Consider the following 57,671-nt stretch of genomic DNA (forward strand, 5'->3'; position numbering starts at 1 on the left):
CGGATTCCGTTCACCATTTTATATCCTTTTTCTCTCGGCGTCATTGATTAATATTTAAGATCTTTATCAAAATCATATTTCATTCCTTCGTATCCGAGGATCCTGCGCATCAATCCCATTTGCCCGGCCAAATAATCTTCACGTCCAATGCACATTCCGATAAAGCTTAAGACTGTTTCGGGGAAAAAATCAATATTCATTCCTATCGGAAAGGCTTTTTCCAGCTCTTCATCGGAAGCTTCCAATAATTTTTGGTATACTAAAGGTGATATTTTATGAAATTCCTCTTTAAGCTGCTGCAAAGATGGATACTTTAAGTTTTCATCCAATGCTTTCCCCTGAGAGAAAAGGTCTTTATACTGAAATTCTTCATTAAGCCCAAGAATTCCTCCCATAGCATAACGCATATCCAGAAAGTTGCCTATCATCCAAATAATGTGATTGGTTCTTCCTTCTATTCTTTTTAATGCATCTTCTTCTGATATTCCGTCGAGAACCAACAAGAAGCTTTGGCTGTGTCCACGAAAAGCAGGAATAATGATTTCTAATTTTTTTGATTTTGGTGTGTCCATTTGAATTGATTGTTTTAATTGTTTAAAAGTCATTTCGTTCAGCATAAGGAACATGAAGCCCTTCTTCCACAAATCTTTTCAGAATTCTTAAATACATGGCCCAACAGAAAGACGTTTGCCGGAAATGATCATTGGTTGATTGCCATCCCGAATGATAAAAGCTTATGCGGATGCCGTTTTTTGTTTCTTTAAGAATACATCCAACCTGCGTTCCCAACCAGTCTTTATCTGCCTCTGTCATTACATACTCAATTTCAAAAGGTGGATTAAATTTTGAAACTATACCTTTCCAGACATACTCTTCGGAAAACTCAAAGGTATATACTGCATCTGATTCCGGGGTTCCCTGACAATGATGAGTCCACCATTCATTTAAAAATTCGGGAACGGAAAACATCTGAAAAACATTCTCCAAAGTGGTGTTAACCTCCAGATTATGAAGTATTGAAAATGAGTTTTCCATGGTTATTAATTTTGTAGTTTTAACGTTAATTGAGCAGATGACACAGATTTTAAATCTATTTTATGACTCCGGGCTTTCCGAGAATTCTTCTAAGGTACCCTAATTGTCCGCTGTGATACGCTTCATGAAAAGATAGAATGGCAAGATCATTGACGTTTTCATGATCAATTTTTTCAAGTTTATTGAATGCTGATTCCAGTTTATCCTGAGAATTTTTTAAATAGGATTTTAAGTCTTCAAAATTTACGAATTCGTCTTTTCTGTTCAATGGAATTTCTCCTCTGTTATAGGCTGAGAATTTTTCGTTATCCCAAACCGATTCTTCACCCAGAATATTCAGGAAAGCATTTCTTATGTAGATCAGGTGCCCTAAAATCCAGTTCATGCAGTTAGCATCTCCATTAGGAAAAATCATGGATTCTTCATGAGTAATGCCCTCAAGATTCATAGAAATCACTTTATAGTTACTGAATGCCTGTATTTTTATGATTTCTATATCGTTTGCTATGGTTTCCATATTTCTATATTTTGTGGTTAAATTTTATTTTTCTCACTGATTGAGCAGATTACGCAGATTTTCTATTTGCAATCCGGATTAGTATATTTCTGAGAATTTTGCAAATTTATCTTGAAATTATTCTGTCGGAAACTGAGACATATCGGCAAACATCACTTCCCATTGATGCCCATTTAAATCGGAAAAAGCATTCTGATACATCCAGCCGTGATCTTGCGGTTCGCTGTATTTTGAACCACCGTTTTCAACAGCTGTTTTTACCATATTATCAACTTCTTCACGGCTATTCACACCAATGGCAAGCAATGTCTGAGTTGTATCTCCCTTTGCAATGGGTCTGTTTGTAAAAGTCTGGAAAAATTCTTCATTCAAAAACATTGCATAAATATGATCCTCTTTCATTATTACACATATTGCTTTCTCATCAGAAAATTGTTCGTTAACAGAGAACCCTAATTTTGTCCAGAATTCTCTTGTTTTCTGGACATCTTTTACCGGAAGGTTCACATAAATTTGGTTGATTTTCATTTTGTAATTTTTAGTGTTAAACTTATACCCAAAATTACCAAGTCGGTATGAAAATCAACTTGCCATAAGACAAGATTTAAATTTTCTTCGGATGGGAAACCAATTCTTTCCGGATTCTGCTTAAAGAAGTGTCTGTAACTCCAAGATAAGAAGCGATTTGCTTCAGCGGTGCATATTGTACCACCTGGGATTTTTGTTCCAGGAGATTAAGATAGCGTTTGGTAGCAGAAAGGGTAAACATTTCCACGGAACGCTGTTTATAGGCAAAAAGCTGCTGAGACATCCATGATCTTCCCCACTCCCTAAGGTTCGGGATTTTATGGAAAAGATCCTGAAATACTTCAAAATCCAGCTTCCAGCATTCGCAATCTGTAATACAAACTATATTTTCCTGAGTGGGAATTCTTTGAAAAAGTGAAGATACTTCAATCACAACTTCGTTGTCGATAAAGAAATGGGTAGTCACTTCATTACCGTTGAAGTCATTAACAAATGAGCGGGCCAATCCGTTTTCTATGATATAGTATTCATTCGCAGTTTTTCCTTCTTCGAGGATAAAATCTCCTTTCTGGAACTGAACTTTTTCATGAGCTTTAAATATCTCATCAAGCTCCTCGGGCAGGAAAAACGGAAAGTCATAAGAAATTTCCAGGGCTTTATAACTCATTTGGCTAGCTGTTTTAGGATCTTAAAAATAGAATTTTTCTTGCATTCAACGCAAAAAATTTATTTTTTTAACTATTCAATAAGATATCTTAAAATAAAGACAATTGTATTGGTTTAGAGCTTCCCGGTTTCTGAGCATCTCCGAAAACAGTTTTTCCACCGAAACGCCAGGAATTTTGCCTTTCTTCTTCTATCACCTGCTGAATATCGAAATCAGGAGTGAAGTTTTTTTCAGCAGTTGTGATCACTTCATGCAGCTTATTCAACGTTTTCAGTTTATCTGCATTTCCTAGTTTGGATTTTTCAATTCCTTTTCTGAGGATATTGATGCTTTCATCATAAACCTTGGTAGGAACGGGAAAGGGATGACCGTCTTTACCTCCGTGAGCGAACGAAAATCTTGCAGGATCGGTAAACCTTGACGGTGCACCGTGAATCACTTCGCTTACCAAAGCCAGAGACTGCATGGTTCTTGGCCCTACTCCTTCCAACATCAATAAATCTTCAAAATTTTGCGGTTGCTGTTCCCGGGTTACATATAAAAGTGCACCCAACCGTTTCAGATCAACATCTGAAGCCCGTACATCGTGATGATTAGGGAGAATCAATCTTGAAAAATCACTCATGATCTGTGCGGAATCCGTATGGGAAATTTCAATAATTCCCTTCCTGTTATCAGAAGCTTCTGCAGCCGTGAGGTTGAGAATTTGTCCTCTGAAAACCCCGTTAATTCCTGTATGTGGTTCTTCAACGAAAGATTTTATATTTTCGGAATGCCAATGATAACGTCTTGCCGTTCCGTCAGATTCATGCATGCCCTGCTGAACTACGCTCCAGTTTCCATTGTCTGCTAAAATAAAGTTATGCAGATACAATTGATAACCATCATGAATAGCGGTATTATCTACTTTTGCGGAAAGTTTGCTTGCTTTCACTAATTCTGTTCCGTTCAAACCGGTTTTATCCGCAATCTGAATCAGTTCTGAAGGAGTATCTCTGGAGAATTTCCCTTTTCCGCCACAGATGTAGAGTCCCAGAGATTGTGAATTAGGATTAATGGAACGTTTTAAAGCACCCATTACTGAGGTGGTAATCCCTGAAGAATGCCAATCCATCCCCATGACTGCCCCAAAGCTCTGAAACCAAAACGGATCAGCCAGCCTGCCGAGTACTTCATCTTTTCCGTAATCCATTAAGATGACCTCAACAATAGAAAGTCCCAAAACAGACATGCGTTCATACAGCCATGGCGGAACTTTGCCATAGTGAAGCGGTAAATCTGCTGTTCCTGAACGTTTCATTGTATTTTGGTTTTTTCGCCAACAGGCGAAGTTAATTTTTATATTGTTTTAAACTTATGATCTGGCTCAATTAACCACAAAAGTCACAAAAGTTCCCCAACGTTTTGAAGATTAAGCTTTGTATTCCTGTATGATCACAAGCATGAACGTACACTGAGATTCTTCACTACGCTATCGCTTCGTTCAGAATGACAGAATTTATACTTACGAATCAATGGATTGAATAAAATTCCAAATCTTTGTGTTTCTCTTCATCAAATTTCTCATTGAAAATGATTTTATTTCCAAATGGATCATCTACGGTAAAGGAAACGGTATCGTAAAAGGTTTTTTCAAGGCCCGGCCTGTTATATTTGTACTTCTTATCCATGAGTTCTTTATGATACTCAGGGACACCTTCTCCCAAGATAAAAACCCGGCTTCCGGGAGTTCCGTCTCCATGATGCTCACTTAAATGAAGAACAATATTGTTCATTTTTACTTCCATATAAACCGGAGTATTTTCTTCGAAACGGTGTTCCCACACCACTTCAAAACCCAACCAGTCTACATAGAATTCAATGGTTTTCTGATAATCAAAAATTCTTAAAATAGGAATTACCTGTTCAGCTGTCATTGCCAAAAATTATGTATGTGAAAGAATATTGATTACATTGCCAAACGGGTCTTTTACAATAAACCTGCGCACGCCCCATTCTTCATCTGTCATATCATATGTGATTTCAAATCCGGACTTCTTCATCATTTTGTATACTTCATCTACATTATCAACTTCTATGGACAGATAAGGAACTTCCGTATCATTCCCTCCGTGTACCGCAAAACTGACCTGAACTTTTGATTTCTCTTCATTCCCGAAAGTTTTGATCCAGCCATGATCCATCAACACATCCAATCCTAAAATATCATGATAAAAATGATCTGCGTTCGTCAGATCGTCTGTTTTCACATTCGCTACAATTCTTTTTACCATCATTGTTAAGTTTAGAATATTATTGCCGAAAAAGCCCTGCGAAAACAAGATTCTCACAAGGCTTTATATCTATGTATGCTATACTTATTTTAAAGCGGCAATGGCTGCGTCATAATTAGGCTCATGAGTAATTTCAGGAACCTGTTCCGTATACACTACTTTATTATTTTCGTCAGTAACGATTACTGCTCTGCTCAAAAGACCTTTCATTGGTGAATCTGTGATCGTTACTTCGTAATCATCTCCAAAACTGCTTCTGAAATCTGAAAGTGTTTCTACATTATTCAGTCCTTCCGCAGCACAAAATCTTGCTAATGCAAAAGGTAAGTCTTTGGAAACGTTAATTACAACGGTATTGTGCAAGTTAGAAGCTTCTTCATTGAATTTTCTGGCAGAAGCCGCACAAATTCCCGTATCTATACTAGGAAATATATTGAAGACTTTTTTCTTCCCGTCAAAATCCTGTAATGTTTTAACATTCAAACCTGAATCTACCAGTGCAAAATCCCTTACAGTAGTTCCTACAGACGGAAGACTTCCTATAGTATGTACTTCATTTCCTTTTAAAGTAATCGTAGTTGACATAAACTTTGTTTTTTTAGTTGTATCAAATTTACTCAAATTACATCGCATTTGCGCTCTCATTAAGGTTAAATAATTCTTAAAGTGTAAAATCTTCCTGAGTATTAATTTAAAAAATTTAAATTTTAACTAAATTTGTGGGACTTAAAATTTCAAATAATAAATAACAGTATAATGTCAGAAAAATCAAAAATCTACTACACTTTAACGGATGAGGCTCCAATGCTGGCTACACACTCGTTTTTACCTATCGTAAAGGCTTTTACAAAATCAGCAGATATTGAAATTGCTGTTCCGGATATTTCTTTGGCAGGAAGGATTTTAGCCAACTTTCCTGAGTTCTTAAAAGATGATCAGAAAATTGGAGATGCTTTGGCTGAATTAGGTCAATTGGCTACTCAGCCTGATGCGAACATCATTAAATTACCTAATATTTCTGCTTCTGTTCCTCAGCTAGATGAAGCGATCTCCGAGTTACAGGCCAAAGGTTTCGCAGTTCCGAATTATCCTGCAGAGCCTAAGAATGAAGAAGAGAAAGCAATTAAAGCTAAATATGCCAAAGTATTGGGTAGTGCTGTAAATCCTGTGTTGAGAGAAGGAAATTCTGACAGACGAGCTCCAAAAGCTGTGAAAAACTATGCTAAAGCCAACCCGCACAGAATGGGTGACTGGGCTTCTGACAGCAAAACAGATGTTGCTCACATGAATGGTGGAGATTTCTACGGTACTGAAACTTCAACCACAGTAGAAAACGCAACGAAATTCAGAATCGTATTCAAAGGAAACGATGGTACCGAAACCGTACTAAAGGATTTTGCAGGTCTTCAGGCAGGAGAAGTGATTGATTCTTCCGTAATGAATCTAAGTGCATTGAAAGCTTTCGTTCAGCAGGCTATTGATGAAGCTAAAAGCAGAAACGTACTTCTTTCTGCTCACTTAAAAGCCACGATGATGAAAATTTCCGATCCTATTATTTTCGGAGCAATTGTAGAAACTTATTTTAAAGAAGTATTTACCAAATATGCAGAGACTTTCAAGTCTTTAGATATTAACCCCAACAACGGTCTTGCTGATCTTTTCGAAAAAATCAAAGGCAATGCTCAGGAAGTTGAAATCAATGCTGATATTGAAGCGGCTTTAGCAAACGGACCAAGAGTAGCTATGGTGAATTCTGATAAAGGAATTACGAATTTCCACGTCCCTTCTGATATCATTGTTGATGCATCTATGGCTGCTTTGGTAAGAGGCGGAGGAAAAATGTGGAACAAAGACGGAAATGAAGAGGATACTGTTTGTATCATTCCGGACCGTTCTTACGCAGGTTTCTATCAGGCTGTCATTGATGATATGAAAGCTCACGGGAAACTGGACCCTACAACAATGGGCTCTGTTCCTAACGTTGGTTTGATGGCTCAGAAAGCTGAGGAATATGGTTCTCACGACAAAACGTTCCAGGCAACCGCTGAAGGAACTATTGAAGTTCAGGATGAAACAGGAAACGTTCTTCTTTCTCAAAAAGTGGAAAAAGATGACATCTTCAGAATGTGCCAAACTAAAGACGCTCCGATCCAGGATTGGGTAAAACTAGCGGTAAACAGAGCAAGACTTTCTGATACGCCGGCTATTTTCTGGCTAGATAAAGGAAGAGCACACGACAGGGAGATCATCAAAAAAGTAGAAAAATATCTTAAAGATCACGATACTACAGGCCTTGATATCAGAATTCTTGATGTAAAAGACGCAATGACTGAAACGCTTAAGAGAGCAAGAGAAGGTAAAGATACGATCTCTGTTTCCGGAAACGTATTGAGAGACTATTTAACAGACCTTTTCCCAATTCTTGAGCTGGGAACTTCTGCGAAAATGCTTTCCATCGTTCCATTAATGAACGGAGGTGGCTTATTTGAAACCGGAGCGGGAGGTTCTGCGCCAAAACACGTTGAACAATTTGTTGAAGAAGGCTATTTAAGATGGGATTCTTTAGGAGAGTTTTTAGCACTTCAGGCATCTTTAGAGCATTTAGCACAAACTCAGGGGAACACTAAATCTCAGGTGTTAGCAGATGCATTGGATGAAGCGAATGCCAAATTCTTAGCTACGGATAAGTCTCCTGCAAGAAAGGTTGGACAAATTGATAACAGAGGCTCTCACTTCTACCTGGCTATGTATTGGGCTGAAGCATTAGCTAACCAGACTGCTGATGCTGAATTGGCGGCTCAATTTGCTTCTGTTGCAAAGGCAATGCAGGAAAATGAGGCTGTAATCAATCAGGAATTGATAGGTGCTCAAGGTAAACCGCAAGATATTGACGGCTACTATAAACCTGACACGTATAAAACGTATTCAGCAATGAGACCAAGTACTGTTTTAAACGAAATCATTGACGGAATTTAATTTCCGGTTTAATAGAAATAAAAGCTCCTTTTTAAGGAGCTTTTTTGTTTTTAACCACAAAAGTTTTATAACACGCTAACATAAGTTTAACAATCTTAGTTTTCTCATCAAAAAAATAAACCTTCCCAAATGAGAAGGCTTAATGAAGAAAATTATGAGTAGAAAAATATAAGTATCAATTAAGGGTTCATAGAGCTTTCCGGAAACCATTCAAATCCTTTGGTTTTCTTTTTGGTAAAGCCTAATCCCGGCCACGGCAAATGATAAGCAAAAGCCCTGGTTTTTGTTTCTGCCAATTGCTGAAGAAGTTTAATTCGGGAATTGGTGGCAATATCCAGATCCGTATCTCCAAAATACCCCCAATCCGGGTGTGGGAACAGAACGATATCAGAATGAATAAGATCGGCTATATAAACCAGTTTTTCTTTACCGGAGGAAATCGTCATCACTGTTAATCCAGGAGTATGTCCCGGAGCCAACTGAAAGTTGAAATGATCATACAAACTTTTGCTTACATCAAAAAACTTCAGTTTAGGCTGTATGGTTTTCAGGATATTCTGAATGGGAGGAATGATCTGGTTAAGAAATTCCGGTTGCTCCTTCAATGCGCTGTTACTGAAATCTTTAATGGTCGCTTTCATCCAGAAATCATGTTCGATTTTAGATATAAATAAATCGGCGTTGGGAAACACCAGTCTATTCTGTTTATCCACTACTCCGCCGATATGATCGGGATGAGCATGAGAGATAAAGATATCTGTAATATCGCCCGGAGCAAATCCTGCTTTCTGAAGGCTTTTTAATAAAAACCCGGTCCTTTCGTCGGCAAAGATGCCCATTCCGGTATCCAATAAGATCAGCTTATCTTTTGTTTTCACCAAAAGAATATTCATAGCCATATCAATGGAATCTTCGGAACGGAAATTCTCTTTAAGGATAGCTTTCAATTCGGCCAGATTTCCTCTCGGAGCAAAGGATTTTAAATTTTGCTCATGGATGTATCCGTCTGTCAGGATAAATAATTCCAATTCACCAAGACGTATTTTTTTGAATCCTGAAAGATCATTTTCAGGTTCTGAATATTTTCTTTCATTGGCTGAAGCAAAAACTCCTGAAAAAGGAGTAATGCTTAGTGCACCTGCCAACAATCCGTTTTTTAAAAGTTCTCTTCTGTTCATTTTTAAATATGTGCTTTTCTGATTTTGATCATGCTTAGAATAAAGAGCCCTAAAATTCCCAATATGAAATATCCTTCCGCCACCTGCAGCTGAATTTCAGGCTTAATCAAGGCTACAATTCCATAACTGATTCCTGAAGTGATAATAAAAGCGACTCCTCCTGTCAAACCTCCTGCAAGACCTGCGGAATCTGGAAATCTTCCCAAACAGTAGGCAAAATAATTATTAAAGATAAACCCTGCCGTAATGTGAATGGCAAATGCAAATGCCACCAAACTATAAAGATTGCTTGTAAAATAGGATGCCACAAACATCAGAACGATCAATGCCAGCTGAATGAAATTAGCATATCGTATCTTAGGCAGGAATGCTTTATTGATCAATGCTTTTCCTAAAAAACCTCCTACCATCCAGGCAAATCCTAAAATCAGGGAAGCATAGCCTGCAATGACTTCGGAATAACCCATTTTATGTTCAATGATGAAAGCTCCGCACAGATTGAAGAAAATGACCATTGCATAGCTTAATCCGCACATTAGCATTCCGTAGAAGAAATCTTTGGCTTTAAACATCCTGTCATATTCCTTCAATAGAAAACTAATATGAAATGGATTTTTTGTTTTTAAAGTTTCTCCTGAGAATATCAATTCTAGAATCAATATCAATAAGCTGTATCCGGCTAAAACATAAAAATTGGACTGCCATCCGAAATGCTTCTGGAGATATCCACCAATAAATGGGGCAATGATAGGTCCAACCGACCAGACAATTGTCATGATACTTAAATAATGTTTACGTTGTTCACCTTCATAAACATCAACAAAAAAAGCCCGTTTGGAAACGACCGCAAGCCCCGATAAAGCTCCCTGACAAACCCGCATCGCATAAATCACCATAATATTGTCAGTAGACACTGTAATTAAAAAACTCACGACAAATAATGCCATAGAGATCAGGGAAATCCTGTATCTCCCAAAGGAATCTGCGATACTTCCTGCAAAAAACTGGGTGAGCCCGTAACTGATCAGAAATATGGATAAGGTAAGCTGGATGCTGCTTTCCGGAAGATTGAATTCCGTTGCCATGCTAGGCATCGAAGGCAGGTAAATATCCGTTGCCAAACCGGATATAGGAATAACAGCAAAAGCCAGTATAGTGGCAATAAATTTGTTTTTTTCTTTAAGAGTCCTCATTTATCTTTTCATCTTTTAAAAAATCTGAGCCTTGAAATTCAAAAGCTCAGATCATATATATCAGTTTTAATTATTAACCAGCTTCATAGAACCTTCCGTATATCTTTCTCCTACATTAGGATATTTTTTTAGAAGAGCATCTATGGCATCCAGATCTGATTGAGATAGCTCAATATTGATAGCTTGAACATTTTCTTCCAGGTATTTGATACGTTTTGTACCCGGAATCGGAATGATATCATCTCCCTGATTCAATACCCACGCTAAAGCTAGTTGAGTTCCTTTTACGCCTTTGGAAGCTGCAAAATCATTGAATTCTTTGGCCAGATTTATGTTGTTCTCAAGGTATTCCTGCTGATAACGAGGTAGAGATTTTCTGAAATCATCGTCCCCGAAATTCTGAGCTTCATTGATGTTCGCAAAAAGCCCTCTTGCTAAAGGAGAATAGGGAACCAATGTAATTCCAAGCTCTCTTATGGTTGGCAAAATTTCTTTTTCTACATCTTTGGTCAGGATAGAATATTCTGACTGTAGAGCTGTAATCGGATGGATCTTATTGGCTTTCCTGATGGACTCTGCCGAAGCTTCCGACAATCCTAAATATCTTACTTTACCTGCTTTCACTAAATCTGCCATCGCTCCGACCGTTTCTTCAACAGGAATATTTGGGTCTACCCTGTGAGCATAATACAAATCAATGGTATCTATTTTTAGTCTTTGAAGGCTTAAATCAACAGCCTGTTTAATCCATTCCGGGGAACCGTCAAAATAAGTTCCGGGAGCTCCGCTATGGCTTGCTTTACCATCTTTAAACCTGAATCCGAATTTGGTGGCAATAAAGATCTTATCACGATTCGGCACCAATACTTTGGAAATCAATTTTTCGTTCTCTCCATTGGCATACATATCTGCCGTATCCCAAAAGTTAACACCCAAATCTAATGCTTTATGCAATGTATTGATGCTTTCCTGCTCATCTGCAGGGCCATACGCAAAGCTCATTCCCATGCATCCTAATCCAATGGCAGATAATTGTTCTCCTGTGTTTCCTAATTTTCTAAATTTCATAATTATGGTGATTGTAATTAATGGAACAAAATTAGAACAAGAACCATGAGTTCCTGATATAGAATTCAAACTAAGAATTATAAAAATCAAACAAGATTATTTCTCAGGGCATTCGGAGTATATCCTGTCTGCTTTTTAAAGTAATTCGTGAAATAGGCGGGCTCTTCAAAGCCTAATCCGTAAGCAATTTCAGAGACATTCCAATCTGTATGCTTTAAAAGGGCATTCGCTTCCCGGATGATCCTTGCTGTGATCTGTTGTGTAGTTGTTTTTCCTGTAATCTCTTTTACAGATCGGTTTAAGGAATTGACATGGATAGAAAGGCTTTCTGCGTAGTCTGTAGGCGTCTTCAGCTTCAGATATGCTTCCGGGCTGTCGATCGGGAATTGTCTCTCCAGCAACTCCATGAACAGAGAAGCCACTCTTTGGGAAGCATTCTGATAAGGCTCGAAGCTTTCCGCCGGTTGCATTTTCATAGTTTCGTGAACAAGCAGATGAAGATAAGCACGCAACATGTCATATTTATGCAGGTAATCGGACTGAATTTCATTCATCATTTTTAGGAATATTTCAGAAACGGATTGCTGTTGCTGCTCATTCACAAAGAAAACCGGGGTTCCTCCAATCTTAAAAAGCGGTGAATCCTGAATATTTCCCAGGCGGCTTCCGTTTTGTAAAAACTGATCTGTAAACAGGCAAAACCAGCCCTTCTGATCTTCCTCTTCCGCTTCCCATGAATAGGGAATTACCGGATTTGAAAACAATAATGCGGGCTTGTCTACATGGATCCATTTATCCGCATAATGAAGCTTTCCTTTTCCTATAATTAAAGAGATTTTATAGTAGTCTCTTCTGCTATAAGGCGTCACGAATGAACAATTCTCTCTGGAAAAGACATTGAAGTGTCCTATTCCCGGCGTTTTGACGCATGAAAAGCCTTCTTTGGCGTTACGCTCGTAAAATCCTCTTACTGTTTCTACTGATTCCATAAACCAAAATTATAAAATTCAAACAATATTACAGTGTAAAAATAATAACAATTGATAAAATAAAAAATGACTGACCCGCAGGTCAGTCATTAAAAAATTGAATGTATAGTTGAATAATTGATTAATGCTTATGGCTATTTCCTTTATCAGCTTTATGTACTTTTGCCTTCGGAGCCATTTGCTTATATTTCTTGTTGTTATTTTTGTTTCTGTTATAAACAGCCACAGGATTTTGTCCTTTATAATATTTGTTTTTAAACTTCAGATATTTTTGTGGCCCTAAAATTCTTTCTATTTCATAATATCTGTCGGTTCTCCATCTGTCGGGATTATCACCATATACTCTAAGCCATGTATTGTAATCCGGATATCTGTTATTGAGGGTATTTAACTGTTTTACCTGAATAGCGGTCAGTACCAGATCTGTAGCTATATTAGTCCAGTTCACATCTGTGATACTTCTTCTGTAGTCATTGTAATAATCTGATTGGGCAAAGCTTAATGTAAATGTTCCCAATAGCATCATTGTTAATAAAATCTTTTTCATTTCTGTTATTTTTTTTGTTCAATGATATGATACTCGCAATTTAAATGCCAAATTATTTTCACCTGTCACAATTTTTGTTAAAACCCTTGTAAAAGACTCAATACGATTGAAATATTTTCTATTTTTATATGACACCCAAGATTTTCAAAGTTTTATGGAAATTATTATTATCATTCTTCTTATTCTGCTGAACGGCATTTTTTCAATGTCTGAAATGGCATTGGTCTCTTCCCGCAGTTTCAAGCTGAGAAATGAAAAAAGAAAAGGCAATTCTAATGCTAAAACTGCTATCGAGCTATCAGAGAATCCTAATAAATTTCTTTCAACGGTACAGATCGGCATCACATTGATCGGTATTTTACTGGGAATCTATTCCGGGGATCAACTGACAACGGATCTGGCCCACTATATTTCAACATTTGAAGGGCTGGCTGAATATTCCAAAGGTATTGCCTCTGTACTTATTGTAGTGATCATTACCTTTTTATCCATCGTTTTCGGAGAGTTGCTGCCAAAGAGACTAGGCTTAAAATTTCCTGAAAAAATTGCTATGCTCATTGCTAAACCCATGTACTGGATCTCGGCTCTGGCGTCTCCTTTTGTCTGGCTTCTTACAATAACCAATGAAGGGCTTCTGAAGCTTATGGGAATCAGCAACGATGAAAAAGAACTGGTGACGGAAGAAGAAATAAAATCCATTATCAAGGAAGGCAAAGAAGGCGGAATTATAGAGGAAAAAGAACATGATGTATTAAAAAATGCTTTTGAATTGGGAGACCGAAAGGTAAATTCATTGGCTACCTACCGTTCAGATATTATTGCCCTGGACGCAGGCGACAATTATGAAACCGTGAAGGAAAAAATAAAGAACAGTTCTTATTCCACTTATCCCGTGACAGACGGTAATAACCTTGATCATATCATAGGAATCGTAAAAATGAGAGACTTGTTTGATCTTGACCATCAAAATTTTGACTTGCGGAGCCATCTCAGAAAAGCGGTGTTTGTAAGTGAAAACTCCTTTATTTATCCTTTGATGGAAAGTTTTCAGAACAATAAATCCCATATCGCTGTTGTAATTGATGAATACGGTACTACGAAAGGAATTATAACCTTAAACGATATTCTTGATGATCTGGTAGGTAATATTCCGGATGGCCTGGATGAAGAACCTGAAATTATCAAACGCAACGAAAATTCGTGGCTGGTAGATGGTAAATGCCCCATCCACACTTTTAAAAAGTATTTTAAACTTGAAATAGATACGGAAACAGAGAAGAATTTCATCAGTGTGTCCGGGTTGTTCATTCATGAGTTCGGGAATATTCCCCAAACGGGAGATCGGATCAGGTTTGGAAATCTGCTGATGGAAATTGTGGATAAAGATGGCAACAGGATTGATAAAATTCTTGTTACGAAAGTGATTTAACTATTTATTATCATTACAGATTATTCAATATTTAATGGCGGATTGTATATTTATAATTTTTAATTTGTAATTTTAAAGTAAAGAATCTGATCAAATAGTTCATAAGTGTAATCAACCAAATCTCAATAATTATGGAAAATATAAAATTTGAAATATCTCCATATCAGGATGAATTGCAGATATTAATTGATGAAAAAAAAGCAGGCTATATGTCCATAGAGATTGACGGAAGGCTTTTAATTGTGTATTATACCAAGCTTAATCCGGAACATGAAGGAAAAGGATATGCGAAAATGCTTTTGGATGAGCTTGTACGCTATGCCGAAGAAAAAGATCTATTGGTAGACCCTGAATGTGATTTTGTAAGACAGCAGTTTGAAAATCATCCGGCAAGATACAAAGACATTTGGCATGCCTAATCTTCCCACCAGGCTGTAAAGTGGTTATCGGAATTATTCAGATCTACGATTTCACCGATCATTGGGGTCAATATATTGAGATTTTTTCCCTTTCCAAGTTCTGTTACCTTTTTCAGGGGCTCATTCCAGGGATGAAGCGCTAAGGCGAATTTTGATGAGTGAACCGGAATGATGTTTTTAGCATTGACATCGATACTTGCCTGAATGACATCTTCCGGCAATGCGTGAATATATTTCCAGGCTTCGTTATATTGTCCGTTTTCAATAATGGCATAATCAAACGGTCCATAAGTCTCCCCGATCATTTTAAAATGAGTGTCATATCCACTGTCTCCGCCCAGAAATATTTTTTTGGTTGGAGTTTCTAATACATAAGAAGTCCAAAGAGTCCCGTTCCTTTTGATCTTTCTTCCCGAAAAATGCCTTGCAGGGGTATAAATAATTTTACTATTATTTTTTAACCCGACTGATGTTCCCCACTCTTCTTCGATAAGCTGTTCCGGAGCATATCCCCATCTTTCCAGATGAGCTCCCACTCCTAAAGGAAGAATTACTTTGCCAACCCTGTCTCTGATTGCCTTCACTGTGGGATAATCTAAATGATCAAAATGGTCATGGGTAATCACCAGATAGTCCAGATTTGGAATATCTTCAGGTTTAAAAATATCTGATCCTGAAAAGGCCTTATTGAAAAATTTGAACGGTGAGCCGTAAGAGCTCAACACCGGATCAATTAAAAAGGAAATACCATCTGTCTGAATATAATACGATGAATGCCCCAACCAAATGAAGACATCCTGTTCTCTTGAAAGTTTTTTTAAGTCGGAATGAACAGACGGAATACTTTTTAAAGGCTTCAGAAGCGGATCTTTCTCTGCAAAAAAGAAATCATATATTACTTTCGACATACTGTACCCTTCTGCAATGGACGGTGTAGGACTCAAATTCTGGAATTGTTTGTCTCTATAAAGCCCTGACTGCTTCATTCGCAATAGCCTTTCTCCTTTAGGTTCTGCTCCAAAAGCCTGTTGCCCGGTTATGATAAAATAAAGTGCTATGAAAACAGCTATGATGATAATCAAATAAATCATTTGTCTTAAAAAAAATTAGCATCAAATGTATTGACTTTTTGAATGAAATGAAAGTCCTGATTGTCTGGGGTATTTATTTTAACTAAAATTAAAAGGATTTCAGAATAATTTATTGTTGATTTAATGACTCCATACTATAAAACTCTTTAATTTAGCAGATTGATTAAAAAAAACTCAAATTAAGTTGAAAAGCTATTCGATCGTATTATTGTTATTATTTTTAATTCTTACTTCATGTTCTGTCCGAAAACACAACGAGCAGAGGACTGCCCTAATTCCCCCGGAAAAGCTGAAAGAAGATGTGGACTATGCTTATAGGAAACTTCAGAAGATGCATCCGCAACTCTATTGGTATATTTCAAAAGAGGATTTGGATCATCAATTCGACAGTGTAAAAAATACACTGAACAAGCCACTCACTCCGCTCCAGTTTTATTTTACGTTACAACCAGTAATCGCCGGTATACGTGAAGGGCATTTATCATTGAGAATACCAAGAAAAAGATTCGGAAAGAAAGATTTCAAATCATTCCGGAATAAAAAGGGACTGTTCAGCCGTTTCGGATATTATGTTAAGGATGATCATTTGTATATTGTTGAAAACAATGATTCTGTTGAGGGCATACCTCCCGGAACTGAAATATTGGCCATCAATGATGTGCCCGTTTCAGAATATCTGAAAAAATACAAGAATTTAATCAGCAGCGATGGTTTCAACACCACTTTCCAACCTTATTTTCTGAAAGATACATTCTTTAATTTTTATACCGCCGAAAAAGGTCTTTCCGACAGTGTCAGAATTGAAACTCTTTATAACAACGTCAGGAAGGTTTATACGCTGAAAAGGGAAACAAAATCTAAAAACGATCTTGAAAACGATAAAAAACAGAAAAAAAGAACTCCTGAAAAAAAAGTGAATGATTATATCGCTTTTAATAATTCCTATAACAGAAATTTCAAATTCCTGGATCAAGACAGCAGCATTGCCTATATAAGGGTAAGAAGCTTTTCAAGAAGTTATTCAGATCAGTTTTACCAAGACGCTTTTACTAGAATTAAAAATGCCGGAACTTCTTATCTCATTTTAGACATCCGCAATAATTACGGTGGCTCTTTATATGAAATCAACAACCTGTATTCTTATCTGGCGCCTGAGCCTTTTGTATTAATAAAGCCGTCTCAGGTCACTTCTAAAATGGCTCCTTTGAGAACGAATTATTTCAGAAAAAGCAGTGTCCTGCAGTATGCTTATAAAAGCCTTACCTATCCTACCTATGTTTTCACCCAAACTTTCAGTACCTATAAAAAAGACGGGAAAGTTTTTTACAGGATGAAAGAAAATAAATCCACCAAACCTGATAAAAATGCCTTCAATGGAAAAGTCTTTGTTCTGGTAAATGGAGGAAGCTTCTCTGCCTCATCCATTATTTCTGCCAAGCTTAAAAATGATAAACGGGCCCTTATTGTGGGAGAAGAAACAGGAGGAGCCAATGATGGCACTGTTGCGGGGTTCTATTCTTATCAGAAGCTCCCCAACTCTAAGATCGACTTACCTATCGGATTGCTTCTGGTACAGCCTAACATCAACTTTACCAATACGAAGAGAGGGGTAATTCCGGATATAACTATTTCTGAAAGCATTCAGGACGTTATTGATAAAAAAGATCCTCAGATGGATTGGGTTGTGAAGGAAATTGAAAGAGAAAAAGGACTTTGAGAGGATTAGATAAGATTTCGGCGGGCTGAAAGCCCGCCGAAATCTTTATTTCTTTAATTGTTCTATAAGGTTTTCTACCTGTTTAATATACCTTCCGTAGAACTTTTCAAACCACCACCTGCCCAGGATAAACAGTCCGAATAGAGCCACCAGAAGAGTTATGATGATCGTCAGTGCAATCTGTAGATCTGTGAAAGGTGTCGCGTACGGAATAAATTCCAAGACAATGATCAGTTCACAAACCAGAAACGGGGCAAAAGCCACGTAAAAAGAAAAGTAATACTGTTTATTTAAATTGAATTGATGTAATAATTCCACTAACCCTTCATAGGTGTTCAGAACCGGGTTACTCATATCTTTATACAGTTTAAAAAACTTACTGAAAAAGAAGACGGTAACGAACACCATGGAGGCAACCAAAATGGCAATATAAAATTTAAATTTAAATGGAGCTTCACATAAGGCGATCAGCCCGAAAGCGAAAACAAAAATTCCAATGGTTGACCAAGCTTCCATTCGCATATTTTTACGCATTTTTTCAAGAGGAAGATTGATCTTATTTCTTTGCTCAATACTGATTTCCGGTGTTTCTTCCCAGACATCATCTTCATTCCATGTATTTTTTAGTTCATCTATATTCATTGTTGCTGTTTTAAAAATTAATATGTATTTGAGTGTAAGATATCTTTTAGTTTATTTTTGGCGCGGTTCATTTTCACCCTTACGTTGCCTTCGGAAATCCCCATCTGCTCCGCAATCTCTTTTCCTGAAAAATCTTCCAGATAATAGAAAATGAAAGCTTTATCAATGGGGTTAAGCTGATAAATTGCATTATACATGGCGGCCAGCTTTTCTTCTTTTTCCTCATTATATTCGTCCTGTATTATTTTGTATTGGGAAAAGTCTCCATTCCCAATGAAGCTTCTCTTTTTCTCGGATTTCAGGAAGATAATAGCGGTATTTAGAGCAATCCTGTACATCCAGGTGGAAAATTCACTTTCACCCTTGAAAGATGGATATGCTTTCCAGACCTGATAGGTAATTTCCTGAAAGAGGTCATCCCTGTCTTCTTTTTCATGCATATACATCTTGGAAATCTTGAAAATGATTCCTTTATGCTTTTCTATTTTTTCTAAAAATTCCTGTTCTGATGAGGTCATGGCTCTTTACTCTATAGAGTTGGTTAAGTTTCAAAAAAAATGTTACAAATTTTGTCAAAAAAAATAATAAAAAAACCGACAGAAAGATTCTGTCGGCTCATAATGATATTGGTACTTTCAATATTACTCAACTACTATTTTTTTGGATATAGCAGCTCCATCAGAACTAATCTTTAATAAGTAAATTCCTTTTTGAACACCATCAATAGTAATTTTATTTTTCCCTTTATTCAGCTTTTCCTCTTTTCTGATCAGCCTTCCTGAAACATCATATATTTCAAATACAGCATCATTTTTAGTATTTTCTATGGTAAATACTCCGCCTTTAGCCGGGTTTGGATATATACTGAACTGGCTCTCCAGTTTATTTCCCGCTTCGTTGGTTGCCAGCAATCCGTTACCAAATCCTACGGCATACCATGCTTTCACATTCTGGATTTGTTCATTGCTTGAAGCTCCATATAAATCCGTTACCGCTTGCTTTGATAAATTATAGGCATCCACAAACTGACTGTTTGCTGTAAGATAATTAGCCAGCGTTCTGTATGCAATTTTTTCCGCTTTTTGAATGGTGATACCGGTTACACTATAGGCATTCCCGATATCATTGGTTCCTGATCCTCCCGCAGAAAGCAGATAAAACCAATAATTTCCTACACCACTGTTGGTATGCACTCCTCCAAAATCATTGGCCTGACTGTATGGACCTGCTGTATTAGCCCAATACGTTCCCTGATAAGTATCCGGTTGTTGAGAATTCAACACCGCAGGCCCGGAATTGGGATTCGACATGCTTCTTAAATAGGTAAATCCTAAAGCCGGATTAGGAATACCTTCTCCTATCGTCCAATTCGGGGTAAGGTTGGCATAAAACTCAATAGAAGCTCCGAATATATCGGCAAAAGATTCATTAAGTGCTCCGGATTCTCCCTGGTAAGCCAAATTAGCTGTTCTGCTTACCATCAGGTGAGAATATTCATGTCCTGCAACATCCAAGGCTACAAACGGGTTAAAATATCCTGCTTGTCCCTGATATTTTCCATTTCCATAAACCATTGCTACAATACCCTGTGTGTCGATTGCTGCGGCATTGACTCCATTTTCAGGCTGCCCTGAACCCGCAAAATTAATATTATAATAATTCCTGATAATAGATCCGTTGTTATCATAAGAATTTCTATTATGCCTGTTTATATAATAATCATAAGCCGTCTTCATCGCCCAGTGAACTTCAACAGGTGGTTTGGTTTCTGTTGCTGTAAAATTTGCCGTGGCATTTGTATATTCCGTAATATTTCCTGTTAATCCCCCTGCAACTGTTCCGTTACCATCCCAATCAGTTCCGTTTAAGGTATGTATATTTCTGGTATTATCTTTTAAACGGTAGGTGCCATTATAAGAATCAACGGTAACAGACTGATTCCCCCTGTAAAAAGTCGCACTCGTAGATGGAGCATCCACAAGAGGAGCAACCGTAGTACTTACAGGAATATTATGGTGGTGAATCTCCTCTAATTTCTTTACAATTTGTTTTGTCGTATTATCCACATAATACATATAGCTATGTAGGGATTTCAATGAAAGAGCATTGATTTGATTGGTCAGGTGCAGGCTCATCTTTCTTCCGGCAATAACTTTGGTAATTACCTGATCAAAATCGTCGAAAGTAATATTTTGTGCTTTCATATCGGCACTAACAATATTTTCCACTTCTGTTCTGGTAAGAGGTTGTTTGATAGAAAGATTAATGTCAGGCGTTAATTCCCCATTCACAAAAGTCAGTTTCCCCTCTTTTTCATGAAGCAAAATCACCTCATCCGCAACTTTTATTCCTTTGTAATAGTGCTGGTAAGTAGAATGTTTTATCCCCAGTTCATCGGTAGAAGCCTTTACGAAGGTGAAAGTATGGTCACTGTCTGTTCCCAGCCATTCTCCCAGATGGGAAGCTAAGAAATCAGCAGATACATTATTTCCGCTAAAATTAGCATGGAAGCTGCCTACAAAAGAATTAACAGAAATTTTAGGCAGATCTTTAACAGATACTTCTGTTCTGCTCCTATCCTGTGCATGTGACACAGATAGTGAGGAAGCACCAACAACAAAAACAAATGATAACGCTTTAACAATAGTAATGGTTTTTTTCATATTATCTTGATTATTTCACTCCAGTTAGTAGGATAAAAACCAAAATGTTACACGAATTTTAAATTTTTATGAATTCTATTGCAATAAAAATAAAAACCGGTGGATAATTTATCTACCGGCCATCATTTTAAGGTGTTTTTTTTATTTTTTAATTTATTCAGCTATTATCTCAGAATAGTGTATTGTTCACAGTTAGTAGAAAAAAACTGAAAATGTTACATATGAACAGCAAAAATTTTAAAATTTTAGTTAAGCTTGTTAAGGGCATTCAGAAGTGATTGAGTATCGATAAAATCCAGCTTAGCTCCTACCAAGATAATAATGGTAAACATGGCTGATAAAAAAAGTATAATGAGTACATACACCGATATAAACCACACAATGGTATTCAGCACGTTTCCTTTAATACCGTATTTGTTCATAAAAAATTTCTGAGACCGTTCAAACCATGTCTTTTTAATATTTTTTTTGTGTTTCACCTCTATTCCGTTCAGCTCATCTACCAGCAGCACAACTTCCTTAATATACTTCCCATACATATAATAGATCCAGTATTTAACAATGATATAAATAAGAAAGAGTGTGATCAGGAAGCTGAAACCGAAAATGGCCAGATTATACTCCATATCAAAATGAAAATTGATCTGTATCAGAGACAGAAGTAAAGCCAACGGAATATAAGAAATATAGTAAGAAATATAAATTTCTTTGGATATCAACAGTTGGGTTCTGAGGTTAAACAAATCGTAATTGGTATTGATACTCCCCTTTTTAAGCATCTTATACAGTTTAAGAAACCTCGAATAAAAATAAATAATAAAAGCAAGCGTGAGAATGGTCACGATAATGGATATTGTCCTGATGTTCACGTCATCCACTGTAAACGGAGAGCCAATAAGAATTGTTGGCAAGGTAACAACCATGAGCCAGAATTCGGTTTCCATGTTGATTTTAAGCATCTGTAGCGGCGAATGAATTTCATTCTGCTTTTCCAGCGATACTTCAGGAGGGGACTGCCTGTTGTCCTTATTCCAAAGTTCTTTAAAATTTTCTAGTTCCATTCCTTAATGTTTTGGTTAATGTGCTCTTTGCTTTTCAATAATTTCTTTCAGTTTAGCCTTTGCACGGTTGAGCTTTACCCTTGCATTCACCTCTGTTATACCCAGCTGAAGAGCCATCTCCTTTCCTGGAAAATCTTCAAGGAAGAAAAAAATGAGCGCTTTATCTATGGGGCTGAGCTGGTGAATGGCTTCATACATCATCTTCATGTTTTTATCATCTGTGTCGTTATAAGATTCCTGATGAATGCTAAGGTTTTCTATGCTTTGATTTTGTATAAAACTACGTTTTTTTTCACTCCGGAGAAACACTATGGCAGTATTGAGCGCCGTTCTGTATAGCCAAGTAGAGAAATCACTTTTCCTTTGGAAATCTGCGTATGATTTCCAGGCCTGGTAAATAATCTCCTGGTAAAGATCATTCTGATCGTCCTGATTGTCCATATACATCTTAGAAATCTTGAAAATCACACCCTTATGCTTTTCAATTTTCTCCAAGAACTCTTTTTCCTGTGAAGACATGGCTTGTAGTCTGTACAGTTAGTAGCATTTTTGTGAAAATGTTACATTTTTTAACAGGAATAACAATAATTAATCTGCTAAAAACAAAAAATCCTCAATAAAATATACACTTTATTGAAGATTAAATATTATGTTAAATTTAAACACTTAGAATATATAATCCGTACTCAGGAAATTGGAGTCGTGTTCCCGTACGATGGTATTCAGGAGTTTTTTATTAGGTTCTGTTAATTTGGCAGCCACCAAAGACCTGATCGAGAATGAACGAAGTGCATCAAACACGGAAAGTGTACCTTCCGCACTGTCTTTTCTACCCGTAAACGGGAAAACATCCGGACCTCTTTGCGCCTGGCAATTGATGTTGACACGGCTTACCAGATTGACAAACGGGTCGATCAGCTCTGCCACTTCCTGCGGATCTTCACTGAAAATACTCACCTGCATTCCATGAGATGCGTTCACCTGATAATCAATAGGTTCATCTATATCATCAAAAGGAACCACTGGAATTACAGGACCAAACTGCTCTTCATGATAAAGCTTCATTTCGCTGTTAACCGGATATACCACTGCCGGAAAAACAAAAGACTCTTCGGTATATCCTCCGTTTTCATTCAGAACCTTCGCCCCTTTTGCCGTAGCATCATCAATACATTCTTTAAGGTAACCGGGCTTATTGACTTCCGGAAGCGGGGTGATTTTCACCTCTTTTTCCCATGGCAACCCAGGCTTTAAAGAAGATACTGCCGCCGTTAATTTTTCGGTAAATTCTGTTGCAACTTCTTTTTGTACAAATATCAGCTTAAGGGCTGTACAGCGCTGGCCGTTAAAAGATAACGCACCCAAAATACATTCACTGACCGCCACATCCAGATTGGCATTTTTAGTGACAATTGCTGCGTTTTTGGCATCTAAACTTAAAATAGCTCTTAACCGGTTTACTTTCGGGTGCAGCTTTTTCAATCCGTTGGCCACTTTACTTGACCCGATAAATGCTAATACATTCACTTTTCCGCTTTCCATGATCGGGGTAATGATTTCCGAACCTTTACCATATAAGGTGTTCACCGTGCCTTTCGGAAACGCTTCCTTAAATGCATTCAATAAGGGATAGTGAGCCAGAACACCATGTTTCGGAAGTTTAAATAAAATGGTGTTTCCCATGATCAGTGCAGGAATAAGCGTGGTGAAAATTTCATTCAGCGGGTAATTGAACGGTCCCATGCTTAAAACCACTCCCAGCGGTGCTCTCCGGATTTGAGCAATAGTTCCTTCCGCTTCCTGGAAACGTGAAGATTGCCGGTCCAGGTCTTTTAAGGCATCAATGGTCTGGTTGATATAATCTACGGTACGATCAAATTCTTTGGTGGAATCCGCCAGCGTTTTGCCTATTTCCCACATCAGGAGTTTAATGATCAGATCACGTTGTTGAATCATTAAATACACAAACTTCTGCATACACTTGATGCGTCCTTCCACCGACATAGTTGGCCATTCTCCTAATCCGTTATCATAGGCTTTAACACAGGCATCAAGAACTTTCATCGCTTCTTCAGGGCCGATGTTCGGAATACTTCCCAGCAATTTTCTTTCCAGGCCATTCTCTTTAAGAATGCAAACCGGCGAATAGATATTCTGCACTTCTCCATTCCATTCTACCAATTCTCCATCGAGAAGATAAGTTCTCTGATGAATTTCGGGGATCTTATATTCTTCCGGAATTTCAGTTTCACTTTTAAAAATTTCAGGGAATGATGTATTAGCTGAGTTCATATTTTTTATATTAGTATATTGATGAATAAAGGTAGAGGTTAAAATTCATTTTAAGAATATGAGGTTAATAGATTTGCTCTATTTGAAACAAAACATCAAAATTGTATTTTAATCACAAGTATATTTTATAACCACAAAAGATGTAAAAGCTCAAGTAAAATGATGCTGAAAAAAAATCCACTTTAAGTTTTCAAAAATCTTTGATTTTTATTTCATGGGATGAAAATACCTCGGATCCGGATACTGAAACTCAAAATCCAGCTCGGAAATCAATTTAGCAGATGAAATCAGTCTTCCTTTATCCGTTCGCATTCCCGAATAAGATAGGTCATTTTGTGCGCAAATTACCTCTTCTTTATTGGGGTGAATGGGTGCCACCACATTATACACCTTGGACTGTGATGTATTCTCCAGCATTTTTTCAACCACCGAACAGATATCCGCATAATGAATATGGTTCACCAGCTGATCCAGATTGGAAATATTGTAATTCTTTAACAACCTCGTCCCTCCCATTAATCCGGCCAGTCTCAGAATATTGGTTTGAGGAAATCGATGGGCGATAAAACTTTCACTTTCCACATGTTCGACAGAAAGATCATCCTCGGTAAATTCTTTTTCTGTTTGCGGATACACTCCGGTAGAGCTCATCAAGAACAACTGCCCTTTATAATCTCCAAGGAACTTCAACAGATTTTCCTGCCTGTTTTTCATAGAAACCTGTCTTCCCCTGATTCCTGAAAACGGAACGGCAATAACGATGATATCCAACTGTGTTGCCACTTCCCACTCCGTTATTTCCTCAGAAAGATCGTCGGGAAAATCTACCAGTGTTGCATGATATCCTTTAGAAGTTAAATCTTCTGCTTTAGACTGAGTAGTGGTGGTGGCGAAAATTTCGTACCGGTCTGATAATCTTTCCGCAATATGATTTCCCAGCCAGCCAAAACCGATGATGCCTAATTTTCTCATGTGAATGCTTGTATTTGTAACTTTCAAAAATATTGCTTTTAATGTTAATAATTTTTTAGCAACCACAAAAGGCACAAAGATTTAAACACTTCAGATCACTTTAGTTCAAAGTTTAAAGGATTTAGAAAAGAAGAGTGGGAAAAAATTGCGCAATTTCTGGAAGTTCCTTTGGAGGAAATCTATGAAGAAGATGAAGCTAAACAAATCAATTATTTTGATAATAATACAATCAGTCATACGGAAGTGTTGGTGGTAATTATTATTGCAATGTTCCTGAATTTCTTTTAGAAAGCCAAAGAGAGCTTATTGAGCTTTTGAAAAAAGAAAACCAAAGATTGCTGAATGAATTGAATCCATATAAAAAATAGATAGTAAGATTTTAATTATAATAAAAAACTCAGCAAAATGTTGAGTTTTTTTGTTTCTTTTATTTAGTTTTGAGGTATTGATTAAATTCTAAACAATTTTCAAGGTTGAAGATTTTAACTATGGAACCATACTATAAAATGATTAACATTATGTATATTTGAATATATAAAATTAAAAACTAATAAAATGAAATTTAAAATTAATCAAGAAGTAATAGAGATGGCTTCTGGAAAGAAATGTGTTATCAAGGGAACAAAAGAAGAACCTTGGAGAAAAACAATAGATCCATATAATAGAAAAGAAGTTTATCCTATTGGCAATGCTGACTATATTGTTTTAATTAAAGTCGGTGAAAATGATTATAAAGGAGAAATGCATGTTTACGAAAACCAATTAACTGAAATTATTAATTAAAATATTTTTGCAATGCCTAAAAGAACAATTTTTACAGATGAGAATGATAATGAAATGGAACTTTTTGTAAATCAAAATGGAGAACTTTATGTTGCTGTTGGAAAGCTAAAAGAAGATTATTATAATGGCTTTATAACTCTTAATCAAGAAGATGTTGAAGAATTAATAAAAATGCTTGAAGAATTGAAAAATGAAATGTTTGAATAAAAACATTTCTAAAACAGCAAAGGATTTAAATTTTATGATTATTCTTTGATAACTATAGAAAACCTACCTCACGGTAGGTTTTTTCATATCTGAAAAGCTTTAAAACAAACTCTCATCCACCATTTTCGGCAGATATTTCAGATAGCTATAGTTCAGAACACTTTTAAATTACCAAAATTTGGTAAAGTTGAATAAAGTAATTAAAAATCCAATATAATGGGACGATATATTTCTCTGGGAGATTATTATGAGAATTTTGTAGACAGTAAAGTTCCTGAACTGAGATTCAAGAATGCAAGCGAGGTTATTCGCGCAGGGTTAAGACTTTTAGAGGAAGAGGAAAACAAAATCTGGTTTCTAAAGAATGCTATTCAGGAAGGAGTTAATTCCGGTATTGCAAAAGATTTTGAGCCTCAAAAACATCTTGGAGCTTTAAAAGCCAAAATGAATGGCTAAGTATTTTTTCATCAATAAAGTAGTTGAGGACTTATCTAAAACAGAATACAAGAATAAAACCTGCCTCACAGCAGGTTTTTTTCATATCTAAAAAGTTTTAAAACAAACTCTCATCCACCAGATTCGGCAGTGTTACCTTCAAATTCGGCTCCACTTCCATGGCTCTTTTAATGGCGAAAATAGCCCCTTCATTTCTTGCCCAGCTTCTTCTGGAAATTCCGTTATTTACGTCCCAGAACAGCATAGATTTCAATCTTCTGTCTGCATCATCACTACCATCTAATAACATTCCAAAACCACCGTTGATCACTTCTCCCCAGCCAACTCCACCTCCATTGTGAATGGAAACCCAGGTTGCCCCGCGGAAACTGTCCCCGATCACATTATGGATCGCCATATCTGCTGTAAATCTTGAACCGTCATAGATATTGGAAGTTTCCCTGTACGGCGAATCCGTTCCCGAAACATCATGATGATCTCTTCCCAATACTACAGGTCCGATTTCTCCATTTTTAATCGCTTTATTGAAGGCTTCCGCAATTTTCATTCTCCCCTCCGCATCCGCGTAAAGGATTCTTGCCTGTGAACCTACAACCAGTTTATTTTCCTGTGCTCCTTTGATCCATTGGATATTGTCTTTCATCTGCTGTTGGATTTCTTCCGGAGAATTCTGCTGAATTTCTTCTAAAACGGCACACGCAATATCATCCGTTTTCTGCAAATCTTCCGGCTTTCCGGTTGTACAGACCCAGCGGAACGGTCCAAAACCATAATCGAAACACATAGGTCCCATAATATCCTGAACATAGCTCGGATATTTGAACTCCCTTCCCAACGTAGGATTTTCTGCCATTACATCCGCACCTGCTCTGGAGGCTTCCAGCAAGAAAGCATTTCCGTAATCGAAGAAGTACGTTCCTTTTTCCGTATGTTTATTGATCGCAGCAGCATGTCTTCTTAAGCTTTCCTGAACCTTTTCCTTGAATAATTCCGGATCTTCCGCCATCATTTGATTAGATTCTTCAAAACTTTGGCCTACAGGATAATATCCTCCCGCCCAAGGATTGTGAAGCGAAGTCTGATCCGAACCGATATCAATTCGTATATCTTCCTGGTCAAATTTCTCCCAAACCTCAACCACATTTCCAAGATAAGCCAAAGAAACGGTTTCTTTATTCTCTTGAGCAGTTCTTACCCTTTCCACCAATTGATCAAGATCTTCATAAATCTCATTCACCCATTTCTGATCATGACGGATTTTGGTGATCTTCGGATTCACTTCCGCACAAACCGTTACACAACCCGCAATATTTCCTGCTTTCGGCTGTGCTCCACTCATCCCTCCTAATCCGGAAGTTACAAAAAGGCCGCCTTTCGGTTCTTTATTGATTTTTCTGAAAGCATTCAAAGCAGTGATCGTCGTTCCATGAACGATTCCCTGCGGACCGATATACATATAGCTTCCCGCTGTCATCTGCCCGTACTGTGTTACGCCCAATGCATTGAACTTTTCCCAGTCATCCGGCTTTGAATAATTCGGGATCATCATTCCATTGGTTACCACTACTCTCGGAGCATCTTTATGAGACGGGAATAATCCCATCGGGTGTCCGGAATACATCACCAAAGTCTGCTCATCGGTCATTTCAGACAAATACTTCATCGTCAGAAGATATTGCGCCCAGTTAGAGAATACAGCTCCATTTCCACCATAAGTAATCAATTCATGCGGATGTTGAGCCACCGCATAATCCAGGTTATTCTGGATCATCAGCATAATGGCTTTCGCCTGCTCAGATTTCCCCGGATAATCTGTAATAGGTCTTGCCTTCATTTCATAATCCGGACGGAAGCGATACATATAAATTCTTCCATAATCCTCGAGTTCCTGTCTGAATTCGGATAATAATTCTGCATGAAATTTCGGATCGAAGTAACGTAATGCATTTTTTAATGCCAGTTTTTTTTCTTCTTCTCCTAAAATCTCTTTACGCTTCGGTGCATGGTTAATGTTGGATTCGTATGGTTTGGGTTGAGGCAACTGATTCGGTATACCTTGTTGTATCTGTTCCTGGAAAGTCATATTATTATTCAAAGTTCAACGGTTTATATTCAAAATTTTGAAGTTTTAAAGATATTCAAATTAGAAAATATAATGCAACTAAACGGGAAAAATTCCCCTCCTCCGGAGGGGTGGATTCAAAAATGACTACATTTTTGAAGACGGGGTGGTTCCATTTTCCACACAATAAAATCTTCCAGCTCCTTCATCACCACAGGAAGATGATTCCTCACATCAAAATCAGTAATCCTGAAAATGACCAGCCCCAATGATTCCAGATAAGCCTGCCGAATGCCATCATATTCCTGTTTCAAATCATGGCCTGAACCGTCAATTTCAATAATAAGCCCCAATGTTTTCACATAAAAGTCTACAATATAATTTCCAATGATTCTCTGCCTGTCGAAATCAATATGATGGAATGTTTTTGCACGAACCTGTTTCCAGAATAAAACTTCACTTAAAATTCCGGCTTTGCGTTTTTCTCTTAATAATACTTTTAAACCCGAATTGTAGGGCAGGTTTTCAACGAAGTTCCTGCGAATGGGAACTCCGTTAATCCGGATTAGGATTTCCGTCATTTGTGTTTTATTTTTTTTACCACCCCGCCTTCTCCTTTCAGTTTGAAACCGCCCCTCCAGAGGAGGGGAATGCCTGTCAGTTAAAACAGAATGGTTTTCCAAAAATAAAAAAACCTTACTGAAAAAATTCAGTAAGGCAGAATTGATTAATTCTATGTTCTAAATTGAGAAAGTTATGGTTATGTAATGTTAATTATTACTTTTCACTACTACCCAGCCGTTAAACACTCTTCCATCCGGCAGGGTAATCACATACCAATAACTCGAGGTTGGTACTGTTCTTCCCGCAATGGTTCCATCCCAGACAATCTGGGTATTGGTATCCTGTTCAAAGACTTTAAATCCGTAACGGTCGTATACTTTTACATTAGATTTTTGTGTTCCGAATACATGTAGGTCTTTCACGATCCAGTAGTCGTTGAATCCGTCTCCATTAGGGGTGATGGCATTTTTTATATCCAGGATTACCCCGTCTTTCTTGATGACACACTCTCCTTCTACGTATTTCACATAGAACGTGGTAACTCCCGTTGGTAAATTATGGAAAATATTACTCGATTGCCATGTAGTCCCATTTATGGAATAGAGAATAGGTTGAGAGCCTGTTGCATGAACTGTAATACTATTGCCATTAGCTACCAGGCTTTGAATAACCGGAACGTCAAAATGCTTTACTTCAAAAGTATCCGTGTAAGAACATCCGTTATCTGCGGTTACAGTCAGGCTATACACTCCCAATACAGTAATATTGGAAATGGTATCCGTTGTAGATATTATCTGCCCTGAAGGATCAGCCCATGCATAGCTTACAATAGTATAGTTACTGATTTGAGCGGTATAACTTAAAGAGCTGTCCGGACAGAAGAATTGGGTCGGAATATCAAAAATCGGAGTTGGTTTAAGAGATAAATGAATCTCCACCACTTCCGGACAATATCCGGGCACGCTAACTTTTACATAAATAATGTTAAGCCCTGTGTTCTGATTGAACTGATAGTTAGACGGAGTACCAATGGCATTCGTATTCGCATTGAGATCAGCCAATGTAGGATAATAGGTGAATGTAACATTCGTTCCGGTATATATTTGCGGCTGAAACTGTGTCAGATTCACATTCTCTATTCCATCATTCCCTGTATCACAGACATCATTAAGCTGGAAAGGACCTCCGTTCTGAACCACTACTTTGGTTCCAATAACAAAGCTAATGCTTGCAATATCATCACATCCCGGCAAATTCTGCACTTTCACCCAAATCTGAGTTGGGAACGGCTGTGCTGTGAAATTTTGCGGATTGGTAATCGGATTGGTTCCGTTTTGAGCATCCGTTTGTGTAAGATAAAAAGTAAATACATTATTCGGATTCGGAAGATCTACCATTTGATTGGTATAACTCATTAAGTTAACCTCATAAATCCCGTCTAAATTATCATCACATATAATGATACTTGAGTTGATCGCTTTGGGAGGGAAATAAGTATTTAGCTGAATGGAAGCTATAGAATAACATCCCGTAGTCTGAGACTGGAATCTCGCCCAAACCTCTACTGTGGAAATATTCGTTGTCACACTTGTCCCTATTTGAGCGGCCGGATTTCCTGCATTTGCTTCAGCGGCGGTATTATAGTAAGATATCGTCATATCCGACAGTGGCTGTGTATTCTGTGAAGCAATGAATAGCTGCGGAATGGCATCATTCAACGGAAAGGTTTCACTTAAGTTGAAATCCTCATCACATCTGTCCAGAACGGCATTATGCAGGACCACAGGAGGTAAAAAGCTTACCGAAAGATTCAATTGTGCCATAGAATAACATTCACCCGCGGTAGATTTCACTTTTACATACACTGTTATAGTTCCAGGCTGGATGGTAAACTGCCCCGGATTGGTAATTTCATTGGAGAAAGTATGCGTTGCAGGATCATAAGACGTATAATACGAGAAAGTAACATTAGATCCGCTGTAAATCTGCGACTGTGCCTGAGTAAGATCATACGTTTCCGTTCCGTCATTATTATTATCACAAATATTCAATAAGGAAATGTTAACCGGAGAATTTACGGCAGGAGTAGGAACCAGGCTTAAATTCACAGGATATATTTCCACACAATTATAAGAAGTAATCTTCACAAACACCTGAAGATTTCCCACAACCGTAACATTGGTGATAGGATTGCTGCCACTTTGCGCATCAGCCAGGGTAGCATAAAATTGTGTTGTCGCATTTTGGGTCCCTACGATTCCGGCTGAAAACTGAGCAAGAGAGACGTTTTCTGTATTATTGTTATTAATATCACAAATAACAAAACCAGACTGTATGATCACCGGATGCACCAGGTTCACATTGATAGCTCTTACCGTAAAACATGTATCCGACTGTTCGAAGCGGACATAATATGTTTGCGTCACAAAATTTCCGTCAGTAGTAATAGTCTGATTAGGACCTATCGGATTATTCCCCAGCATTGCACTATTGAAGTCGCCATAAAATTCTGTTACCGGAACTGATGACGGAGCAACCAGCATATTGGCGGATAAGGTATTCAGATTGACTGAAATATCATCGGTTCCGTTAAAACAGATGTATTCATTCTTTTCATTGACAATTATTTTAGTGAATGTGATATTCATATTCACCTGGGCAACGGCAAAACACCCGTTAGGAATCTGCACTCTGATAAATACCGGATACTGTCCTTCTTTTATATAGGTTAAAGGAGTTCCCGTACCCGCAAAAGCATCAGCATAGGTTTCATAAGTCGTGAAAATTGCTCCCGGCTGGGTAGAAACCAATGGTCCCACATTCAGCGCAAAGTCGAAAAGTTCATTATTGTCCGCATTAATATCACACATGGAATAGGGAAACGCAATAGGCGAATTCAAATTCACTCCCGGTTTAAACTGAAATTGTACAGGCCCTAATACATAAGTACATGATGCATCCTGAAGCCTTACCCAAATGTTGGTGTTGGCGTTGATATTCGCTGTTACCACGGGATTGGTATTATTTTGAGCCGAAGCCTGGCTTAAATGGTAAGAAATTCCGGTAGTTCCGGATGCAAAAAGCTCATTATTGAGCAGCGTAAGATCATACCCCTGCTCTACTCCGTCATTATTCGTATCGCAAAGCAACACGGTGTTTTTAAGTAAATTTTTGGCAAGGAAATCAAGTGTTAAAACCGCCACCCTGAAACACGTCGGTACATTCGGGTTTTGAATTCTGACATATAAGACCGTATTTGAGCTTAAAGTATAAGAAGTTGGTAACACATTTTGCCCGTTTTGTGCATCCTGCAATGAAGAGTGAAAAGTGAAAGTAAAGTTAGCCGGATTTTGCGAAGTAAGATTCTGCTGAAAAGTAGTAAGGTTGATATTTACCGGTGTATTTCCGCAAAAATCCTGAGTATGGTTTTTCGCAGCAGGATAAGTAGCATCAAATGTTAATGCAAAATCGTCCGCTAAAATAAGCTGGCTGTTTCCACAAATATTGAAGGCTACGTTAGCAGTGTAAACTTCATTTTGCGTTGGACAAATATTCGTCTGAATTCCTGTTCCTACGGTTTGACCAGCCGAATTCGTCCAGGTAACTTCCGGTTGAATGACATTTCCCTGCGGATTAAATCTCCATCCTTCCTGTGCAGCCTGCCAAACGCTTGTATTCCTGGTAGGAGGAGAGACTCCGGCTGTTCCGTCATTATTAATCACCCCAATCAAGGCATTTTCAAATTTTCTGGTAGGACATGGAAGCGGTTTCTTATCAACAAAAACTTCAATCACATTCGTTGTTTCATGCAATACGATCTGAGAAGAAGAACGATCTGTACATCCCGTTATTCTTCCTTCATAAAAATTGATAACAAATTTCCTGAAGGGAGCCGTTCCCACAACAGAATAATAAATTTCCGACTGATCCGCCGAAGAAAATACCATATCATGATAAGCCCCAAAAATGGAATTCTTAGGAAGTCCGGTACTTGGATTGGACCATTGAACATTCGGATAATTGATATTTCCAAGCTGTCCGAGATCAAATGTGATCATCCCATTAGAGCCGATGACAATCGCTTCAAAATACTGATTATAAAAACAAAACTTAAAGGGCAGATTCAGCTTCGTAGCAAACAGGTCATCATAATTGGCATTCAAAGGCGTACCCTGATTCAGGGGAATGACCGGGTTATAGGCTTCAGAATTTACCTGATAACCGGTAGTGGCATTCAGGATGGGATATTCCACATGAAGTTGTATACAGCCATTTGAATCAAGGCCATTGGTACAGGTCACATTAAAGTTTTCGTTTCCTGCCGTATCCTTTACTTTAACACTCGTTGGTGTCTGAGAGAGGATGACACCCCATATAAACAAGAATAAAATTTGTAAAGATCTTGTCATATTAAAAAATTAATCCGTTATATACTATCATAAAATTACAAATAAATATTAAAAATAAGCTCATTTAATTGTGAAATATATAACTATAAACAATTATTAATATATGATCCAGATCAATTATTTTTTAGAAAAATGTTAATTATATTTTAGTAGCCCTTACCGGCACTTCTAAAACCGGGAATACAAAATAAAAACCTTACTGAATCAGTAAGGTTAATCAATCAAATCTGTATTTTCTTCTTCGTGGTCGTCCTCATTGTCGCTGAGACTCCAGTAATTATTTTCCTCATCTTCAGCTCCCAATTCTTCCATTTCGTCATCCTCTTCAATTCCGGGAATATCCAATCCTTTATCTATCTTGTCTTCTTCCCTGCTGCCATTGGTTACCGGATTGCCGTCTCCATCCAGAGGAATATGTTCTTCCTGGATGAAAAGATCCTCTTCAGGATCATAGTCCATTTGGTCCAGTCTTCTGTTTTGTTCATTAATATTGTCTTCGGGTATCATATTCTATGTATTTAGTGTTGTTATAATGAGAACAAAAATAATTCCAAATAAAAAGCCTCACCCTTATGAAAAAGTGAGGCTTCTTACTAACTTTAATATTAAAAACTATTACTCATCTTCATAGTCCTTAGTCTTTTCCCAGGCTTCGGAAGCCATTTCCTGGATTTCTTCCCAGACATCTTTAGCAGATTTTTTTGCCTGTGCCATAAATCCCTGTTTGGTTGCTTCCTGATTCTTAGTCTTCATATCATTAATATAATCTTTCACCTGCTGAGAATAGCTTTCAACACTATATCCCGGGTTATTATGCAGATTTTTCTGAAGATTACTGAAATCGTGTGATGATTTAAATCTGTTCGTATCCATAATAAAAGATTTAAGTGATTGGGAATGAATATACTTCAATTTTCATTCCGAAATGAGATCTTAAATCTACTGGTTGGTATTATTCAGCATCGGAACAAATTTATAAGCCCCGAATTCTTCTTTTTCAAACTCTGTAGGGGATATCTTGGTAAACCGGTATAGAACCTGCTCGTCGGTAGGACCTAATGGAATTACCATTTTTCCACCAACTTTCAACTGCTTCAATAATTCGGTCGGCAAAACAGAAGCACCACAGGTCACAATAATTTTATCGAACGGAGCAAAAGTAGGCAATCCGGCAAAGCCGTCTCCAAAACTTTGAAATTTTGGATATAAGTGCAGTTCTCTGAATTTTTTCTTGGAAAAATCAAACAGGTCCTTTTGCCTTTCTATGGTATACACCAAACCTTTCATAGCCAAAAGAATAGCCGTCTGATATCCGCATCCTGTTCCGATTTCAAGTACTTTTTCTCCGGGCCTTACCTGCAAAAGCTCAGTTTGTTCCGCTACCGTTGAAGGATGGGAGATGGTTTGATGCGCCAAAATAGGAAATGCGCGGTCCTCATAAGCGAAATCTTCGAAGATACTTTCAATGAACAAATGCCGGGGAACCTCATTCATCGCTGAAAGTACATTTTCATCTGAAATCCCGATTCTCTGTCGGAGGTAGTCCACTAATTTTTTTCTTTTCCCTTTATGTACAAACGAATCATGCATCATTAATAGTAGTTATTAGGTAACAGGTGCTAGTTGGTACAAAAGTAACAAAACAATCCATAATGATCAACCTAAAACCTGTCATCTGTTTCTGAATACCTAAAATTATTATCTTTACAAAAATTAAAAAAGCTATGTTGAAAGCAGGTTTGGTAGGAGCCGGACATCTGGGAAAAATACATTTGAGACTCTTAAGTCAGTCAGACCAATATGAATTAATTGGTTTTCATGATAAAGATGTAGAAAACGGAAAAAAACTGGAAGCCGAATTCGGGTATCCTTATTTTGAAAATTTTGACGATCTTCTGAATCGGATTGATATGTTGGATATCGTAACTCCAACTGTTTATCATTATGATTATGCACTGAAAGCGATTGAAAAAGGCCTTCATTTTTTCATTGAAAAACCGGTGACTCAAACCCTTCAGCAAGCGGAGGAGATTCTTTATAAATGTCGAGAGAATGGCATTAAGGCCCAAGTTGGCCATGTTGAAAGATACAACCCCGCATTCATGGCTACCAAAGAATACATCAACGATCCTATGTTCATTGAAATCCACAGACTGGCGGAGTTCAATCCACGCGGTACGGATGTTTCCGTTGTTTTGGATTTAATGATCCACGATTTGGATATTTTATTGAGTATCGTGAAATCAAAAGTAAAAAATATTCATGCGAGTGGTGTTTGCGTGGTAAGCAAAACACCGGATATCGCGAATGCAAGAATAGAGTTTGAAAACGGATGTGTTGCCAATTTAACGACTTCCAGAATTTCCATGAAAGCAATGAGAAAAAGCCGATTCTTCCAGAAAGACGCTTATATTTCCGTGGATTTTCTTGAGAAAAAAGCGGAAGTAATCCGTATGAAGGACGCCCCGGAAAACCCTACTCCATTTGATATGATCATTGAAAATGCAGAAGGAGAAAAGAACCAGATCTTATTTGAATACCCGAACATCCAGGCTAATAATGCTATTCTGGATGAATTGAATTCTTTCGCAGAAGCAATTACCGAGAACAAAAACGTAGAAGTTTCCCTGGAAGATGGTACAGAAGCCTTAAAAGTAGCGCTGGAAGTAATGAAACTGATCAGTTCCAAATAGATATTATTGCAGTATTATTTTGTAGCTATTCTGTAAATGGCTACAAGATAACCTGTGATTATCAGAAAAAAACTATATATTTGGAAAGCAATTCAATAGCCCGTTGAAAAATTTGTTGTATTACCTATTGAATTCCTGCCCGCATAAACAGTATGGATGTAAGTTCCTTGTACGGAATCACCATTCATCATGGTAACATTTAAAATCCCTAAACATTTAATAATTAAACAACTATGAAACGAGCCATCCTATTATCCGCTTTATTATTGTCTCAATTTGGGACATCACAGTTATTAAAAACCAATGGTCAAAAAATTATTAATGATAAAGGTGAAAATATTCAGCTGAGAGGTCTTGGCCTCGGAGGTTGGATGCTGCAGGAAGGCTATATGCTGAAAACAGCAGATTTTGCCGGCCCACAATACAAGATCAAAGAAAAAATCGCCGAACTGATTGGTGAAGATGGGATGAATGACTTTTATAAGGCCTACCTTAAAAACGGTATCACAAAACAGGATATTGACTTCCTGGCTAAAGCCGGATTTAATTCCATAAGGCTTCCGATGCACTATAACCTTTATACGCTACCTATTGAAAAGGAATCCGTGAAAGGACAAAACACCTGGCTGGAAGAAGGATTCAGAATGACAGACGATTTGTTAAAATGGTGTGCCGCCAACAAAGTTTACTTAATTCTGGATCTTCACGCAGCTCCGGGCGGACAGGGGAATGACGTGAATATTTCTGACAATGATAAATCCAAACCTTCTCTTTGGGACAGTGAAGAGAATCAGAAAAAAACAATTGCTCTCTGGAAAAAACTGGCTGAAAGATATAAGGATGAGCCCTGGATCGGAGGATATGACCTGATTAATGAACCCAACATTAATTTTACAGGGAAAAATCCGAACGGAACGGATGAAATGTCCAATGCACCACTTTGGAAATTACAAAAAGAAATCACAGAAGCCATCCGACAGGTGGATAAAAAACATATCATTATTCTTGAAGGAAACGGATGGGGAAATAATTACAACGGATTGATTCCTCTTTGGGATAATAATCTGGTATTCAGCTTCCATAAATATTGGAATTATAATAATGACGAAACCCTGAAATTTGCTTTAAACCTCAGAGAAAAATACAATATTCCTGTCTGGTTGGGTGAAACCGGAGAAAATTCCAATGTCTGGTTCACAGAGCTCATCCGCTTGCTGGATAAGCATAATATCGGCTATGCATTCTGGCCCATGAAGAAAATTGACAATATTGCAGGAATCACCAATGTAAAAATCACTCCGGAATATCAAAAACTATTAGATTACTGGAAAAACGGAGGTGAAAAGCCTTCCAGGGATTTTGCCTATAAAGCACTAATGAAAATTGCCGACAATTATAAATTCAGTAACGTGGAGATCAAAAATGACGTCATTGATGCGATGTTCAGGCAAACGATAGAAGACTCAACCAGGCCTTTCAAAAACCATAGAGCTCCGGGAAGAGTTTTTGCTACAGAATATGATCTGGGAAGAATAGGATCAGCGTATTCCGATAAAGATTATATGAATCTTTGGGTAAGCGATGAAAATAAAAGATCAGACTGGAATTCCGGGCATGCAATGAGAAATGACGGCGTTGATATTTATGCATGTAATGATAACATCACCAATCAATACTATGTAGGAAAAACGGAAGCAGGAGAATGGCTTCAATATACTATCAACAGTAAAACGGATAAAGCTTATACTTTCAATATCAGGTATTCAGCCGTTAATGATTCAAATATTAAACTTGAAGACGCTTCAGGAAAACAATTGGCAGCCGCAACATTGCCTTCCACAGGAGGAAATGAGAACTGGAAAACCATTTCTGTAAAAGGAGTCAGCTTTAAAAAGGGAGATAACAAAATCAGAATTGTTTTCGGAAATGCCGGAACCCACCTAAATTATTTTGAAGTGCAATAATAAATATCTTAAATTGCAAATCCCTTTTAGAACTTAAAAGGGATTTATTTTTAACTTCTGCCCATATGAAAAAATTAAGCTTACTTTTTCTTTTGATCTCCACATTTACGTGGGCTCAGAAGTCTGCACTGGAGCCAAAAATCAATACCATCCTTAAAGATAAAAAAGCAACCGTAGGAATCTCCGTACTGGGTATTGAAAATGGCTTTACCTATCATAAAAATGGAGAAAAAAAGCTGCCGATGCAAAGTGTTTTCAAGTTTCATATTGCATGTGCTGTTCTGGACTTTGTGGATAAAGGAAAGCTTTCTTTAGATCAGAAGATACTGTTGAAAAAATCAGATCTTCTTGAAAACACATGGTCGCCCATGCGTGATAAATATCCAGATGGAAATGTAGAAATCACCCTGAATGAAATTATAGATTACACAGTGGCGATGAGCGACAATAATGGTTGCGATATTCTTTTGCGACTGATCGGAGGTACAAAAACGGTTCAGAAATTCATGGATTCAAAAGGGGTAACGGATTTCCAGATCAGATTCAATGAGGAAGAAATGCATCAGGACTGGAATGTTCAGTATGAAAATTACAGTACTACCCATTCCATCGTACAAGTTTTAAAGAAATTCTACGACGGAAAACTGCTTTCCAAAAAATCTACCGAGTATCTGATGAATATAATGCTTGGAACAAAAACGGGAACTAACAAAATGGTGGAACAGCTCCCTAAAAATACTCCTGTTGCCCATAAAACAGGTGCTTCAGGTAAAAATAAAGACGGTTTAACGGGTGCGGAAAATGACATGGGAATCGTTACTTTACCAAACGGTAAGCATTTTGCAATAGCTGTATTCGTAAGTAATTCCTCTGAAACAGATGCGGTGAACTGTAAAATTGTTTCGGATGTGACCAAAGTGGTTTGGGATTATTTTAATAAGTAAATTTTAAAGCTTAATTTTAGGCTCTGAATATATCGGGATATTTTAATTTTTACTCTCGCTGATTAAGCAGATTAAACAGATGAATACAGAATCCTTTTATTTCAAGAGTTTATTATTAAAAATAAACCAACGAATATGAAAAAAGTAATCTTAATAGTAAGTGTATTGTGTTTCTCTTTCTTTTATTCACAAAAGAATCAGAATTATCTGGAAGTAAGTTATGGAAGCATTTGCTGCGGTCCGCCGTCTGATGTTCCGGTCATGAATTATATCAACCAGTTCCAGAAGAAAAACAAGCTAAAAGCCTTTGAAATCTATGAGCAGTCGGGATTAGGCAGAGAAGGTGAATTCAGCTTTTATATTGGAATTGATAAGCTGTCTAAAACCCAGAAAAGCAATTTTATCAAAGGATTGAAAGCTGTTGTAAAAGCGCAAAACGACAAAAGGAATGAGAGCAGAGACGGAATTGTTTATTTTGAGGAATCAGCCCCTGTAACAAAATCCGATCTGTCCCAAAAAAGAAATCTAAATCTTTATAAAAAATCAAAATAATTAAATACGTAAAAATGATCAAGAACATCGTAGTTATCGGAGCAGGAACCATGGGGAATGGTATTGCGCACACTTTCGCACAAAGCGGTTTTAAAGTCAACCTGGTAGACGTATCCCAGGAAGCTTTAGACAAGGGCTTAAAAACCATTACCACCAATCTTGACAGAATAATTGCAAAGGGAAACCTTACCGAAGAACAAAAGGCTGAAACATTAGGAAACATTAGTACTTTCACTCAACTGAAAGATGCGGTAGGGTCTGCTGATCTTATTGTGGAGGCAGCAACTGAAAATCAGGAGCTCAAACTGAAGATTTTTGCTCAGATGGATGAATTTTCACCTGAAAACTGTATTCTGGCTACGAATACATCTTCTATTTCCATTACAAAAATTGCTTCGGTAACGAAAAGAGCAGATAAAGTAATCGGTATGCATTTTATGAACCCGGTTCCGATCATGAAATTGGTAGAAATCATCAAAGGATACTCTACTTCAAAAGAGACTTTTGATGCCATCTACGAAATGAGCAAAACATTGGGTAAAGTTCCTGTAGAGGTAAATGATTACCCTGGATTTGTGGCGAACAGAATTCTGATGCCGATGATCAATGAATCCATAGAAACGCTTTACAATGGTGTTGCCGGAGTTGAAGAAATTGACACAGTAATGAAACTGGGAATGGCTCATCCTATGGGACCGCTACAATTGGCAGATTTTATCGGTCTTGATGTTTGCCTTGCTATCCTGAATGTAATGTACGACGGCTTCAAAAATCCTAAATACGCTCCAAATCCTTTATTGGTAAATATGGTAATGGCCGGAAAGCTGGGGGTAAAATCAGGAGAAGGATTCTATGACTATTCAGAAAGCAAAAAAGCAGAAAAGGTTTCTAAAATGTTTTTGAAATAATTAAATGAGAATTTGCGGGTTATGGGGTATAAATTATAAATTTGAATGCTCATGGTATAATTGGTAACTAATAACAGCAAGATTGATCAAAATTAAAGAAAAAAACATCCAGATAGTACTGGTCATCATTACCTTAATGGTGACCATTTTACGTTTTTTACTTAATGAAAAAGGACGGACGAATCCTGATTCTCTACGATATATGAGATTTGCGCACAACCTTCCTTTTATTGATAATACTTCTACTCCACTCGGGTATCCGGCTTCCATTAAACTCTTTACCTTTCTGGGCCCGGATGAATTCTGGAGCAGTAAAATCATTGCTATTCTCTGCTATCTTTTCATCATCTTCTTTGCCTGGAAAAAGAAATTCTTCTTTAGAGAAGCTATTGTTACAGGTACTTTATTCAGTTTTGTTTCCATTTTTTCGTATACGATGAGCGAACCCCTGATATTGCCTTTCGTATTGTTATTTTTATACATTTCAATGCTGATTATCAATGGAAAATTAGAAAAAGGAAAGGCTGTATTATATCTTTCATTAAGTTTAATTGCGCTTTATAATATCCGATACAGTGCATTATTCATTATTGGGGGAGCCGGGCTTTACGGTCTTGCTTTCAGGAAGAGAGAATATGCCCCGGCTTTTATTATTTCAGGAATCATCGGCGGAATTTTTGTGGTCTTATATAAATTCCTGTTTATCGATTATTTTAATGAAACCTACATAGAAGATGCTTTACTAGTGGGCTTACACCCGACTTCAAAATTACTTATTGAACTTTTTCAGGGCTTATGTACCACTTTCAATCCTTTTATTCACATTGCTGACCCCGGAGGCGGATTAATCAATTATGGGATCTACGGAATTGGATTTTTAAATATCCTGCTGATTATTTATCTCTTTGTAAAATATAAACTTTCAGAATACGAATTTTTCTATGTTTTTATAAGTGTGACAAGTATTGTCTGTTCTTATTTCGTACAGTATTTTTATTCTGTTAATTCCATCGATTACCGGTTGATGGCTCCTTTCAGTTTTCCTGTCTGGCTCCTTTATTTTAAAAGATTATTCCTCATCTTTGATACTAAAACGTATACCGTTGGAATGGCAAGCATTATGTCCGGAATGCTTTTCACATGGCTTTCAAAAGGGAACTACCTTGAAAACAGAAAAGAGATGACCCAATTTCTACAGTCTGAAAACCTGAATAAAGTTCCTTTACGGTTTTATATTGAAACGGCTGAAGACCTTGACAAAATACAGATCGCAGAATTGATAAGCACTGTAAATCCTAATATAACGCTTACCTTTAAGCCTCAGGATACGCTTCTCAAAACAACATTAACGAAGCATAAAGTTTTGCAAAAAATAAAGATTAACAAGAACAAATATCAATAATTTTATTATCTTTGAGAAAGTTAAAACATTAAAAAAATGAAATTACCAAAGTTTTTATTAGCAGATAATTCGGAATTTCCAGAAGATTTATTCGTTGTTCATACAGAATATCCAAGATTTATCTTAAATGTTGAGGAAGAGGAAGTTGAGTGGCTAGATGATTTGGAAGGCGACGATGAAGAAACGATGGCAGATGAAGCGACTAAAGTGGTAGAAGCTGCTTTCAAATGGTGCGATGAAGAGTTGGCTAAGTACGACGAAGAAGAGGAAGAATAAAAATTACTCATAAAAAAAGGAACTCAGTTGAGTTCCTTTTATTTTTTATTCTGATTTATTAAATTTCAATAGTAAGAGATTGTCCTGATACAATTCCAAAGTGGTTCCGGAAACCACATATTTATTCGCCTTTCCTACCATATCCATAAAGTTTTTCTCTACACTCATATTATCACACATCATTCTTGTAGAACCCATTTGCCCGGCAGAAAAACTACCTGTGGAGGCATCCAGCTTCACTGTTCCGAAATAATTGTTGCATCCTGCATTTCCGTTCAGTTTTTCACCTTCGATATTCAGTGTAGGAATTTTTCCTTTTACGTTATCTGCCAAAGTCCATTTTGTATTGGCCAGTGAAGGTTGAGATTTACCTACTTTCGAAGCGGACGAACCGGACATTGCTCCACACGACGCTAAAACTGCTGCCGCACATATACTTAAAAAAAGGTTTTTCATTTTTTTCTTTTTAGATTAAACCAAATTTACGGAAATTATATTATCTGAACGGTTTTCCGGCGATTTTATTATTCCGTTAACATTTCTATTTCACTGAAAAATCAGCATAATTTCCTGATATTCTTTAGGCTAAAGTCCTCAAAACTGCCCATAAAAAAAGCGGGCTTTAGCCCGCTTCTATTGATATGCTGTTTTTGTCTTAAGATCTTAATTCAGCATTGAATTCTTTCTGGAATGCTTTGATCAGAGAATCCATTACTTCTGAGATTTCTTTTTCTTCCAATGTTTTTTCCTCATTCAGAAGCTCGAAACTCATCGCATAAGATTTCTTTCCTTCCGGAAGGTTTTTCCCTTCATATACATCAAAAAGGTTGATGTTTTTAATGAACGGAGATTTATTTTTCTTTGCAGTCTGATACAAATCCTGATAATTGACATTCTTATCGATCAATAAAGCTAAATCTCTTCTGATCTTGTTGAATTTTGGAATATCTTTAAACTTAAGTTCGTTTTTAGAACGCAGTTCCTGTGCGAATTCCAATTCAATTTCCGCATAGAAACATTCCTGGTCGATATCAAAATCTTTTAGCAAGCCTGAAGATACTTTTCCGATTCTCACCAATGTTTTTCCTTCTGCTTCATACGCTAAGGCATCAGAGAATCTCTCATCAGATAAAGCCACTTCTTTATAATCGATGGAAAGTCTTTCCAATAGGACTTTCACATAAGCTTTAAGGTTATAGAAACTTGTCACAGACTTCGGCTGTAACCAGTTTTCCGCCACATCTCTTCCTGTAACCAGGATCGCCAATTGCTTTCTTTCTTCGTATTGCTCTCTTTTATGATAGATCTTTCCGAATTCAAAGAATTTGATATCCTGATTTTTTCTGTTAATATTATAGATTGCATTTTGAAGAAGCCCTTCCAATAAAGATTTTCTCATAAATGCTAAATCTCCGCTTAAAGGATTTAACAATTTCACGGCATCCGTTTCATCTTTTACGGAAGTTAATGAGTTGTTCATTACTTCGTTAAAGCCTAAGCTTTGTAACGTTCTTGCCCAATTGTTCTCTAATTCATCCTGATCCTGTGCACTAAGCTTTACAGGTGTGAAGGAAATCTTCTGTGGGGCGTCGATCTTGTTGTATCCATAGATTCTTAAAATCTCTTCAATCACGTCGATTTCTCTTGTTACATCAGCTCTGTAAGCCGGAACAGAAATTTCGAAACCGTTCTGAATTTCATTCAACACCTGGATTTCAAGAGCCTTTAAAATTTCCTTTACTTTTTCCCTGTGAATTTTAGTTCCCAAGATCTGCTCAATCTTCGAGAACCTGATGATCACATAATGATCTTCTATTTTTTTAGGGTATTCTTCCAATAATTCACCTACCATTTTTCCGCCGGCGATTTCCTGAATCATTTTAATGGCGTGGGTAATGGCTGTTCTTGTAATATTAGGATCAACCCCTCTTTCAAATCTGAAAGAAGCATCGGTATTCAATCCGTGGAATTTAGCTCCTTTTCTCACCGCTACCGGATTGAAGTAAGCACTTTCCAGGAATATGGCTTTCGTTTCCTCAGAAACTCCGGAATGCGCTCCACCAAAAACTCCGGCAATACACATCGGGGTATCTTTACCGTCCTTGATCATGATTTCAGAACCGTTCAATGTTCTTTCTACTCCATCAAGAGTAGTAAATTTGGTTCCTTCTTTTACGGTTCCTATTTTTACCTTTTTGTCCGCAATTTTATCTGCATCAAAAGCGTGAAGCGGCTGTCCGTAGCCATGAAGAATATAATTGGTAATATCTACTACGTTATTGATCGGGCTTAATCCGATTGCTTTTAATCTGTCTTTTAACCAATCCGGAGAATCCGCCACTTTTACATCTTCTATTACAGCTCCGATGTATCTTGGACACAATTCACCATCCTCCACTTCTAAAGTAAATTCATGGGAACCTTCGTTATTCAAAGGCTGGGAAGATACTTTTTCAAACTCTGATTTCTGTTTGTTGGTTGACAGATAAGCATACAGATCTCTTGCTACGCCATAATGAGACATCGCATCCGTTCTGTTCGGCGTTAAGCCGATCTCAAAAACTTCATCGTTGGTCAATTCAAAATAATCCGCAAAATTCTTTCCTACTTCATATTTGGTTTCATCCAGCACCATAATTCCACCATGATCTTCGCTCAGTCCCAATTCGTCTTCAGCACAAATCATTCCCTGAGAAACCTCGCCTCTTATCTTCGCTTCCTTAATTTCGAAAAAGTTTCCGGTTTTGTCGTAAATTTTAGTTCCAACTACGGCGACAGGTACAGTTTGTCCGGCTTCCACGTTAGGAGCACCACAAACGATGTTTAATACTTTCCCGTTGCCTATTTCAACAGTTGTTTTCTTCAATTTATCTGCATTCGGATGTTTTTCGCAGGTTAATACTTTACCTACAACGATTCCTTCCAAACTTCCTTTTACGCTTTCGAACTTTTCTATCCCTTCCACTTCAAGGCCAATATCCGTAAGAAACTCCCCGATTCTTTCAGGTTTGATTTCCGTTTTGATAAAGTCTTTCAGCCAGTTGTTTGATATTTTCATAAATTATTTTGAATAATTTTTACTTGAATTTTTGAATGTACAAATGTCGTGTTTTTTTGAGAGATAGCGAAATTTAGATGCGAATTTAAATGGATACATTTTTCCTAATTTACGCTCTTATTCTCTTGCAGATTCTACAAATCACGCAGATGATAGTACGTCATCTAATTAATGATATTTTCATAATTTAATATTCCTTGACATAAGTTTTTTTCTCCATAAGATATTCCGCTTTAGCACCATTTCCGGTTCTGAAAAGGGTTTTAACCGTTTTTCTGAACTTAGCTTCTTCAGGTTTCACCAAATAACATACAAAATGTAAGTGAGCGCCTTTACTCCATCCTGTATTACCGCTTAGCCCTATAAGATCTCCTTTTTTTACCTGATCACCGATGTTTACCATTACTCCATTTTGTTTTAAATGATAATACTGTGCAAAAGTACCATCTGAATGCAGAATAGTAATATAATTAGCCTGATTGGAACAGTTTTTTGTAGGACAGCCGGAATTGTTATCTTTAACAAATTCTATGACCAAGCCATCTCTTGCTGCTACAATCTCAGTTCCTTCCGGCATGGTAAAGTCCAAGGAATTTTCATTCTGATGAGAAAAGACTCCATTGTATCCCTGATAAATAGTATAGGATTTTCCTTTTCGGTAAGGCAGATCATATTGATAGTTGGAATCATAGGTTTTTAAGGTAACATCACCTATGTAGATCATATACGGTGGCATTTTTTTTACTCCCCATTTTTCCAACTTATCTCCTGCTATAAAATATGCTACTCTGTTTTTTAAAGATTTTGATGGCAAAACCTGAGTTGTTTTAAAGGTTTCCGGGCTTTTCATATTTAATAATTCCGGTTGGCCGGAGAATACAAAAGATACAGGATAAATTTCCTGATTATCGGCATAGTAAACCATAGTGTCTCCTTTTTTCTCATAATAAACCTTGATGTTTTTTTGGGAAAACAGAAAAATACATTGAAATAAAAAGCTTAAAATAATTATTTTCTTCATCACAATGAAAATTGAAATTGATCATTAAAAAAGAGGCTTGAAAATTCAAACCCCTTTATATTTTTATCTGTTAATCTTATAACCCGATGACCGGCATTGATAGCATTAAGATATTTTCGTTGTCTTCGAGACCGTCAAGAGGTTCAATAATTCCCGGTCTGTTTGGCTGCGACATTTTCATGGTGATATCATCGGAACCAAGAATCGTCAGCATTTCCGTTAAAAACTTAGAGCTAAACCCGATGTTGATGTCTTCTCCGTTATAGTCACAAGGAATCTGCATGTCTGCTTTGTTTGCATATTCCGTATCTTCTGCATGAAGATGTAAAATATTTCCGGAAAGCTTGAATCTTACCTGGTTGGTAGATTTGTTGGACATGATGGATGCTCTTTTAATAGCGCCTAATAAAAGATTTCTGTTGATCGTCAATACATTCGGATTTTCTTTTGGTATTACCGCTGTATAATTAGGATATTTCCCGTCGATCAATCTACAGATCCAGATATGTTTACCAAAAGTAAACTTAGCCATGTTCTCATTGAACTCGATGGTTACATCATCACTAGAGCTCGCTAAGATATTTTTGAAAATTGTCAAAGGCTTTTTAGGCATGATGAATTCCATCGGCTCCACATTCATCAGATCAGATCTTTTGTATACCACCAATCTGTGAGAGTCTGTAGAAACGAAATTGGTTTCATTTTCTCCAAACTGGAAAAGAACCCCTGTCATTACCGGACGAAGAGAATCGTTGCTTGTTGCAAAAAGTGTATTGGTTAATGCTTCGGATAAAACTCCGGCAGACATGGTTACACTCTGAGCGGCATCAAATTCCGGCAATTCAGGATAATCGTCTGCATTATCCAATGCTACTGCGAAATTATCTTTTTCATCCAAAATCTCTAACTGGCTCCCGGTTCCTTCCGCATTATCTTTCACAGAAAACGTTAAAGGCTGTTCACCGTAGGTTTTGATAAAATCCTGAAAAATTTTAGCAGGAACGGCAAATTTCCCCGAATCCTCAGACTTCACTTCAAGAGAAGTCACCAGAGTTGTTTCGCCATCAGATGCTGTAATGGTAACATTATTTTCGTTTAACTCAAAAAGATAGTTTTCTAAAATAGGTCTCGATTGAGAGCTTGATATTACGCCACTTACAGTTTGCAAAGCCTTCTGCAGTTCACCACTTGAAATAATAAATTTCATAGATTTTAATAATAAGTTTTTACAAATATAATAAATAGATGCAAGAAAGAAAAAAATAATATCTATGAGTTTTTAACAAAGATCATTCGTCTGTTTTCAAACCAGATATTATGATTCAAATTCCTGTAACGGAAATATTTTCTTCCTAAATTAAGTAGAATTACCCGAATTAATAATTAAAAACAATTCATTGACCAGTAAGTTTTATATTTGTTAAAAAATACTTCCATGCGAAAACCACCTGTTCATAAAAGTTTTTTCAATGCTTTCAAAGGGGTTTTCCTGATGCTGAAAAGTGAAAGGAATTTTCAGATTGAGGTTGTTGCCTTTTTGATCAATCTTTTCCTGGTTTTTTATTTACAACTTTCCACTTTCGATGCCGCACTTATCCTCATTGTTTCTTTTGGTGTGTTAAGTGCCGAGATTTTCAACACAGCCATTGAAAAAATCTGCGATATCATTCAGCCGGATTTTGATAAGAGAATAGGTTTCATTAAAGACATTTCCGCAGGAGCAGTGTTGCTGATGACCATTGTTTCTTTGATCGTTGGAATTGCTGTTTACTGGAAATATATTTTTAATTAATTTCATTTTTTAACCACAGATTTCACAGATTTACACAGATGTTTGTGTTATTCACGAAAAATTAGCGTGGTTTGTGCTATAATTATTTTCCAACATAGATAAAACCAGTCTTCCCGGATTTAAATATGGTTTCAATTCTTTTATAACCCTCCACTTTCATATTCATAAGCTTGAAGAATTTCTTCGTCGGTAACTTCAAATAACATTCCTTCTATTTCGTCTTTGGTATTTCCGAAAATTCTAAAATCGGGTGATATTTCTGATTGCTTTTTCGCAATACTTCAGAATCTGTAATTTCCAGTATCTCTAGCTGATACCTACTAAAATATCTCTTTGTCCGTTTAACGATCGACCGAAAGTCTCTATTTGAACCTGCTCTTTTTGCAGGGTTTCCGTAAGAAAATAAAGCATTATAAATATTTTTCTATGATGGGTATGGCTATTTCCGCCATCATTCCATATCCTTTTTCATTGGGATGCACTCCATCTCCTGAAAGCAAGATTTCTTTATCTTCTAAAAATGCGGAATAAAAGTCAATATAGGTTAGTGAATTTTCAATGACAGTATCTTTAAGAATCTGATTGTAAACTAAAACATCATCACTTATTCTCACCTTCCCAGTCGCCGAAACCACCCCATCCAGTTTTGAGGAAAAAGGCAAAATACTCACCAGATAAATATCTTGGGAAAATTGTTTCGCATGCTGAACGGCTGTGAGAATATTACTTTTAAATTGTTCAGGATTTACCAACTTCTCTCCATCTTTTGCAGCAAGATCGTTTGCTCCGTAAGCTATAAAGACGATATTTCCGTCCGCAGAGTTCCTTGCACTTAATTCGTGGGGCATTCTTTTGATCAATCCTTCTGTGGTTTCTCCGCCGATCCCCAGGTTAAAAAGAATAAGCTCGTCCTTCCCTTCATGGAATTGCTGTAATGCATATCTTTTCAGAATATCTACCCAGCCGCCGAAAACGCCGTCATATTCTCCATACGTAATGCTGTCGCCGAAGAATAATCCGTACCTTATTTTTTTCATACTTTTTTAATATTTTGTTCAAAGTTATATTCTAATACATAAAAATGACTGCCATTACCGACAGTCATTTTCTATATTGATCATTATTATTTCTTATTTGAAATACTCAACACCATTTTTAAAGATGTTGTGATAGTTTGCAGTCGGGATGTTTTTCATCAGGCCTTCTGTAAAACGTTCAGGGTGTCCCATTCTACCATAGATCTTTCCGCATGCACTGGTGATTCCTTCAATTCCGAATAATGAATTATTTGGATTGAATGGCATTCCGTGAGCGATGTTTCCATCGAAATCAATGTATTGTGTTGCCACCTGTCCGTTTTTGTATAACTTCTCAATTTCTTCCTGAGAAGCCATGAAACGTCCTTCTCCGTGAGAGATCGGAATAGTGAATACCAGATCTTTCATTCCTTTCAGCCATGGACTTTCATCGTTGACAACTTTTACATTTACCATTTGAGAGATATGTCTTCTGATGGCATTATGAGCTAACGTTGGAGAATTTTCATCCAGTTCTTTAATTTCTCCGTAAGGTAATAATCCGGATTTAATCAAAGCCTGGAACCCGTTACAAATCCCGATGATCATTCCGTCTCTTTCCAACAGATCGTGAACCGCATTTTTCATCTTTTCGTTCTTCAAAACGTTCACAATAAACTTGGCAGAACCATCCGGTTCGTCACCTGCAGAGAACCCTCCGGAGAATGCTAAAATTTGTGACTGTTTAATTTCTTCCACCCATGCATCGATGCTTTCATCCAGCAACTGGTGATTGATATTTTTCAGTGGTAAACTGCTGACAATGGCTCCTTCTTTTTGGAATGCATTCATGGTTTCGTACTCACAGTTTGTTCCCGGGAAAACCGGAGCAAAAACTTTCGGCTGTGCAATTCCGTGTTTTTTAATGATGATATTTCTTGGGTTGACTGAGTTGAGTTTCTCATCGATTTCAATCGTTATTTTATCTTTTTCGATGGTTGGGAAAAGGTTCTCAAATGTTTTGGTATTAACATCAAGTAATTTTTCGATTTCAAACTCAAAACCACTGATTTTCAAAATATTTGAATTTTGAACTTCACCAATCAATTGAAGATTCACAGAACTTAATTCTTCTGTAGATTCGATGATCAGGCTTCCGATATTTTTAGCTAATAATGTGCTTTCATCAAACTCATTAATTTCTGCACCTAATCTGTTTCCGAAACTCATTTTTGCTAACGCTACTGCAACACCCCCTTCTTTAACAGTTTTAACGGAAACGATTTTTCCTGCTTTGATATTTTCGAAAATAAATTCGAAAGCAGCCTTCAAACTAACGTAATTGGGAAGTCCGTTTTCCTGCAGAATATGGTTGAAGAAATACAATTTATTTCCTGCCTGTTTAAATTCCGGAGAGATGATATTTTTCTTTTCTCCGTTCGCACAAGCGAATGAAATTAATGTTGGCGGAACGTTCAGATCCTGGTAGGTTCCACTCATGGAATCTTTACCTCCGATGGCAGCCAAACCAAGGTTAATTTGAGCATCATAAGCTCCTAAAAGCGATGCTAAAGGTTTACCCCATTTCTCAGGGTTTTGCCCTAATTTTTCAAAATATTCCTGGAAGCTCAATCTGATATTTTTATAATCGCCGCCCATGGCAACGATCTTTGCCACACTTTCCACTACGGCATAAGAAGCTCCCAATAATGAGTTTTGCTTGGATATTTCAGCATCGAATCCCCAACTTGCCAAAGAAACCGTTTCGATGTCTTTTGCTCCTAAAACAGGCAGTGTCTGAGCACAACCTTCCATTAAAGTCTGCTGATATTTTCCGCCTAAAGGCATGGCTACTGTTGTTCCTCCTACTGAAGAGTCGAACATTTCCAGCAATCCTTTTTGAGATGCTACGTTCTTATCGCCTAAAATCTGTAAGAATGCTTCTTCTGTGAAAGGTTTATTTTCTGCTTTTACTTCTTCAAGATGCGTGATTTTCACTTCCTGATTTTTAGAACAACCATTCGTGTTCAGGAATTCTCTTGAAAGGTCAACGATCTTATCTCCTTTCCAGAACATTTGCATTCTTCCGGAATCGGTTACTTTTGCCACTTCTACAGCAACAATGTTTTCCGCTTCACAATACTTGATGAACTGTTCTTTATCTTTAGGATCAACAACCACTGCCATTCTTTCCTGAGATTCGGAAATAGCCAGCTCGGTTCCATTTAATCCTTCATATTTTAATGGTAAAACATCTAAGTTGACTTCTAAAGATTCTGCAATTTCTCCGATTGCCACAGAAACACCCCCAGCTCCGAAGTCATTGGATTTTTTGATAAGCCTTGTTACTTCAGGCTTTCTGAATAGTCTTTGGATTTTGCGCTCTTCCACTGCATTACCTTTCTGAACTTCTGAGCTCATCGTGTGAATAGAGGTTTCGTCCTGTTCTTTTGAACTTCCGCTTGCTCCACCTACTCCGTCACGACCTGTTGCACCTCCTAAAATGATGATGGAATCTCCGGCTTCAGGTTTTTCACGTCTCACCCAGTCTACAGGAACAGCTCCTGTAACAAAACCGACTTCCATTCTTTTAGCTTTATAGCCTTCATTATAGATCTCAGAAACCATTGTTGTAGCCAGACCGATTTGATTTCCGTAAGAAGAATACCCGTTGGCAGCTTGTTTTGTGATTGTTTTTTGAGGTAATTTCCCCGGTAATGTCTGATCAACAGGTTCCAGCACATCCGCAGCTCCCGTTAACCTCATGGCCTGGAATACAAAAGATCTTCCGGATAACGGGTCTCTGATGGCTCCTCCTAAACATGTGGAAGCTCCACCGAAAGGTTCAATTTCCGTCGGGTGGTTGTGTGTTTCGTTTTTGAATAGCAAATACCAAGGTTCTTTTTTACCGTCGTATTCTGCTTCTATCTGGATAGTACAAGCATTGATCTCGTCTGAAACCACAAGGTTTTCAAGCTTTCCGGTTTTATGGAAATATCTTCCGCACACGGTTGCCAGGTCCATTAAAGAAATCGGCTTTAATTCGCGGCCTAAGAATTTTCTTTTTTCGATATAATCATTGAAAATAGTTTCTAATGTGTGTTTGAATTTACCTTCAAACTGAATATCCGTAAGTTCCGTTTCAAAAGTAGTGTGACGGCAGTGGTCGCTCCAATACGTGTCTAATACTTTTAATTCAGTTTCCGTAGGGTTTCTTTGCTCTGTTTTGAAGTATTCCTGAATGAATTTCAAATCGTCCAATCCTAAAGCAAAACCATGGTTGATGTAGAAGTTTTCAAGCTCAGCATCATTAAAGTTGATGAAATTTTCATGAATAATCACTTTTGAAGGCTGCTCTTCTGCTGGAATGTCCAGAATAGTAAGGTCTTTTTCCTGAGATTCCACTTTATTGATTAATAAATCTTTGATTTTAGCAAGATCAGCTTCAGAAACACCTTCAAATTCGATCAGCTTTCCACTTCTTACCTTTGATTTTTCATTCTCCGTCAGTAAAGCGATACATTGTTGGGCCGAATCTGCACGCTGATCATATTGACCAGGTAGAAATTCCATGGCAAAATGAATGGTTGTTGCAGGGTTCTCGGTGTGCAATATATCGGTAACAGGGTCTACAAATGTACTGTTGACCACTTTTTCAAATTCACCATCATTCAACCCGAAAATATCATATACATTGTACACTTTTACGGTTTTCACGGATGGTACTACCGCTTTTACTTCATCAAAAATTTTTGGACTTTCTACATCGAAAATTCCTCTTTTTTCTACGAAAATTCTTTTGTTATTAGACATTAGATGTCAGATATTAAATATTATTAGACTTATTTATTAAATTTATTGGGATTGTCCGTATTCTTTTTCTGATATTTTTCGGCTTTTTTTATTTCTTCTTTCAGCCATTTATCAAAAGGAATTTTTTCTTCTTCATCAAAAAAATCTGCAGCATATATATTTTTGCCGTCTTCCGAAACTATAAATTTCATTAAACTTGTTGAATACTTCATATAATCATACGCATAAATTTTATAGTAGGGAAAATTTTCTTTCGGCCTTTCAACAATCTCAAAGAACAATCTTTTCTCATTGTCAGACAGCTCATTATAGTAGTTCACATAATTGATGCCTGAAAGCAGTTTGTTCTGTTTTTCAAAGAACTGAAGGATATTCTTCTCTTTTTCATTGTATTCGAACGGATATGGATAATATTTCCCATTCTGTTCCACATCTTTTTCAGATTTCTTTGCAATGGGTCGAACGATCTCTCCTTTAAAATTCATTACTCCCCATGTTCCGCCAACCATTGCTTTATGCTCATCCTCCGTTTTCTCCCAGTCGCATCCGTCACAAAAAGCGGCATATCCATAATTAAAAGGGGAAACAAAATCATGTTTGGGTTCAATAACCACTTTTCCGTTTCTGTCGGCAAATCCTACTTTTCCGTTTTTGACAAATCTTTGTACCCCTTCTTCAAAAAAATCGGCGCCGTTATCATAAAAGTAAGGTCTATATAAAAAGTTCCCTTTTCGATCATAGACATATCCCCACATATTCTTTTTATCACCTTCTTCTTTTTTCCAACCGTCAAAGAAAATGGTATTTCCTTTTACCAAATCTCCATCTTCGAGTGCTGAATATACTCTAAATTGAGCAGGAACAACAATTTCTCCTTTCTGATTTTTTACTCCAACCAATGTATCTTTTGAGATAAAATACCTCAATACCTCTTCCTCCTGTGAGAAAGCAAGCATCGGCATCCATACGATCAGCAAAAGTAATTTCTTCATATTCTTTGGAGTTGAAAAAAAATATGCAGCCGAAAAGACTGCATACTCTATTATACTTTAAGATCAGCCTCTAATCCTATCAGGTCTTTGTTCTGGTCCAAGATCGGCTGAACTTCATTTTTGATGAATTCTTCCGTCTGAATCGGAGCAAACCCGATAAAGTTTTTAGGGTCTAATACTTCTTTTAATTTTGATTTGTCCAGTTTTAAAGAATCGTCGTTTAAGATTCTTTCAATCAGGTCATTTTCTTTTCCTTCTACTTTTACCTGCTTGGAAGCTTCCATGGAGTGAACCCTGATCACTTCGTGGATTTCCTGGCGGTCTCCACCTGCTTTTACTTCTTCCATGATGATGTATTCTGTCGCCATGAAAGGTAATTCTTCTTCAATATGCTTATTGATTCTGTTTGGATATACTACAATTCCATTCATGATGTTGTTCCAGATCAAAAGAATGGCATCCACAGCTAAGAACGCCTGAGGAATTGTTAATCTTTTGTTCGCAGAATCATCCAATGTTCTTTCAAACCATTGTGTAGAAGCTACCATGGCGGAACTTGTGGTTAAAGACATCACGTATTTTGCTAATGCTCCGATTCTTTCGCTTCTCATCGGGTTACGCTTATAAGCCATTGCCGATGAACCGATCTGGTTTTTCTCGAATGGTTCTTCAATTTCCTTAAGGTTTTGAAGCAAACGTAAATCGTTGGTGAATTTATGTGCCGACTGAGCGATATTTCCTAATAAAGCTACTACCTTAGCATCGATTTTTCTGTCATAAGTCTGTCCTGAAACCCCGAAAACTTTTTCAAACCCGAATCTTTTTGAAAGTTCTTTATCTAAATGTTTTACTTTAGAATAATCTCCATTAAAAAGCTCAAGGAAACTTGCAGCAGTTCCGGTAGTTCCTTTTACTCCTCTGAAACGTAATGTTTCCAGGAAGAAATCAAGCTCTTCGATATCCAGAACCAAACTTTGCAACCAAAGCGTAGCTCTTTTACCAACCGTTGTTAACTGAGCCGGCTGGAAGTGAGTGAATCCTAAAGTAGGAAGGTCTTTATATTGAATCGCAAAGTCTGCTAAACTTTTGATCACGTTCACTAACTTTTTCTTTAAAATTAAAAGTCCGTCACGGATCTGAATTAAATCTGTATTATCTCCTACAAATGCCGAAGTAGCTCCCAAGTGAATAATTCCTTTTGCTGAAGGTGCTACATCACCATACGTGTGAACGTGAGCCATTACATCATGACGGAATTTCTTTTCATACTCAGCTGCTTTTTCATAATCGATGTTTTCAGCATTAGCTTTCAATTCAGCAATCTGCTCGTCTGTGATTTCAAGACCAAGGTCTTTTTCGATTTCAGCAAGAGCGATCCAAAGTTGTCTCCAGGTACGGAATTTATTATTGTGTGAGAAGTTAAATAACATTTCTTCACTGGAGTAGCGCTCTTCCAATGGATTTTTGTAGGAATTCATTCTTTCTTTTACTTTTTAGATATGCAAAAATACGGTTTTTCGGTGAGAGATAAAAATTGGAAATGTTCTTTTCGGATACATTAAAATTGTTTGATTAAAAGGTTTATTTTATCCCCGATTGAGCAGAGTGATTAGACAGATTTTAATTGCAGCTAAACTGAATTATGCATCATCAATAATCAAAAAAAGCCGCCTATTCGGCGACCTTTGTTTTTGTTTATTGGAATAATCGGGATTATTCAATTGAAATACCGCAGTCTGATCCCACAGGAATACATTTTCTAAATACTGAACACCAGTAATAACCTGGTAAGCATTGAGGAATTCCTCCATACACCATTTTCAATTCCTGTTTTGAAAGTTTTTTTAGATTTTTCATATTAAAGTTTTTTGGTTTTTTCCTACTCTGTGTGCTTTTCGGATTCCGCTTAATTTGGTACTACCAATATACACATTTTTAAATTGAATGATATAAAAAAATCCGTTCAAAAGAACGGATTGATTGATTTTATTTTAATTTTTTTTTATTGGTAAATAACAACATTGTTTTTTTTAAGCTGATATCCTGTTTTTTTATAGGGAACTAAAACGTATTTATCTTTAATATGGCTCCCGCTTTTCCAGATTTTGCTTTTCCCTTGCTTTTCCAGGATAATACTCTTGGCGTTTTCGTCAGAAATAAATATTTCCGCCTTCTTCATATTTTTACTGAAAATCACAGCCGTCATTGTGGTATAGCTTTTATCTGTGCTCACTTCATTTAACTTGATTTTTTGTTCAAAAACCCTTACACAATCATTTTTGATTTGTGAATAAGTATAGCCTGCAGAACCGATGCAGCCATGAACATCTCTGTCGGCTCCTACAACATGTGATGTGTTCTGAGCGGAAACTAAAGAGCCAACAAATATGGCGCTACGTAAAATTGTTTTTTTCATATCTAAATTTTTGTTTTCTGACTGGTAAAAATTATGCCAAAAGTATGGTTTTAGTTAATTTTAATTCTAAGATACAAAAAAGCCACTCAAAACGAGTGGCTTATAAAATTATTTCGTCCAGTTGATTTTTGAATGTTTTACTTCATCGGAATTGGTTCCGATCATGATATCAAATTCTCCCGGCTCCCAATCGTATTTTAATTCTCCGTTGTAGAATTTCAAACTTTCCGGGGTAATGTCAAAGGTTACTTTCTTAGATTCTCCTTTTTTCAGGAATACTTTCTGGAAGCCTTTCAGTTCTTTTACCGGTCTTGTAATGGTTCCTACCATATCTCTGATATATAGCTGCACCACTTCTGCTCCGTCATAATTTCCGGAGTTGGTCACGGTAACCGAAGCCTGAATAGTTTGGTTTCCTTTTGGATTGGCATTGGAAATGGCAATATCGGAATAGTTGAATTTCGTGTAGCTTAACCCATAGCCAAAAGGATATAACGGGGTATTACACTCATCCATATAGTTGGAACGGAATCTTTCGTAAATACATTTATCTACTTTATCCTGAGCTAAAGGACGCCCGGTATTTTTAGCATTATAATAGATCGGAACCTGCCCCAGGCTTCTTGGGAAAGTCATTGGAAGTTTTCCGGAAGGGTTTACTTTCCCGAATAATACGTCTGAAATGGCATTTCCTGCTTCAGAGCCGGCAAACCAAACGTTCAAAATAGCATCAGGGGTATCTTTGATGTTGGTTAATGCTAAAGGACGGCCTGTGAAAAGTACGACAGCAATTGGTTTTCCAGTTTTCTTCAATTCATTGAGAAGATCTACCTGAGATTGCGGAATCGTGATTTCGGTTCTCGAGGATGATTCTCCGCTCATTTCGGCGGATTCCCCAATGGCAAGAACGATAACATCTGATTTATTTGCGACGTCTAAAGCTTCTTTCAATAAAGCTTCTTTAGAACGGTTGTCTCTGTCTGTTTTTTTACCGTGCGCTGCGTAGATATCTTCCAGTTTAGCATCATAATCGATGTTGGCGCCCTTTGCGGAAAGGAATTTCACTTCTTTTCCAAAATTAGCCTG

The 57,671-nt window shown here is 37.2% G+C and carries 54 protein-coding genes (1 of these 54 running past the window's edge); 15 read left to right on the forward strand and 39 right to left on the reverse strand.

Translation table 11 applies throughout. The features are described from left to right. Window positions 1-47 precede the first annotated feature (47 nt). From ACGHIN_RS08965 to tpx, 9 genes are all read right to left on the reverse strand, one after another. Entirely contained in the window at window positions 48-572 is a 525-nt protein-coding gene (locus ACGHIN_RS08965) for a DinB family protein (protein WP_390452685.1), read from the reverse strand. 22 nt (window positions 573-594) lie between these two features. After that, the gene (locus ACGHIN_RS08970) at window positions 595-1,035 is read right to left on the reverse strand and encodes an SRPBCC family protein (protein WP_390452686.1); all 441 of its coding nucleotides are present in this window, start codon (window positions 1,033-1,035) and stop codon (window positions 595-597) included. 55 nt (window positions 1,036-1,090) lie between these two features. After that, a complete protein-coding gene (locus ACGHIN_RS08975) occupies window positions 1,091-1,552 on the reverse strand; it encodes a hypothetical protein (RefSeq protein WP_390452687.1) in 462 nt (153 codons plus the stop codon). Between the two features lie 117 nt (window positions 1,553-1,669). Then, window positions 1,670-2,080: a VOC family protein gene (locus tag ACGHIN_RS08980; protein ID WP_390452689.1), complete on the reverse strand. Its 411-nt coding sequence runs from the start codon at window positions 2,078-2,080 to the stop codon at window positions 1,670-1,672. A 76-nt stretch (window positions 2,081-2,156) separates the two neighbouring features. After that, complete coding sequence (locus tag ACGHIN_RS08985; RefSeq protein ID WP_390452690.1) at window positions 2,157-2,747, reverse strand: Crp/Fnr family transcriptional regulator; 591 nt, start codon at window positions 2,745-2,747, stop codon at window positions 2,157-2,159. Between the two features lie 88 nt (window positions 2,748-2,835). Then, window positions 2,836-4,047, reverse strand: coding sequence for a DUF763 domain-containing protein (locus tag ACGHIN_RS08990; RefSeq protein ID WP_390452691.1), 1,212 nt, complete (start codon window positions 4,045-4,047; stop codon window positions 2,836-2,838). 211 nt (window positions 4,048-4,258) lie between these two features. Beyond that, window positions 4,259-4,663: a glyoxalase superfamily protein gene (locus ACGHIN_RS08995; protein ID WP_390452692.1), complete on the reverse strand. Its 405-nt coding sequence runs from the start codon at window positions 4,661-4,663 to the stop codon at window positions 4,259-4,261. Between the two features lie 9 nt (window positions 4,664-4,672). Continuing rightward, window positions 4,673-5,020 carry a VOC family protein gene (locus tag ACGHIN_RS09000; protein WP_390452694.1) on the reverse strand — a complete coding sequence of 116 codons (348 nt, stop codon included), beginning with the start codon at window positions 5,018-5,020 and terminating at the stop codon, window positions 4,673-4,675. A gap of 84 nt (window positions 5,021-5,104) precedes the next feature. Then, entirely contained in the window at window positions 5,105-5,605 is a 501-nt protein-coding gene (gene tpx / locus ACGHIN_RS09005; RefSeq protein ID WP_390452696.1) for a thiol peroxidase, read from the reverse strand. A 171-nt stretch (window positions 5,606-5,776) separates the two neighbouring features. Between tpx and ACGHIN_RS09010 the strand changes: the two genes are divergently transcribed. Further along, entirely contained in the window at window positions 5,777-7,996 is a 2,220-nt protein-coding gene (locus ACGHIN_RS09010) for an NADP-dependent isocitrate dehydrogenase (protein WP_390452698.1), read from the forward strand. Between the two features lie 179 nt (window positions 7,997-8,175). On the opposite strand, the gene ACGHIN_RS09015 is transcribed toward ACGHIN_RS09010, so the two are convergent. The 5 genes from ACGHIN_RS09015 to ACGHIN_RS09035 all read right to left on the reverse strand — a co-directional run bounded on the left by ACGHIN_RS09015 (window position 8,176) and on the right by ACGHIN_RS09035 (window position 12,971). Further along, a complete protein-coding gene (locus ACGHIN_RS09015) occupies window positions 8,176-9,174 on the reverse strand; it encodes an MBL fold metallo-hydrolase (protein WP_390452700.1) in 999 nt (332 codons plus the stop codon). 2 nt (window positions 9,175-9,176) lie between these two features. After that, a complete protein-coding gene (locus tag ACGHIN_RS09020) occupies window positions 9,177-10,367 on the reverse strand; it encodes an MFS transporter (RefSeq protein WP_390452701.1) in 1,191 nt (396 codons plus the stop codon). A 66-nt stretch (window positions 10,368-10,433) separates the two neighbouring features. Further along, window positions 10,434-11,435: an aldo/keto reductase gene (locus tag ACGHIN_RS09025; protein WP_390452702.1), complete on the reverse strand. Its 1,002-nt coding sequence runs from the start codon at window positions 11,433-11,435 to the stop codon at window positions 10,434-10,436. 86 nt (window positions 11,436-11,521) lie between these two features. Next, window positions 11,522-12,424: a helix-turn-helix domain-containing protein gene (locus ACGHIN_RS09030; protein ID WP_390452704.1), complete on the reverse strand. Its 903-nt coding sequence runs from the start codon at window positions 12,422-12,424 to the stop codon at window positions 11,522-11,524. A 121-nt stretch (window positions 12,425-12,545) separates the two neighbouring features. Next, window positions 12,546-12,971 carry a hypothetical protein gene (locus tag ACGHIN_RS09035; protein WP_390452706.1) on the reverse strand — a complete coding sequence of 142 codons (426 nt, stop codon included), beginning with the start codon at window positions 12,969-12,971 and terminating at the stop codon, window positions 12,546-12,548. A 154-nt stretch (window positions 12,972-13,125) separates the two neighbouring features. Here ACGHIN_RS09035 and ACGHIN_RS09040 point away from each other — a divergent pair, with 154 nt between their 5' ends. Together ACGHIN_RS09040 and ACGHIN_RS09045 are read left to right on the forward strand one after the other, a co-directional pair. Then, window positions 13,126-14,400 (forward strand): hemolysin family protein, encoded by a 1,275-nt coding sequence (locus ACGHIN_RS09040; protein WP_390452708.1) that lies wholly within the window; start codon window positions 13,126-13,128, stop codon window positions 14,398-14,400. 131 nt (window positions 14,401-14,531) lie between these two features. Continuing rightward, window positions 14,532-14,819 carry a GNAT family N-acetyltransferase gene (locus ACGHIN_RS09045; RefSeq protein ID WP_390452709.1) on the forward strand — a complete coding sequence of 96 codons (288 nt, stop codon included), beginning with the start codon at window positions 14,532-14,534 and terminating at the stop codon, window positions 14,817-14,819. Here the strand turns inward: ACGHIN_RS09045 and ACGHIN_RS09050 are convergent. Next, on the reverse strand, window positions 14,816-15,910 hold the full coding sequence (locus ACGHIN_RS09050; protein ID WP_390452710.1) for an MBL fold metallo-hydrolase: 1,095 nt from the start codon (window positions 15,908-15,910) through the stop codon (window positions 14,816-14,818). The two genes, ACGHIN_RS09045 and ACGHIN_RS09050, sit on opposite strands and share 4 nt — an antisense overlap. 184 nt (window positions 15,911-16,094) lie before the next feature. On the opposite strand from ACGHIN_RS09050, the gene ACGHIN_RS09055 reads away from it, so the two are divergent. Continuing rightward, the gene (locus tag ACGHIN_RS09055) at window positions 16,095-17,627 is read left to right on the forward strand and encodes a S41 family peptidase (RefSeq protein ID WP_390452712.1); all 1,533 of its coding nucleotides are present in this window, start codon (window positions 16,095-16,097) and stop codon (window positions 17,625-17,627) included. Window positions 17,628-17,672: 45 nt separating this feature from the next. Here ACGHIN_RS09055 and ACGHIN_RS09060 read toward each other — a convergent pair whose 3' ends face one another. The 7 genes from ACGHIN_RS09060 to ACGHIN_RS09090 all read right to left on the reverse strand — a co-directional run bounded on the left by ACGHIN_RS09060 (window position 17,673) and on the right by ACGHIN_RS09090 (window position 25,257). Beyond that, the gene (locus ACGHIN_RS09060) at window positions 17,673-18,269 is read right to left on the reverse strand and encodes a hypothetical protein (protein WP_390452714.1); all 597 of its coding nucleotides are present in this window, start codon (window positions 18,267-18,269) and stop codon (window positions 17,673-17,675) included. 17 nt (window positions 18,270-18,286) lie between these two features. Next, entirely contained in the window at window positions 18,287-18,787 is a 501-nt protein-coding gene (locus ACGHIN_RS09065) for an RNA polymerase sigma factor (protein ID WP_390452715.1), read from the reverse strand. A 123-nt stretch (window positions 18,788-18,910) separates the two neighbouring features. Continuing rightward, window positions 18,911-20,932 (reverse strand): M4 family metallopeptidase, encoded by a 2,022-nt coding sequence (locus tag ACGHIN_RS09070; protein WP_390452717.1) that lies wholly within the window; start codon window positions 20,930-20,932, stop codon window positions 18,911-18,913. A 245-nt stretch (window positions 20,933-21,177) separates the two neighbouring features. Next, window positions 21,178-21,993, reverse strand: coding sequence for a hypothetical protein (locus ACGHIN_RS09075; protein WP_390452719.1), 816 nt, complete (start codon window positions 21,991-21,993; stop codon window positions 21,178-21,180). 15 nt (window positions 21,994-22,008) lie between these two features. Next, window positions 22,009-22,512: an RNA polymerase sigma factor gene (locus ACGHIN_RS09080; RefSeq protein WP_390452720.1), complete on the reverse strand. Its 504-nt coding sequence runs from the start codon at window positions 22,510-22,512 to the stop codon at window positions 22,009-22,011. Window positions 22,513-22,659: 147 nt separating this feature from the next. Continuing rightward, window positions 22,660-24,285 (reverse strand): NADP-dependent glyceraldehyde-3-phosphate dehydrogenase, encoded by a 1,626-nt coding sequence (locus ACGHIN_RS09085; protein ID WP_390452721.1) that lies wholly within the window; start codon window positions 24,283-24,285, stop codon window positions 22,660-22,662. Window positions 24,286-24,492: 207 nt separating this feature from the next. Further along, the gene (locus ACGHIN_RS09090; protein ID WP_390452722.1) at window positions 24,493-25,257 is read right to left on the reverse strand and encodes an NAD(P)-binding domain-containing protein; all 765 of its coding nucleotides are present in this window, start codon (window positions 25,255-25,257) and stop codon (window positions 24,493-24,495) included. A 555-nt stretch (window positions 25,258-25,812) separates the two neighbouring features. Here ACGHIN_RS09090 and ACGHIN_RS09095 point away from each other — a divergent pair. From ACGHIN_RS09095 to ACGHIN_RS09105, 3 genes are all read left to right on the forward strand, one after another. After that, window positions 25,813-26,040, forward strand: coding sequence for a hypothetical protein (locus tag ACGHIN_RS09095; RefSeq protein ID WP_390452724.1), 228 nt, complete (start codon window positions 25,813-25,815; stop codon window positions 26,038-26,040). Window positions 26,041-26,052: 12 nt separating this feature from the next. Beyond that, window positions 26,053-26,247: a hypothetical protein gene (locus ACGHIN_RS09100; protein ID WP_390452726.1), complete on the forward strand. Its 195-nt coding sequence runs from the start codon at window positions 26,053-26,055 to the stop codon at window positions 26,245-26,247. A 216-nt stretch (window positions 26,248-26,463) separates the two neighbouring features. Then, window positions 26,464-26,703, forward strand: a complete 240-nt coding sequence (locus ACGHIN_RS09105) for a type II toxin-antitoxin system ParD family antitoxin (protein ID WP_390452728.1) — start codon at window positions 26,464-26,466, stop codon at window positions 26,701-26,703. 97 nt (window positions 26,704-26,800) lie between these two features. Here the strand turns inward: ACGHIN_RS09105 and ACGHIN_RS09110 are convergent, their stop codons facing one another. The 6 genes from ACGHIN_RS09110 to ACGHIN_RS09135 all read right to left on the reverse strand — a co-directional run bounded on the left by ACGHIN_RS09110 (window position 26,801) and on the right by ACGHIN_RS09135 (window position 35,328). Continuing rightward, on the reverse strand, window positions 26,801-28,786 hold the full coding sequence (locus ACGHIN_RS09110) for a urocanate hydratase (RefSeq protein ID WP_390452767.1): 1,986 nt from the start codon (window positions 28,784-28,786) through the stop codon (window positions 26,801-26,803). A gap of 116 nt (window positions 28,787-28,902) precedes the next feature. After that, a complete protein-coding gene (locus tag ACGHIN_RS09115; RefSeq protein ID WP_390452730.1) occupies window positions 28,903-29,346 on the reverse strand; it encodes an endonuclease domain-containing protein in 444 nt (147 codons plus the stop codon). A gap of 189 nt (window positions 29,347-29,535) precedes the next feature. Continuing rightward, window positions 29,536-33,738, reverse strand: a complete 4,203-nt coding sequence (locus ACGHIN_RS09120; RefSeq protein ID WP_390452731.1) for a T9SS type B sorting domain-containing protein — start codon at window positions 33,736-33,738, stop codon at window positions 29,536-29,538. A gap of 213 nt (window positions 33,739-33,951) precedes the next feature. After that, the gene (locus ACGHIN_RS09125) at window positions 33,952-34,245 is read right to left on the reverse strand and encodes a hypothetical protein (protein WP_390452733.1); all 294 of its coding nucleotides are present in this window, start codon (window positions 34,243-34,245) and stop codon (window positions 33,952-33,954) included. Window positions 34,246-34,353: 108 nt separating this feature from the next. Next, window positions 34,354-34,611, reverse strand: a complete 258-nt coding sequence (locus ACGHIN_RS09130; RefSeq protein WP_390452734.1) for a prevent-host-death protein — start codon at window positions 34,609-34,611, stop codon at window positions 34,354-34,356. A 66-nt stretch (window positions 34,612-34,677) separates the two neighbouring features. After that, window positions 34,678-35,328 carry a protein-L-isoaspartate(D-aspartate) O-methyltransferase gene (locus tag ACGHIN_RS09135; RefSeq protein ID WP_390452769.1) on the reverse strand — a complete coding sequence of 217 codons (651 nt, stop codon included), beginning with the start codon at window positions 35,326-35,328 and terminating at the stop codon, window positions 34,678-34,680. 134 nt (window positions 35,329-35,462) lie between these two features. Here ACGHIN_RS09135 and ACGHIN_RS09140 point away from each other — a divergent pair, with 134 nt between their 5' ends. The 7 genes from ACGHIN_RS09140 (at window position 35,463) to ACGHIN_RS09170 (ending at window position 42,477) form a co-directional block, all read left to right on the forward strand. Further along, entirely contained in the window at window positions 35,463-36,431 is a 969-nt protein-coding gene (locus ACGHIN_RS09140) for a Gfo/Idh/MocA family protein (protein ID WP_390452736.1), read from the forward strand. Between the two features lie 233 nt (window positions 36,432-36,664). Continuing rightward, entirely contained in the window at window positions 36,665-38,395 is a 1,731-nt protein-coding gene (locus ACGHIN_RS09145) for a cellulase family glycosylhydrolase (RefSeq protein ID WP_390452738.1), read from the forward strand. 65 nt (window positions 38,396-38,460) lie between these two features. Further along, the gene (bla-A, locus tag ACGHIN_RS09150) at window positions 38,461-39,339 is read left to right on the forward strand and encodes a CGA/CIA family class A beta-lactamase (RefSeq protein WP_390452740.1); all 879 of its coding nucleotides are present in this window, start codon (window positions 38,461-38,463) and stop codon (window positions 39,337-39,339) included. Between the two features lie 135 nt (window positions 39,340-39,474). Further along, on the forward strand, window positions 39,475-39,891 hold the full coding sequence (locus ACGHIN_RS09155) for a hypothetical protein (protein WP_390452741.1): 417 nt from the start codon (window positions 39,475-39,477) through the stop codon (window positions 39,889-39,891). A gap of 17 nt (window positions 39,892-39,908) precedes the next feature. Further along, entirely contained in the window at window positions 39,909-40,799 is an 891-nt protein-coding gene (locus tag ACGHIN_RS09160; RefSeq protein WP_390452770.1) for a 3-hydroxybutyryl-CoA dehydrogenase, read from the forward strand. Between the two features lie 82 nt (window positions 40,800-40,881). Continuing rightward, the gene (locus ACGHIN_RS09165) at window positions 40,882-42,201 is read left to right on the forward strand and encodes a hypothetical protein (RefSeq protein ID WP_390452743.1); all 1,320 of its coding nucleotides are present in this window, start codon (window positions 40,882-40,884) and stop codon (window positions 42,199-42,201) included. A gap of 36 nt (window positions 42,202-42,237) precedes the next feature. Further along, window positions 42,238-42,477, forward strand: a complete 240-nt coding sequence (locus ACGHIN_RS09170) for a hypothetical protein (protein WP_007845674.1) — start codon at window positions 42,238-42,240, stop codon at window positions 42,475-42,477. Window positions 42,478-42,522: 45 nt separating this feature from the next. Here ACGHIN_RS09170 and ACGHIN_RS09175 read toward each other — a convergent pair whose 3' ends face one another. From ACGHIN_RS09175 to dnaN, 4 genes are all read right to left on the reverse strand, one after another. Beyond that, a complete protein-coding gene (locus ACGHIN_RS09175; RefSeq protein WP_390452746.1) occupies window positions 42,523-42,933 on the reverse strand; it encodes an META domain-containing protein in 411 nt (136 codons plus the stop codon). Window positions 42,934-43,132: 199 nt separating this feature from the next. Further along, a complete protein-coding gene (pheT, locus tag ACGHIN_RS09180; protein WP_390452748.1) occupies window positions 43,133-45,535 on the reverse strand; it encodes a phenylalanine--tRNA ligase subunit beta in 2,403 nt (800 codons plus the stop codon). Window positions 45,536-45,722: 187 nt separating this feature from the next. After that, on the reverse strand, window positions 45,723-46,556 hold the full coding sequence (locus tag ACGHIN_RS09185; protein ID WP_390452749.1) for a M23 family metallopeptidase: 834 nt from the start codon (window positions 46,554-46,556) through the stop codon (window positions 45,723-45,725). A 76-nt stretch (window positions 46,557-46,632) separates the two neighbouring features. Beyond that, the gene (dnaN, locus tag ACGHIN_RS09190; protein WP_121460737.1) at window positions 46,633-47,763 is read right to left on the reverse strand and encodes a DNA polymerase III subunit beta; all 1,131 of its coding nucleotides are present in this window, start codon (window positions 47,761-47,763) and stop codon (window positions 46,633-46,635) included. Between the two features lie 228 nt (window positions 47,764-47,991). Here dnaN and ACGHIN_RS09195 point away from each other — a divergent pair, with 228 nt between their 5' ends. After that, the gene (locus ACGHIN_RS09195; RefSeq protein WP_390452751.1) at window positions 47,992-48,348 is read left to right on the forward strand and encodes a diacylglycerol kinase family protein; all 357 of its coding nucleotides are present in this window, start codon (window positions 47,992-47,994) and stop codon (window positions 48,346-48,348) included. Window positions 48,349-48,758: 410 nt separating this feature from the next. Here the strand turns inward: ACGHIN_RS09195 and ACGHIN_RS09200 are convergent, their stop codons facing one another. The 7 genes from ACGHIN_RS09200 to bglX form a co-directional block, all read right to left on the reverse strand. After that, window positions 48,759-49,385, reverse strand: a complete 627-nt coding sequence (locus ACGHIN_RS09200) for an SGNH/GDSL hydrolase family protein (RefSeq protein ID WP_390452753.1) — start codon at window positions 49,383-49,385, stop codon at window positions 48,759-48,761. Window positions 49,386-49,478: 93 nt separating this feature from the next. Continuing rightward, window positions 49,479-53,177, reverse strand: a complete 3,699-nt coding sequence (locus ACGHIN_RS09205; protein ID WP_390452755.1) for a phosphoribosylformylglycinamidine synthase — start codon at window positions 53,175-53,177, stop codon at window positions 49,479-49,481. Between the two features lie 29 nt (window positions 53,178-53,206). Beyond that, window positions 53,207-54,169: a WG repeat-containing protein gene (locus tag ACGHIN_RS09210; protein WP_390452757.1), complete on the reverse strand. Its 963-nt coding sequence runs from the start codon at window positions 54,167-54,169 to the stop codon at window positions 53,207-53,209. Between the two features lie 50 nt (window positions 54,170-54,219). Next, window positions 54,220-55,647: an adenylosuccinate lyase gene (gene purB, locus ACGHIN_RS09215; protein WP_390452758.1), complete on the reverse strand. Its 1,428-nt coding sequence runs from the start codon at window positions 55,645-55,647 to the stop codon at window positions 54,220-54,222. A gap of 235 nt (window positions 55,648-55,882) precedes the next feature. Continuing rightward, window positions 55,883-56,026, reverse strand: a complete 144-nt coding sequence (locus ACGHIN_RS09220) for a bacteriocin-like protein (protein WP_390452760.1) — start codon at window positions 56,024-56,026, stop codon at window positions 55,883-55,885. Window positions 56,027-56,171: 145 nt separating this feature from the next. After that, on the reverse strand, window positions 56,172-56,585 hold the full coding sequence (locus tag ACGHIN_RS09225; RefSeq protein ID WP_390452761.1) for a hypothetical protein: 414 nt from the start codon (window positions 56,583-56,585) through the stop codon (window positions 56,172-56,174). A 108-nt stretch (window positions 56,586-56,693) separates the two neighbouring features. Continuing rightward, window positions 56,694-57,671, reverse strand: the 3' end of a protein-coding gene (gene bglX, locus ACGHIN_RS09230) for a beta-glucosidase BglX (RefSeq protein WP_390452763.1). The gene runs 1,350 nt beyond the window's last position; the window shows 978 of its 2,328 coding nt (coding positions 1,351-2,328); its start codon lies off the right edge, out of view; the stop codon is at window positions 56,694-56,696.

The organism is Chryseobacterium barbadense, from assembly GCF_042849955.1.
GTDB lineage: Bacteria > Bacteroidota > Bacteroidia > Flavobacteriales > Weeksellaceae > Chryseobacterium.

Excerpts from the sequence above, each read along its gene's own strand:
- ACGHIN_RS09050 (WP_390452710.1), bottom strand. The coding sequence starts at position 15,910 with ATGATTTATTTGATTATCATCATAGCTGTTTTCATAGCACTTTATTTT.
- ACGHIN_RS09200 (WP_390452753.1), bottom strand. The coding sequence starts at position 49,385 with ATGAAAAAAATAAGGTACGGATTATTCTTCGGCGACAGCATTACGTAT.
- ACGHIN_RS09075 (WP_390452719.1), bottom strand. The coding sequence starts at position 21,993 with ATGGAACTAGAAAATTTTAAAGAACTTTGGAATAAGGACAACAGGCAG.
- ACGHIN_RS09110 (WP_390452767.1), bottom strand. The coding sequence starts at position 28,786 with ATGACTTTCCAGGAACAGATACAACAAGGTATACCGAATCAGTTGCCT.
- ACGHIN_RS09025 (WP_390452702.1), bottom strand. The coding sequence starts at position 11,435 with ATGAAATTTAGAAAATTAGGAAACACAGGAGAACAATTATCTGCCATT.
- ACGHIN_RS09170 (WP_007845674.1), top strand. The coding sequence starts at position 42,238 with ATGAAATTACCAAAGTTTTTATTAGCAGATAATTCGGAATTTCCAGAA.
- ACGHIN_RS09130 (WP_390452734.1), bottom strand. The coding sequence starts at position 34,611 with ATGGATACGAACAGATTTAAATCATCACACGATTTCAGTAATCTTCAG.
- ACGHIN_RS08970 (WP_390452686.1), bottom strand. The coding sequence starts at position 1,035 with ATGGAAAACTCATTTTCAATACTTCATAATCTGGAGGTTAACACCACT.
- ACGHIN_RS08995 (WP_390452692.1), bottom strand. The coding sequence starts at position 4,663 with ATGACAGCTGAACAGGTAATTCCTATTTTAAGAATTTTTGATTATCAG.
- ACGHIN_RS09125 (WP_390452733.1), bottom strand. The coding sequence starts at position 34,245 with ATGATACCCGAAGACAATATTAATGAACAAAACAGAAGACTGGACCAA.
- ACGHIN_RS09090 (WP_390452722.1), bottom strand. The coding sequence starts at position 25,257 with ATGAGAAAATTAGGCATCATCGGTTTTGGCTGGCTGGGAAATCATATT.
- ACGHIN_RS09145 (WP_390452738.1), top strand. The coding sequence starts at position 36,665 with ATGAAACGAGCCATCCTATTATCCGCTTTATTATTGTCTCAATTTGGG.
- ACGHIN_RS08985 (WP_390452690.1), bottom strand. The coding sequence starts at position 2,747 with ATGAGTTATAAAGCCCTGGAAATTTCTTATGACTTTCCGTTTTTCCTG.
- ACGHIN_RS09070 (WP_390452717.1), bottom strand. The coding sequence starts at position 20,932 with ATGAAAAAAACCATTACTATTGTTAAAGCGTTATCATTTGTTTTTGTT.
- ACGHIN_RS09220 (WP_390452760.1), bottom strand. The coding sequence starts at position 56,026 with ATGAAAAATCTAAAAAAACTTTCAAAACAGGAATTGAAAATGGTGTAT.
- ACGHIN_RS09065 (WP_390452715.1), bottom strand. The coding sequence starts at position 18,787 with ATGACCTCATCAGAACAGGAATTTTTAGAAAAAATAGAAAAGCATAAA.
- ACGHIN_RS09030 (WP_390452704.1), bottom strand. The coding sequence starts at position 12,424 with ATGGAATCAGTAGAAACAGTAAGAGGATTTTACGAGCGTAACGCCAAA.
- ACGHIN_RS09010 (WP_390452698.1), top strand. The coding sequence starts at position 5,777 with ATGTCAGAAAAATCAAAAATCTACTACACTTTAACGGATGAGGCTCCA.
- ACGHIN_RS09085 (WP_390452721.1), bottom strand. The coding sequence starts at position 24,285 with ATGAACTCAGCTAATACATCATTCCCTGAAATTTTTAAAAGTGAAACT.
- tpx (WP_390452696.1), bottom strand. The coding sequence starts at position 5,605 with ATGTCAACTACGATTACTTTAAAAGGAAATGAAGTACATACTATAGGA.
- ACGHIN_RS09060 (WP_390452714.1), bottom strand. The coding sequence starts at position 18,269 with ATGAATATAGATGAACTAAAAAATACATGGAATGAAGATGATGTCTGG.
- ACGHIN_RS08990 (WP_390452691.1), bottom strand. The coding sequence starts at position 4,047 with ATGAAACGTTCAGGAACAGCAGATTTACCGCTTCACTATGGCAAAGTT.
- ACGHIN_RS09115 (WP_390452730.1), bottom strand. The coding sequence starts at position 29,346 with ATGACGGAAATCCTAATCCGGATTAACGGAGTTCCCATTCGCAGGAAC.
- pheT (WP_390452748.1), bottom strand. The coding sequence starts at position 45,535 with ATGAAAATATCAAACAACTGGCTGAAAGACTTTATCAAAACGGAAATC.
- dnaN (WP_121460737.1), bottom strand. The coding sequence starts at position 47,763 with ATGAAATTTATTATTTCAAGTGGTGAACTGCAGAAGGCTTTGCAAACT.
- ACGHIN_RS09135 (WP_390452769.1), bottom strand. The coding sequence starts at position 35,328 with ATGCATGATTCGTTTGTACATAAAGGGAAAAGAAAAAAATTAGTGGAC.
- ACGHIN_RS09140 (WP_390452736.1), top strand. The coding sequence starts at position 35,463 with ATGTTGAAAGCAGGTTTGGTAGGAGCCGGACATCTGGGAAAAATACAT.
- ACGHIN_RS09195 (WP_390452751.1), top strand. The coding sequence starts at position 47,992 with ATGCGAAAACCACCTGTTCATAAAAGTTTTTTCAATGCTTTCAAAGGG.
- ACGHIN_RS08965 (WP_390452685.1), bottom strand. The coding sequence starts at position 572 with ATGGACACACCAAAATCAAAAAAATTAGAAATCATTATTCCTGCTTTT.
- ACGHIN_RS08975 (WP_390452687.1), bottom strand. The coding sequence starts at position 1,552 with ATGGAAACCATAGCAAACGATATAGAAATCATAAAAATACAGGCATTC.
- ACGHIN_RS09155 (WP_390452741.1), top strand. The coding sequence starts at position 39,475 with ATGAAAAAAGTAATCTTAATAGTAAGTGTATTGTGTTTCTCTTTCTTT.
- ACGHIN_RS09120 (WP_390452731.1), bottom strand. The coding sequence starts at position 33,738 with ATGACAAGATCTTTACAAATTTTATTCTTGTTTATATGGGGTGTCATC.
- ACGHIN_RS09175 (WP_390452746.1), bottom strand. The coding sequence starts at position 42,933 with ATGAAAAACCTTTTTTTAAGTATATGTGCGGCAGCAGTTTTAGCGTCG.
- ACGHIN_RS09015 (WP_390452700.1), bottom strand. The coding sequence starts at position 9,174 with ATGAACAGAAGAGAACTTTTAAAAAACGGATTGTTGGCAGGTGCACTA.
- ACGHIN_RS09020 (WP_390452701.1), bottom strand. The coding sequence starts at position 10,367 with ATGAGGACTCTTAAAGAAAAAAACAAATTTATTGCCACTATACTGGCT.
- bla-A (WP_390452740.1), top strand. The coding sequence starts at position 38,461 with ATGAAAAAATTAAGCTTACTTTTTCTTTTGATCTCCACATTTACGTGG.
- ACGHIN_RS09040 (WP_390452708.1), top strand. The coding sequence starts at position 13,126 with ATGGAAATTATTATTATCATTCTTCTTATTCTGCTGAACGGCATTTTT.
- ACGHIN_RS09035 (WP_390452706.1), bottom strand. The coding sequence starts at position 12,971 with ATGAAAAAGATTTTATTAACAATGATGCTATTGGGAACATTTACATTA.
- ACGHIN_RS09080 (WP_390452720.1), bottom strand. The coding sequence starts at position 22,512 with ATGTCTTCACAGGAAAAAGAGTTCTTGGAGAAAATTGAAAAGCATAAG.
- ACGHIN_RS09225 (WP_390452761.1), bottom strand. The coding sequence starts at position 56,585 with ATGAAAAAAACAATTTTACGTAGCGCCATATTTGTTGGCTCTTTAGTT.
- ACGHIN_RS09105 (WP_390452728.1), top strand. The coding sequence starts at position 26,464 with ATGGGACGATATATTTCTCTGGGAGATTATTATGAGAATTTTGTAGAC.
- ACGHIN_RS09095 (WP_390452724.1), top strand. The coding sequence starts at position 25,813 with ATGAAATTTAAAATTAATCAAGAAGTAATAGAGATGGCTTCTGGAAAG.
- ACGHIN_RS09210 (WP_390452757.1), bottom strand. The coding sequence starts at position 54,169 with ATGAAGAAATTACTTTTGCTGATCGTATGGATGCCGATGCTTGCTTTC.
- ACGHIN_RS08980 (WP_390452689.1), bottom strand. The coding sequence starts at position 2,080 with ATGAAAATCAACCAAATTTATGTGAACCTTCCGGTAAAAGATGTCCAG.
- ACGHIN_RS09100 (WP_390452726.1), top strand. The coding sequence starts at position 26,053 with ATGCCTAAAAGAACAATTTTTACAGATGAGAATGATAATGAAATGGAA.
- ACGHIN_RS09185 (WP_390452749.1), bottom strand. The coding sequence starts at position 46,556 with ATGAAGAAAATAATTATTTTAAGCTTTTTATTTCAATGTATTTTTCTG.
- ACGHIN_RS09000 (WP_390452694.1), bottom strand. The coding sequence starts at position 5,020 with ATGGTAAAAAGAATTGTAGCGAATGTGAAAACAGACGATCTGACGAAC.
- ACGHIN_RS09205 (WP_390452755.1), bottom strand. The coding sequence starts at position 53,177 with ATGTCTAATAACAAAAGAATTTTCGTAGAAAAAAGAGGAATTTTCGAT.
- purB (WP_390452758.1), bottom strand. The coding sequence starts at position 55,647 with ATGAATTCCTACAAAAATCCATTGGAAGAGCGCTACTCCAGTGAAGAA.
- ACGHIN_RS09045 (WP_390452709.1), top strand. The coding sequence starts at position 14,532 with ATGGAAAATATAAAATTTGAAATATCTCCATATCAGGATGAATTGCAG.